The 52,472-nt window shown below is 49.2% G+C and carries 47 protein-coding genes, 1 tRNA gene, 1 rRNA gene and 1 other RNA gene; 43 read left to right on the top strand and 7 right to left on the bottom strand.

What is annotated here, in order from left to right; genetic code table 11:
- Positions 1–260 precede the first annotated feature (260 nt).
- Together LZ24_RS12545 and tviB are read left to right on the top strand one after the other, a co-directional pair.
- Positions 261–1,286 carry an NAD-dependent epimerase/dehydratase family protein gene (locus LZ24_RS12545; RefSeq protein ID WP_144685656.1) on the top strand — a complete coding sequence of 342 codons (1,026 nt, stop codon included), beginning with the start codon at positions 261–263 and terminating at the stop codon, positions 1,284–1,286.
- A 302-nt stretch (positions 1,287–1,588) separates the two neighbouring features.
- Positions 1,589–2,866 carry a Vi polysaccharide biosynthesis UDP-N-acetylglucosamine C-6 dehydrogenase TviB gene (gene tviB, locus LZ24_RS12550; protein WP_144685657.1) on the top strand — a complete coding sequence of 426 codons (1,278 nt, stop codon included), beginning with the start codon at positions 1,589–1,591 and terminating at the stop codon, positions 2,864–2,866.
- A gap of 107 nt (positions 2,867–2,973) precedes the next feature.
- Here the strand turns inward: tviB and LZ24_RS12555 are convergent, their stop codons facing one another.
- Entirely contained in the window at positions 2,974–3,354 is a 381-nt protein-coding gene (locus LZ24_RS12555; RefSeq protein WP_144685658.1) for a hypothetical protein, read from the bottom strand.
- A gap of 221 nt (positions 3,355–3,575) precedes the next feature.
- On the opposite strand from LZ24_RS12555, the gene galE reads away from it, so the two are divergent.
- From galE to LZ24_RS12635, 16 genes are all read left to right on the top strand, one after another.
- Complete coding sequence (gene galE, locus LZ24_RS12560) at positions 3,576–4,598, top strand: UDP-glucose 4-epimerase GalE (protein WP_144685659.1); 1,023 nt, start codon at positions 3,576–3,578, stop codon at positions 4,596–4,598.
- Positions 4,595–5,779, top strand: coding sequence for a nucleotidyltransferase family protein (locus tag LZ24_RS12565; protein WP_144685660.1), 1,185 nt, complete (start codon positions 4,595–4,597; stop codon positions 5,777–5,779). Before galE ends, LZ24_RS12565 begins: the two co-directional genes overlap by 4 nt.
- Positions 5,776–6,672, top strand: coding sequence for a hypothetical protein (locus tag LZ24_RS12570; RefSeq protein WP_144685661.1), 897 nt, complete (start codon positions 5,776–5,778; stop codon positions 6,670–6,672). The genes LZ24_RS12565 and LZ24_RS12570 overlap by 4 nt, the downstream gene beginning before the upstream one ends.
- Before the next feature lie 246 nt (positions 6,673–6,918).
- Positions 6,919–8,094 (top strand): radical SAM protein, encoded by a 1,176-nt coding sequence (locus LZ24_RS12575; RefSeq protein ID WP_186443124.1) that lies wholly within the window; start codon positions 6,919–6,921, stop codon positions 8,092–8,094.
- 30 nt (positions 8,095–8,124) lie between these two features.
- Positions 8,125–8,424 carry a PqqD family protein gene (locus LZ24_RS12580; protein ID WP_246118595.1) on the top strand — a complete coding sequence of 100 codons (300 nt, stop codon included), beginning with the start codon at positions 8,125–8,127 and terminating at the stop codon, positions 8,422–8,424.
- The gene (locus tag LZ24_RS12585; protein ID WP_144685664.1) at positions 8,417–8,887 is read left to right on the top strand and encodes a S24/S26 family peptidase; all 471 of its coding nucleotides are present in this window, start codon (positions 8,417–8,419) and stop codon (positions 8,885–8,887) included. The genes LZ24_RS12580 and LZ24_RS12585 overlap by 8 nt, the downstream gene beginning before the upstream one ends.
- Positions 8,888–8,933: 46 nt before the next feature.
- Entirely contained in the window at positions 8,934–10,046 is a 1,113-nt protein-coding gene (locus LZ24_RS12590; protein ID WP_186443125.1) for a radical SAM protein, read from the top strand.
- Positions 10,047–10,643: 597 nt separating this feature from the next.
- Positions 10,644–12,440: an ABC transporter ATP-binding protein gene (locus LZ24_RS12595; protein WP_144685666.1), complete on the top strand. Its 1,797-nt coding sequence runs from the start codon at positions 10,644–10,646 to the stop codon at positions 12,438–12,440.
- The gene (gene galU / locus LZ24_RS12600) at positions 12,433–13,254 is read left to right on the top strand and encodes a UTP--glucose-1-phosphate uridylyltransferase GalU (protein WP_144685667.1); all 822 of its coding nucleotides are present in this window, start codon (positions 12,433–12,435) and stop codon (positions 13,252–13,254) included. The genes LZ24_RS12595 and galU overlap by 8 nt, the downstream gene beginning before the upstream one ends.
- Positions 13,255–13,282: 28 nt before the next feature.
- Positions 13,283–14,725 (top strand): sugar transferase, encoded by a 1,443-nt coding sequence (locus tag LZ24_RS12605; RefSeq protein ID WP_186443126.1) that lies wholly within the window; start codon positions 13,283–13,285, stop codon positions 14,723–14,725.
- A gap of 11 nt (positions 14,726–14,736) precedes the next feature.
- Positions 14,737–15,285, top strand: a complete 549-nt coding sequence (locus tag LZ24_RS12610; RefSeq protein WP_144685669.1) for a hypothetical protein — start codon at positions 14,737–14,739, stop codon at positions 15,283–15,285.
- Between the two features lie 91 nt (positions 15,286–15,376).
- Complete coding sequence (locus LZ24_RS12615; protein ID WP_144685670.1) at positions 15,377–16,621, top strand: outer membrane beta-barrel protein; 1,245 nt, start codon at positions 15,377–15,379, stop codon at positions 16,619–16,621.
- 81 nt (positions 16,622–16,702) lie between these two features.
- Positions 16,703–17,509 (top strand): polysaccharide biosynthesis/export family protein, encoded by an 807-nt coding sequence (locus tag LZ24_RS12620; protein WP_144685671.1) that lies wholly within the window; start codon positions 16,703–16,705, stop codon positions 17,507–17,509.
- A gap of 65 nt (positions 17,510–17,574) precedes the next feature.
- The gene (locus tag LZ24_RS12625; RefSeq protein WP_186443128.1) at positions 17,575–19,770 is read left to right on the top strand and encodes a GumC family protein; all 2,196 of its coding nucleotides are present in this window, start codon (positions 17,575–17,577) and stop codon (positions 19,768–19,770) included.
- On the top strand, positions 19,767–20,465 hold the full coding sequence (locus LZ24_RS12630) for a tyrosine-protein phosphatase (protein ID WP_222427630.1): 699 nt from the start codon (positions 19,767–19,769) through the stop codon (positions 20,463–20,465). The genes LZ24_RS12625 and LZ24_RS12630 overlap by 4 nt, the downstream gene beginning before the upstream one ends.
- Positions 20,449–22,809 carry an O-antigen ligase family protein gene (locus LZ24_RS12635; RefSeq protein WP_144685677.1) on the top strand — a complete coding sequence of 787 codons (2,361 nt, stop codon included), beginning with the start codon at positions 20,449–20,451 and terminating at the stop codon, positions 22,807–22,809. The genes LZ24_RS12630 and LZ24_RS12635 overlap by 17 nt, the downstream gene beginning before the upstream one ends.
- Positions 22,810–22,819: 10 nt before the next feature.
- On the opposite strand, the gene LZ24_RS12640 is transcribed toward LZ24_RS12635, so the two are convergent.
- From LZ24_RS12640 to LZ24_RS12650, 3 genes are all read right to left on the bottom strand, one after another.
- Positions 22,820–23,341: a hypothetical protein gene (locus LZ24_RS12640; protein WP_144685679.1), complete on the bottom strand. Its 522-nt coding sequence runs from the start codon at positions 23,339–23,341 to the stop codon at positions 22,820–22,822.
- A gap of 186 nt (positions 23,342–23,527) precedes the next feature.
- On the bottom strand, positions 23,528–24,118 hold the full coding sequence (locus tag LZ24_RS12645; RefSeq protein ID WP_144685681.1) for a hypothetical protein: 591 nt from the start codon (positions 24,116–24,118) through the stop codon (positions 23,528–23,530).
- A gap of 3 nt (positions 24,119–24,121) precedes the next feature.
- A complete protein-coding gene (locus LZ24_RS12650) occupies positions 24,122–24,796 on the bottom strand; it encodes a hypothetical protein (protein WP_144685683.1) in 675 nt (224 codons plus the stop codon).
- Positions 24,797–25,028: 232 nt separating this feature from the next.
- Here LZ24_RS12650 and LZ24_RS12655 point away from each other — a divergent pair, with 232 nt between their 5' ends.
- Entirely contained in the window at positions 25,029–27,011 is a 1,983-nt protein-coding gene (locus tag LZ24_RS12655; protein WP_144685685.1) for a peptidase U32 family protein, read from the top strand.
- A 114-nt stretch (positions 27,012–27,125) separates the two neighbouring features.
- A complete protein-coding gene (locus tag LZ24_RS12660; RefSeq protein WP_144685687.1) occupies positions 27,126–28,106 on the top strand; it encodes a hypothetical protein in 981 nt (326 codons plus the stop codon).
- Positions 28,107–28,149: 43 nt separating this feature from the next.
- Here the strand turns inward: LZ24_RS12660 and LZ24_RS12665 are convergent, their stop codons facing one another.
- Complete coding sequence (locus tag LZ24_RS12665; RefSeq protein ID WP_144685688.1) at positions 28,150–28,812, bottom strand: hypothetical protein; 663 nt, start codon at positions 28,810–28,812, stop codon at positions 28,150–28,152.
- 530 nt (positions 28,813–29,342) lie between these two features.
- Between LZ24_RS12665 and LZ24_RS12670 the strand changes: the two genes are divergently transcribed.
- Entirely contained in the window at positions 29,343–31,049 is a 1,707-nt protein-coding gene (locus LZ24_RS12670) for an FAD-dependent oxidoreductase (protein WP_144685690.1), read from the top strand.
- A gap of 39 nt (positions 31,050–31,088) precedes the next feature.
- Here LZ24_RS12670 and LZ24_RS12675 read toward each other — a convergent pair whose 3' ends face one another.
- The gene (locus LZ24_RS12675) at positions 31,089–31,412 is read right to left on the bottom strand and encodes a PilZ domain-containing protein (protein WP_144685692.1); all 324 of its coding nucleotides are present in this window, start codon (positions 31,410–31,412) and stop codon (positions 31,089–31,091) included.
- Between the two features lie 205 nt (positions 31,413–31,617).
- On the opposite strand from LZ24_RS12675, the gene LZ24_RS12680 reads away from it, so the two are divergent.
- Positions 31,618–32,376 (top strand): SDR family oxidoreductase, encoded by a 759-nt coding sequence (locus tag LZ24_RS12680; RefSeq protein WP_144685694.1) that lies wholly within the window; start codon positions 31,618–31,620, stop codon positions 32,374–32,376.
- Positions 32,377–32,428: 52 nt separating this feature from the next.
- On the opposite strand, the gene LZ24_RS12685 is transcribed toward LZ24_RS12680, so the two are convergent.
- Positions 32,429–32,505: transfer RNA gene (locus LZ24_RS12685), tRNA-Pro, on the bottom strand.
- Between the two features lie 62 nt (positions 32,506–32,567).
- Between LZ24_RS12685 and LZ24_RS12690 the strand changes: the two genes are divergently transcribed.
- From LZ24_RS12690 to LZ24_RS12790, 21 genes are all read left to right on the top strand, one after another.
- Positions 32,568–33,527, top strand: coding sequence for a S66 peptidase family protein (locus LZ24_RS12690; protein WP_144685696.1), 960 nt, complete (start codon positions 32,568–32,570; stop codon positions 33,525–33,527).
- Positions 33,514–34,578, top strand: a complete 1,065-nt coding sequence (locus tag LZ24_RS12695) for a serine hydrolase domain-containing protein (RefSeq protein WP_144685698.1) — start codon at positions 33,514–33,516, stop codon at positions 34,576–34,578. Before LZ24_RS12690 ends, LZ24_RS12695 begins: the two co-directional genes overlap by 14 nt.
- Positions 34,579–35,038: 460 nt before the next feature.
- Positions 35,039–36,082 carry a rod shape-determining protein gene (locus LZ24_RS12700; protein WP_144685700.1) on the top strand — a complete coding sequence of 348 codons (1,044 nt, stop codon included), beginning with the start codon at positions 35,039–35,041 and terminating at the stop codon, positions 36,080–36,082.
- A gap of 166 nt (positions 36,083–36,248) precedes the next feature.
- Entirely contained in the window at positions 36,249–36,947 is a 699-nt protein-coding gene (mreC, locus tag LZ24_RS12705; RefSeq protein WP_222427631.1) for a rod shape-determining protein MreC, read from the top strand.
- Positions 36,944–37,468 carry a hypothetical protein gene (locus tag LZ24_RS12710; protein ID WP_144685703.1) on the top strand — a complete coding sequence of 175 codons (525 nt, stop codon included), beginning with the start codon at positions 36,944–36,946 and terminating at the stop codon, positions 37,466–37,468. Before mreC ends, LZ24_RS12710 begins: the two co-directional genes overlap by 4 nt.
- A 55-nt stretch (positions 37,469–37,523) precedes the next feature.
- Positions 37,524–39,353, top strand: coding sequence for a penicillin-binding protein 2 (gene mrdA / locus LZ24_RS12715; protein WP_144685705.1), 1,830 nt, complete (start codon positions 37,524–37,526; stop codon positions 39,351–39,353).
- A gap of 109 nt (positions 39,354–39,462) precedes the next feature.
- Positions 39,463–40,566 (top strand): rod shape-determining protein RodA, encoded by a 1,104-nt coding sequence (gene rodA, locus LZ24_RS12720; RefSeq protein ID WP_144685707.1) that lies wholly within the window; start codon positions 39,463–39,465, stop codon positions 40,564–40,566.
- Positions 40,567–40,839: 273 nt separating this feature from the next.
- A complete protein-coding gene (locus LZ24_RS12725) occupies positions 40,840–41,268 on the top strand; it encodes a F0F1 ATP synthase subunit B family protein (RefSeq protein WP_186443129.1) in 429 nt (142 codons plus the stop codon).
- A 2-nt stretch (positions 41,269–41,270) separates the two neighbouring features.
- Positions 41,271–41,837, top strand: a complete 567-nt coding sequence (locus LZ24_RS12730; RefSeq protein WP_144685711.1) for a F0F1 ATP synthase subunit B family protein — start codon at positions 41,271–41,273, stop codon at positions 41,835–41,837.
- Positions 41,834–42,385 (top strand): ATP synthase F1 subunit delta, encoded by a 552-nt coding sequence (gene atpH / locus LZ24_RS12735; protein ID WP_144685713.1) that lies wholly within the window; start codon positions 41,834–41,836, stop codon positions 42,383–42,385. Before LZ24_RS12730 ends, atpH begins: the two co-directional genes overlap by 4 nt.
- Positions 42,385–43,902, top strand: a complete 1,518-nt coding sequence (gene atpA, locus LZ24_RS12740) for a F0F1 ATP synthase subunit alpha (RefSeq protein WP_144685715.1) — start codon at positions 42,385–42,387, stop codon at positions 43,900–43,902. Before atpH ends, atpA begins: the two co-directional genes overlap by 1 nt.
- 51 nt (positions 43,903–43,953) lie before the next feature.
- Positions 43,954–44,853 (top strand): ATP synthase F1 subunit gamma, encoded by a 900-nt coding sequence (gene atpG / locus LZ24_RS12745; RefSeq protein ID WP_144685717.1) that lies wholly within the window; start codon positions 43,954–43,956, stop codon positions 44,851–44,853.
- A 36-nt stretch (positions 44,854–44,889) separates the two neighbouring features.
- Positions 44,890–46,305, top strand: coding sequence for a F0F1 ATP synthase subunit beta (atpD, locus tag LZ24_RS12750; RefSeq protein WP_144685719.1), 1,416 nt, complete (start codon positions 44,890–44,892; stop codon positions 46,303–46,305).
- 17 nt (positions 46,306–46,322) lie between these two features.
- Positions 46,323–46,745, top strand: coding sequence for a F0F1 ATP synthase subunit epsilon (locus LZ24_RS12755; RefSeq protein ID WP_144685721.1), 423 nt, complete (start codon positions 46,323–46,325; stop codon positions 46,743–46,745).
- Positions 46,746–46,858: 113 nt separating this feature from the next.
- On the top strand, positions 46,859–47,623 hold the full coding sequence (locus tag LZ24_RS12760; RefSeq protein ID WP_186443130.1) for a sugar phosphate nucleotidyltransferase: 765 nt from the start codon (positions 46,859–46,861) through the stop codon (positions 47,621–47,623).
- 52 nt (positions 47,624–47,675) lie between these two features.
- Positions 47,676–47,906 carry a hypothetical protein gene (locus LZ24_RS12765; RefSeq protein WP_222427632.1) on the top strand — a complete coding sequence of 77 codons (231 nt, stop codon included), beginning with the start codon at positions 47,676–47,678 and terminating at the stop codon, positions 47,904–47,906.
- Positions 47,907–47,955: 49 nt separating this feature from the next.
- The gene (locus tag LZ24_RS12770) at positions 47,956–48,270 is read left to right on the top strand and encodes a cell division protein ZapA (protein ID WP_144685725.1); all 315 of its coding nucleotides are present in this window, start codon (positions 47,956–47,958) and stop codon (positions 48,268–48,270) included.
- A non-coding RNA gene (gene ssrS, locus LZ24_RS12775) (6S RNA) lies at positions 48,270–48,449 on the top strand. The genes LZ24_RS12770 and ssrS overlap by 1 nt, the downstream gene beginning before the upstream one ends.
- 517 nt (positions 48,450–48,966) lie before the next feature.
- On the top strand, positions 48,967–50,529 hold the full coding sequence (gene rny / locus LZ24_RS12780) for a ribonuclease Y (RefSeq protein WP_144685727.1): 1,563 nt from the start codon (positions 48,967–48,969) through the stop codon (positions 50,527–50,529).
- A 135-nt stretch (positions 50,530–50,664) separates the two neighbouring features.
- Positions 50,665–51,951, top strand: coding sequence for a tyrosine--tRNA ligase (gene tyrS / locus LZ24_RS12785; protein ID WP_144685728.1), 1,287 nt, complete (start codon positions 50,665–50,667; stop codon positions 51,949–51,951).
- Positions 51,952–52,199: 248 nt separating this feature from the next.
- Positions 52,200–52,472: ribosomal RNA gene (locus LZ24_RS12790) — 16S ribosomal RNA — on the top strand; the annotation flags it as partial.

Here is a 52,472-nt window from a genome sequence, read left to right on the forward strand (position 1 = left end):
CCCCAAAGCCGCTGACTGAGGCCCTCGAAGCCAGGGGGAGAAGCCCCCTAAAGCCGCTGGCTGAGGCCCTCGAAGCTAGGGGGAGCCTATGATGAAGTTGCAGGCGCAAGGCCTGCCCCATGAATGGTTTTACGGCCCTGTTTTGTGTAGGGGCACCCTTTACGGGTGCCCGCAGGCAAAGGTATAATCTGGTCGTGTATCATTGCTTAAGGTCCATATGGCTGAAAGGCAGTGGTAATTAGAAAATGAAAAGAGTAATTATGTCATCTCCCTATCGTTCCTGTAAGGAAAAACTTGTGTCCTCCCCCCGCACCTGGCTCATTACGGGGGTGGCGGGTTTTATCGGCTCCAACCTCCTTGAAACCCTTTTAAAGCTCAATCAGAGGGTTGTTGGTCTGGATAATTTTGCCACAGGCCACAGCTATAATCTGGATGAGGTGCGGTCTTCTGTTTCAGATATCCAGTGGCAGGCCTTTTCATTCATTGAAGGGGATATCTGTGATCCGGAGACCTGTGGCAGGGCCTGCGAAGGTATAGACCATGTGCTGCATCAGGCTGCCCTTGGCTCGGTTCCCAGATCCCTTGAAGATCCCCTCACAACCAATAAGGCCAACATCGATGGTTTCCTGAACATGCTTGTGGCCGCACGGGATGCGGGCGTGAAAAGCTTTACCTATGCCGCATCCAGTTCCACATACGGAGATCATCCGGGGCTTCCCAAGGTGGAGAACACCATTGGAAAGCCCCTGTCTCCCTATGCTGTCACCAAATATGTGAACGAGCTGTACGCCGATGTTTTTTCACGCTGCTATGGTTTTCATGCCATCGGTCTCCGGTATTTCAATATCTTTGGAAAACGTCAGGACCCCGCCGGAGCCTATGCCGCTGTAATCCCCAAATGGACGGCGGCCATGATTGCAGGGGATACGGTTTTTATCAACGGAGACGGAGAAACCAGCCGGGATTTCTGCTTCATTGAAAATGCGGTGCAGGCCAATCTGCTGGCTGCAGTGGCAGGGAATGAGGCAACAAATCAGGTGTATAATGTTGCCGTAGGCGGCAGAACCACCCTGAATGAGCTTTTTCTTTATCTGAGAGAAGCCCTGAAGGCCAATGGCATTCATTATGATAAAAAGCCCGTGTATCGGGATTTCAGGGCAGGGGATGTGCGCCATTCCCAGGCGGATATAGAAAAGGCAGGTAAACTTCTGGGCTATGGGCCTGCCTTTACCATCCGGGAGGGCATTCTGGAAGCCATGCCGTGGTATGTAACAAAAGGTGTGTAGGGGCAGGCCTTGCGCCTGCCAGAAGGGAGCCGGGTCCTTTAACTTGAGAGAACCCCGAGGCTCTTTTGCCCTCATCCCTGGCCCTTCTCCCAGTGGGAGAAGGGAGAAAACATCCATCCTCAAGGCCCCCTCTCCCTCTGGGAGAGGGTAGGGGTGAGGGTCCCATAAAGAAATCTTGCCCAAGGAGAGAAAAGCAAGGGCCTGTGGGTAAATATAAGACCAGAGGGAGCCTTGCGGATGCTTTCGTTTTCCTTCGGGTACCCGTGAAGGGTACCCCTACAAAAAAATGACCAGGAGATACAATGCTGACCTTCGAAAATATACAACCGGCCATTGTTGGCCTTGGCTATGTGGGCCTGCCCCTTGCTGTGGAATTCGGCAAAAAAAGAAGTGTTCTGGGTTTTGATATCAATGAAAAGCGCATTGCAGAGCTGCGCAGCGGAAAAGATCATACCCTTGAAGTCAGTGAAGATGAAATGGCTGAGGCCAGCCTTTTATCCTTCACGGCAGATCCCAGGGAGCTTGGCACCTGCAATGTCTTTATTGTGACGGTTCCAACCCCCATAGATGAGTACAAAAATCCGGACCTCACCCCGCTGGTCAAAGCCAGTGAAGCCATAGGCCGTATCCTCAAAAAAGATGATATTGTCATTTATGAGTCCACCGTTTACCCCGGCGCCACCGAAGAAGTCTGTGTTCCTGTGCTGGAAAGGGTCTCCGGCCTTGTGTTCAACCAAGACTTTTACGCAGGGTACAGCCCGGAGCGCATCAATCCCGGAGACAAGGAACACCGGGTAAGTACCATTAAAAAAGTGACGGCAGGCTCCACGCCTGAAGTGGCGGAACTGGTGGATGCCCTTTACCGGGAAATTATCACCGCAGGCACCCACAAGGCCAGCAGCATCAGGGTGGCAGAGGCCGCCAAGGTTATAGAAAATACCCAGCGGGATGTGAATATTGCTCTCATTAATGAGCTGGCCCTTATTTTCAATAAGATGGGGATAGATACGCAAGCCGTACTGGAAGCCGCAGGTACCAAGTGGAACTTTCTTCCCTTCCGGCCCGGCTTGGTGGGCGGGCACTGCATTGGGGTTGATCCCTATTATCTCACCCACAAGGCGCAGGCCATTGGCTATCATCCGGCCATGATTCTGGCGGGAAGGCGCATCAATGATGGCATGGGCCCCTATGTGGCTTCCCAGCTTGTAAAGGCCATGATGAAAAAACGTATCCATGTGGCAGGTTCCCGTGTTCTGCTCATGGGCCTGACCTTCAAGGAAAACTGCCCGGATCTGCGCAACACCCGCATCGTGGACATTATGCAGGAGCTTTCCGATTACGGCGTGGATGTGGATGTGTATGATCCCTGGGTGAATCCGGAAGAGGCCTTTGAAGAGTACGGCATCCGGCCTGTGGAAAGCCCTGAAAAGGGCAGGTATGATGGGGTGATTCTGGCCGTGGCCCATCAGCAGTTCCGGGAGATGGGGGAGGCAGCCATCCGGTCTATGGGAAAAGAAGACCATGTTCTCTATGATCTGAAGTATGTCCTGACGGCGGAAGAGGCGGATCTCAGGTTATAGCGACATCCTGTAATAGCAAACATGCGCCTTTTTTCTCAGCTTTGCGGCCTGGCACTCAGGCCACAAACAGGATCTGATCAATGTGCAGAAGCCTGCTGGCCTGTTTTTCAGGCGCCCCTGCGGTACTCTTTAAGCATCTCCAGCTCTTTTGGATTCAGGTTGGATAATAAAAGAGACATTCTGCGGATGGGAATATGGGAGAAGGACATGACCGGTTCAAAAATCTGGTCCGCAACAATGGAATACTGGTGCGACTGGAGCCGGAAGTAGAGATTTTTGCAGCTCAGTATGAGAGCTTCGTTGGTGTGCGGAGACTTGGCTGGCCAATGCAGATTGGATACATAGGAAAATGAAAGGCCAGCATCGCTGATGTCAAGAACCTGCCCGATGCGTATGGGATTGGAATTTAGAATGGCAACCGCATTGGGAAGGGCTTTGAATCTCGTGTGCCTGCGCCTTTCAGCGCCTGCCGGGGGGATCTCGCTCATGGTTTGTGTCCTGTGTGCATCGTTAAATGTTTGCTGATATATCAACTGAATATTAAAGCATATTGTTTTCATAGATACCATGTCCTATATATAAAAAACAAGTCGATTTTATGAATATTTATCGGGAAAGCACACAGGCCTTTTTGCTGAGAGTGTAGTTGCAATTTTTTGATACCTGAAATATAAACACCGTAAACAGTCTGGATGAAAACAGGAAAAGCATGAAAATACTGGTAACGGGTGGTGCGGGCTACATTGGCACCCATACCCTTGTGTCGCTTCGGCAAAGTGGTTTTGATGTCCTTGTGCTGGATAATTTTTCCAACAGTTCTCCCGTGTCTCTGGTCCGTGTGGCTGAAATAACGGGAAAGCCCGCATCCTTTGTTGAGGGAGATGTCCGGGACAGGGAGCTTCTGGCATCGGTTTTTGAAGAGCACCGCATCCATGCGGTGATTCACTTTGCGGGTCTTAAGGCTGTGGGGGAGAGTGTGGAAAAGCCCCTTGCCTATTATGATAACAATGTGTACGGAACGCTGGTCCTGTGTCAGGCCATGGCAGAAGCCGGGGTTTTCCAGCTTGTGTTCAGTTCTTCCGCAACGGTTTACGGAGAGCCGGATACCATGCCCATCCGTGAAGATTTCCCCACAGGCAGGCCCTCCAACCCCTATGGCCGGTCCAAGCTGATGGTGGAAGAGATTCTTAAAGATCTCAGCCTTTCCGATTCCCGCTGGTCCATCGCCCTTCTGCGGTATTTCAATCCTGTGGGTGCCCATGAAAGCGGTCTTATCGGTGAAGACCCGGCAGGAATACCCAATAATCTCCTGCCCTATATCAGTCAGGTAGCCGTGGGGCGGCTTGAGCGTCTGGCCGTTTACGGCAATGACTATCCCACGGCAGATGGTACGGGTGTGAGGGATTATATCCATGTCATGGACCTTGCTATGGGCCATGTAAAGGCCCTGCGCGCCATTGTCCAGCAGCAGGGCGTTGGTGTCTGGAATCTTGGTACGGGCAGGGGAACATCCGTTCTGGAGATGATCTCTGCCTTTGAAGCCGCATCCGGCAAAAAAATTCCCCATACCTTTGCGCCCCGAAGACAGGGGGATATTGCTGCCTGCTGGGCAGATCCATCCAAAGCCCAAAAAGAACTGGGATGGAAGGCCGAAAGAAACCTTGTGGATATGATGCAGGACACCTGGCGCTGGCAGTCAGGGAATCCGGATGGGTATGGTGATATCGTATGAACTTGTCCTTTAAAAATCAGCTTCTTTGTGATGCCTTGAAAGCACAGATGCATGGCCGGTCATTTGTCTGGCCATCCGGTCTGCCCGAAGGTTTCTGGGATGAGCTGATGGCCGAAGCGGAAGATCAGGGCCTTTTTTTTCTCTTGGGCAGCTCTCTTTTGGAGGGCATGGATTTGTATGGAGACATGGAGGCTAAGGAAAAATGCGCTGTAAGGCTCAAAGGATATGAAAATCGCTCCTTTCAGCTTTCCATAAAACTCCTTAAAATTCTCGGGCTGCTTCAGGCTGAAGGGATTGTTGCCGTACCTGTGAAGGGGCCTTTGCTCGCGGAATACCTGTACGGAGACGTGGCAAAAAGAACCTTTGCGGATCTGGATATTTTTATTTATGAAAAAGATCTTTTCAGTGCTGTGGAGATTCTGGAAAAGGCAGGGTATAGTCCTGAGCTGAAACTGAGTTCCCGTGAGATGAAGAAGTTTTCAAATCAGGAATATGATTTCAAGCTGTATGATGCAAAGTCCCACACCATTGTGGAGTTGCACTGGGAACTTTCAGGGAGATACACGAAAAAACCAATGATACTGGAAGATTATGCAGGAAGGCTAGAAAAGGCATCCGTTCTGGGCAAGGTGGTAGATAAACTCCCGGACTCCATTGATTTCATCTACCTCTGTCTGCATTCGGCCAAGCATTGTTTTGAGAGATTTGAAATGCTTTATGCCATTGCCATATATTATCAAAAGTTTTCAGAAGAAGAGCTGGACGCTCTGCTGGAAATCGTTTCCTCCATGAAGTGCAGGAAAATTTTTCTTTTTTCCCTTTATATGTGCCATAGACTACTCGGTCTTGATCTGTCAGGGCATATTACCTCAGAATCAGCCAGATATTCTTATTTCGACACACTTGTGTGTCGCGTTCTTTATTTTATTGAAAACAGACATGATCTTTCCGATACAAGGTTTTCCACAACGCATATCCGTTTGCAGGACAGCGTTTTATTGAGGGGGGCTTTCATTTTTCGCTTGATTTTTACGCCAACATGTAAAGAATGGCATCTATTCAGGCTGCCTTATCGCCTTACCTTCCTCTACCGATGGATAAGGCCCTTTCGGCTTGCTGTGGCCTATGCGCAAAAGCGACTTTTTGCAAAGACTTCCGTCCGTACCGGAGGGCAGAGATGAACCAGAAAAATTACCGTGTAGGGGATATCCGTATTCGCTTGTATTCAGAACTTGAAATTACTGATAAAACCTTTGCTCCGAAGTTTGCCTTGTTTGAGGACACAGGGGGGCCTGCGGAAGACGAGGTTGTGCTGCGCCATCACTTCCATATTCCAGAACTGGATGCACATGGTTTTGAAAAAAAGGTATATGAGAAATCACCGTGGGTGATTTATAAAAATGGGGATCAGTGGGTGTATATCCTTGAAACCAGCCCTGATCCGGATAAAAAAGAAATCCGTCAGCTCACCATTTTCAATAGGGACCACACGGAAGCAGATATCTACAATGGAGAGTTGAACAGCCGGGCCTGGCTCAATGGCGGGATGGGGTCTCTGACCCTTGCACCTACGGATCAGATTTTTCTGTCCCGTGTCCTTGCGGACCGTAACGGCTGCTTTCTGCATTCAGATGGCATAAAGCTTGATGGCTCAGGTTTTCTTTTTGCCGGGCACTCCGGTGCAGGTAAATCCACCATTGCCACCCTTTTGCAGGACAAGGCAGAAATCCTCTGTGACGACAGAATGATTATCCGGAAAAAAAGATCCGATGACAGATACCACATATACGGTAACTGGAGCCATGGTACTTTGCCCATTGTTTCTCCGGCCTCTGCTCCCCTGAAAGCCCTTTTTTTCCTTGAGCAGTCACCGGACAATGCAATTCTTCCTTTAGATTCCCGCATGGATGCCATACAACGCTTCCTTGCCGTTCTCATAAAGCCCATGGTCACAAGGGACTGGTGGGAGAAAATGCTGGATCTGGCCGAAGATATCGTAGATTCTGTTCCCTGTTACAGGTTGAAATTTGATAAAAGTGGAGATATCTACCAGCATATCCGGAAGCTGGTATGAACTGGGCCGGTGTTTTTATTATATGAAACCAAGGCCTGCTTAAGACTCCTTCTTCCATTGGGCTTATCTTCACCCACAGGTCGGATTTCAGAAATTCGGGGTGGGAATATGGAGAAAATGGTGGGCCACAGACCTGCTTTTCTCCCTTCTCCCACTGGGAGAAGGGTCGGGGTCCGTTGCCGGGTGCATTTAATATCGGAAGTTATTGTATGCGTAACAAGTTCTGTCCAGCAAGGTGGTAGGTTTATGGCATCTGATTATATGAAGACGGAAAGTCTGGGGTCTTCTGCATCCTGGCCTGGAAAAAACAGCCTTTTGCCCCACCTTGACATGGAACTTACGGAACGCTGTAACAACAGATGTATCCACTGCTATATCAATCAGCCGGAAAATGATGCCCAACTGAAGGTAAGGGAACTCTCCACAGATGAGATTAAGGCTATTGTTAAAGATGCGGCAGGCCTTGGTTGCATGTCCATCCGTTTTACAGGAGGAGAACCCCTTCTGCGGGAAGATTTTTCTGAAATATATCTTTTTACGAGAAGGCAGGGTATCCGTGTTACCCTGTTCACCAATGCAACCCTCATGGATGAAGCCCTCACGGATCTCTTTGTGAAATATCCACCGGGCAGCCCTGTGGAAGTTACCCTCTACGGCATGACTTCGGATAGCTATGAAGCCATATCCCTTGTAAAAGGCAGCTTTGCAAAGGCCATGGCAGGCATTGGCCTGTTAAGGAAAAAGGGGATTCCCTTTTATGTGAAAAGTATATACTTTAAGGGCCGGGAAGCGGATAAGGAGGCCTTTGCGGATTTTGTGGAAAAAGATCTTTCAGCAGATACGCCACCGGCTTTTTCCATGAATTTTGATCTGAGGGCGAGAAGGGATATGCCCGCCAAGGTGGACTTCATTAAATCCCTGCGGGTTTCTCCTGAAGAATCTGTAGTGGCTCTGGAGAAATATAAAGATGCGTACATCAAAGACAGCAGGCGATTTGCCCGGAAGTTCATGGGGCCTGCCGGAGACAGGCTCTTTAACTGTGGCTGCGGCAAGGGCGGGAGTGTGGATGCCTATGGCTTTTTTCAGCCCTGTCTTCTTCTTCGTCACCCGGAATCGGTGTATGATTTAAAAAAGGGTTCCTTTAAACAGGCTCTGCAGGTCTTTTTTCCTGAACTGCGGGAAAAAATATCCACCAATGGAAAATATCTGCAACGCTGTGCAGGGTGTTTTCTCCATGGTTTCTGTGATCAGTGCCCGGCTAAATCCTGGATGGAACATGGCCTTCTGGATGAGCCGGTGGAATACTGCTGTGAACTTGCCCATGCAAAGGCACGCTTTCTTGGTCTTTTGGGTGATAAGGAAAGGGCATGGGAAGTAAAAGACTGGAAGGTCAGGCTTGACAGGTTTGTCACCCATGGGTGATATGTTCCTTTTTATGGAGGAAGATTTGTGATGGAAATTGATGTGAATGCCGTTTACCTGCCTTCCGAGGATGTGGTGGCAAGAAAGATTGATGATGCCTTTATTCTGGTGCCCATTGCATCGGGTGTTGGTAGCATGGAGGATGAGCTTTATACCCTCAACGAAACGGGCCATATCATCTGGGAGGGCCTGGCTCCCGGCAGACGGGTGGTGGATCTGGCAAAATCCCTTGCAGAGGAATACGATGCTTCAGAAGAAGAGATAAGACAGGATATTCAGGGTATTCTGACAGAACTGTTAAAATTGAATATGATCCATAAAGATGGGTGAGCAGTGTTCGGAAACCCTGTCCTTTTCCGGAGAAGCCCTTCTCGAAGTGATGACGGCTGTTCTGGAAAATAAAGCCCTTTTCCGTTTTCAGGCAAAGGGTTTCAGCATGTCTCCCGTTATCAGGCATGGAGATATTCTGACCCTCGCATCTCTGGAAGGAGAGAAGCCTGGTGTTGGCGATGTGGTTGCCTTTAAAAATCCTTATTCACCCAATCTTGTTATCCATAGGATTGTTGCGAAAAAAAAGGGTGTTGGGTTCTGGATCAAAGGCGACAACGGGAAGGATTGGGATGGTTTTTTTGAAGAAAAAAAGATCATGGCCAGGGTGGTGCGGGTGGAAAGAGGGGGGAAGAATGTTTGGTATGGCGGCTCTTTCATCGCCCTTCTTTCCCGTTTTGGGGTGCTCACCCTGTTTGTCCCCTTGGTGAGACGGATGAAAAACAGCTTGCGGTTCATGGGCTGAGCGTCAGTTATTTGCGGAAAATTTTATGCTGGCTGGAGAAATAACAATGTCCCTTTACATGGAAGCCCCGCAGAAACTTCCCGACTTCTGGCTCTGGGAGGAGAGAAGGAAGAAACAGGGCCTTGTATCCTTTACCTTAGAGCTGACTCCAAGGTGCAACAATGCCTGCAGGCACTGTTATATCAATCTGCCCGCAGGAGACGGGCAGGCAAGGGAAAGGGAGCTTGATTTTGATGGCATAAAAAAAATAGTTGATGAAGCCGCAGAACTCGGGGCCATGTGGTGTCTGATCACCGGCGGTGAGCCGCTGCTCCGGGAGGATTTTGAAGATATTTATCTGTATATTAAGCGCAAAGGGATTTTTGTAAGTGTTTTTACCAATGCCACCCTGATCAGCGAAAAGCATGTGCAGCTTTTTAAAAAATATCCGCCAAGGGCCCTTGAAATTACCGTTTATGGTGTTACGGAAAAAACCTACGGAGCTGTTACGGGAAAACCGGAGCTTTTTGCGGCCTTTATGCGGGGTGTGCGCCTGCTTCTGGACGCAGGGGTACCTCTGAGTCTCAAGACCGTTATGATCAGATCCAATGTCCATGAGTTTCAGGAAATAGCCGCTTTTTGCAGGGCACACAGCAGCGAGCCTTTTCGCTTTGATCCTTTCATTCATCTGCGTTTTGACAGGGATGAAAAAAGAAATCAGGAAATCAGGGAGGAAAGGCTTTCCCCCGAGGCCATTGTGGCCCTTGAGCACTCCGATAGTGCAAGGCATGATGCTTTACAGAAAAATTGTGAAAAGCTTGTATTTAATGAAGATATGGACAATCCTGAAGGCTTTTTGTTCGGGTGCGGTGCTGGTATCTCAGAGTTTTATGTGAACCATGAGGGTTTTTTTATGCTTTGTGCTTCCCTTTATGGTTCGGGTCTGCTATACGATTTAAAAAATGGAACCATAAAAAATGCCTTGGATGATTTTGTTCCAAAGATCAGGGCAATGCGTACGACAAAAACGGAATATATGGCAAACTGCGGCAGATGCCGTATCATTAATCTCTGTCTCTGGTGTCCGGCCCATGCATTTTTAGAGATGGGGCAGCTGGATGCTTGTGTGGATTATTTCTGTAGTGTTGCAAAGGAAAGATATAAAAAAATGTTACTCTGATAAAAAAGTGTTTAATATTGAGTGATGGTTTTTGAGGAGATAATTGCTGATGATATCTTTCCCGTTAGGCATAGATAAAACCTCGGTTTTTTGGAAGGTAATTGAAAAAGAATTGGTTTTATCGAGTATGTTTTGAATTTTTTTGTCATATGTTTGAAATTTTTTTAAAAAACAAATAAAATAGGAGGTATTGGCGTGGAGAAAAAACAATGGATTAAACCAGCTCTTAGCATTTTGGTTAAAGGGACCCCGGAAGAGGCTGTTTTGTTTGGTTGTAAAAATGCAAGGTTTATTCAGTTGGGGCCTGGGTCTGGATCTGAGGGGGGGGGAGGAGATATAAGTTGTGGATGGATTGCGTTTTGCAGAAGAAGTCAAGATACTTAGGTTCTTTCCCGTTTTATAAGGCTATATGGTTTACGTAGTGCTTGAAGGAAAATGATGAAAAATATATATCGGCAGTACAAATAAGGAATTGTATTTTAGGGTATTTTCAATCCCGGAAATGATTAGTGTTAGCTTTGAAACTGTTTTGTTTTTAATAATAGCCTTTTTAAGGCTATAGAGGACTATTTGAAAAGGTTTATTAGGATCCGTCTCATGCTCCGGCTTGATCGGGCCGTTCTGTTTGTATTTAGAGCTGCTCCCTGGATCAGTCTGGCTGCCCTTGTCCTGTCCCTGATATCAGGGCTGCTGCCTTTGGCAGGGTTGTATCTGATAAAGCTTATTGTGGATGGCCTGACCCTTGTCGTTCAGTCCGGAGACAGCGGAGATTTTTATCCGGTATTTTATCTTGTCGTCCTTGCAGGGCTTGTGGCCATTGCCCAGCATTTGCTGGCAAGCCTCAGTGCCTATCTGGCTTCCAGTCAGGGGATGAAGGTTTCAGACTATGTTCTGGACGTACTTCATAAAAAATCCGTAGAACTGGATCTTTCATTTTATGAAAATCCAAAATATTACAATACCCTTTACAGGGCGCAGCAGGAAGGCCCCTACAGGCCGGGAAAAATTGTAAGCGGGCTGACAAATGTCTTTCAGAACTTTTTTTCCCTCCTTGCCATAGGTGGGCTTCTTTTGTTTCTGCACTGGGGTTTTGCCCTGATACTTGTGCTGGCCGTATTGCCGTCGCTTTTTGTTCGTTTCATGTTTTCTGGTATTCTTTATAAGTGGTACCAGAAAAAAACCCCTCTGGAGCGGGAGGCCGGTTACCTGAGCTGGCTTCTGACCGGTTATCCCAATGCCAGAGAAATTCGTCTTTTTAACCTTGGCGGATGGTTTTCAGGGCTTTTTTCAGAGATAAGAAGCAAATTGAGGATCGAAGAGCTCGGTATCCAGAAAAAGCAGCACCTGTGCGAAGGTCTTGCTGCAGCATTATCGGCTGCAGCCGTTTTTACGGCCATGGGCTATGCCGTGTATCAGGCGGGAACTGGCAAAATGACCATTGGTGATATGGTCATGTTTTATCAGGCCTTTCAACGTGGCATGACGCATCTGAAAGGTTTTTTTGAAGGATTGGCAGGGCTTTACGAAGACAATCTTTTTATTTCATATTTCTATGATTTTCTGGATCTTCAGACTGAAATAAAAGATGTGGATAATCCTTCAGAATTTCCGGATTCTTTGAAAAGTGGTATCATTTTTGACAATGTGAGTTTTGCCTATCCCGGTTCAGAAGAAAAGGTTTTAAAAAATATTTCCTTTGAAATCAAAAAAGGAGAAATATGTGCCGTTCTGGGAGAAAACGGGGCTGGCAAGTCAACCATCGCAAGGCTTTTATCCCGGCTTTATGATCCTGTGGAAGGAAAGATTGAAATTGACAGCGTGAATCTCAAATGCTACAAAATCACAGAATTCAGAAAAAAGACGGCGGTCATGCTGCAGGATTTTGCAAAATATCATTTTACGGTGAATGAAAATATCCGTTTGGGAAATATTGATATTGACAGGGCCGATCAATACCTTATCCGTGCCGCCGCCATGAAGGCAGGAGCCCACGACTTTGTGAACCGTTTACCCCGTGGTTATGATACCGTACTGGGAAAAATGTTCCATGACGGCATGGAAATCAGTCAGGGAGAGTGGCAGAAAGTGGCTCTCGCAAGGGTTTTTGCAAAGGAAGCTCCCATCGTGATTCTGGATGAACCCGCCAGTTCCATGGATGTGGAAAGCGAATATCTTATTTTTCAGAAGATGAAAACTCTTCTGAAAGGAAAGACCGGAATCATCATCAGCCATCGTTTTGCTACCGTAAAGTCTGCCGATAAGATTATCGTACTAAAGAAAGGTGAAGTGGCTGAATCCGGTACCCATGACAGCTTGATGGAGAAAAAAGGTCTGTATTGTTCATGGTACACCAAGCAGATGCAGGTGCATACCCAAGGGGATACCCATGATTAAAAAATGTCTTTTTCCGGCAGCAGGTTACGGCACCCGTTTTCTGCCAGCAACCAAGGCCATGCCCAAGGAAATGATGCCCATTGTCAACAAACCGCTCATTGAGTATGGTGTGGAAGAGGCTCTTCAGGCATGCATGACCGATATGTGCATTGTTACCGGACGTGGTAAAAATGCCATTCTGGATCATTTTGATATGAACTATGAGCTGGAACACCAGATATCCGGTACCAGAAAAGAAGAACTGCTGGCGGATATCCGTGCCATCATTGACAAAGCCAACTTCACCTATATCCGTCAGCGGGAGATGAAGGGGCTGGGCCATGCCATTCTGACGGGGCGTGCTCTGGTGGGAGACAATCCCTTTGCCGTATTGCTGGCCGACGATCTGTGCATCCATCCGGAAGAAGGTGTGCTTTCCCAGATGGTGGCACTGTATAAGCAGTTCCGTTGCTCCATTGTGGCCGTGGAAGAGGTTCCCGAGGGTGAAACCCATAAGTATGGGGTGATTGCCGGAAAGACCCTGACCGACAGGCTGGTGTCCGTGGAAGACATGGTGGAAAAGCCGGAACCGGGAACAGCCCCCAGCAACCTTGCCATTATTGGGCGTTATATTCTTACCCCGGATATTTTCGATATTCTTGAGAAAACGCCACCCGGTAAAAATGGTGAAATCCAGATTACCGATGCCCTGATGCAGCAGGCAAAATCCGGTTGTGTTATTGCCTATAAGTTTAAGGGCAGGCGTTTTGATTGTGGTGCCGTGGATGGCTATATTCAGGCCACCAATTACTGCTATGAGAATTTTTATACTTAAAGATCGGCTATTGGGAGTAAGTAAATTTATGCTCAGGGAAAATGCCAGAGCCTTTAACGGCCTTCACAGACTGACGGATCTCTTTCTGACAGCCCTTGCCTTTGGTATTGCCTACCTTTTAAAAATTGCCCCTTCTTCCGGTGTACTCGGTGGGCTTTCCCGCAACCCGGATTATGGCATGGTCTTTTTTATCATCCTTGCCATATGGTATCTGGTTTTTGATCTTAATAATAACTATGCTCCTTTCCGGGAAAGAAACCTGCTGTCGATTCTACTGAATCTTTATAAATCCATCCTCTTTTCCTTTATGGTTTTTTCCCTTGTGATTTATCTTTTAAAAATTGAGCATCTGAGCCGAAGCCTCATGCTGATTTTTCTTGCCCTTAACGTAGGGATTTTAACCCTTTCCAAGGTTTCCGTTTTTTACACCTTAGCCCGTATTCGCAGGAAGGGGTATAATTATAAAAATATCCTTGTGGTGGGCAGCAGGACCCGTGCAGAAAAGTTTATCCGTTCCGTTCTGGATAAAAAGGATGCAGGGTACCGTATTTCTGGGTGTCTGGATACGGATCATTCTTATATGGGTAAGCAGGTGGTGGGCAATATCTGCGTCACGGGCTGCATAGAAGATCTGAAAAATATCCTTGAGAATGAGGTGGTGGATGAGCTGGTTTTTGCCATGCCCCTTAAAAAAATAGATAATGCCGATGCCTATATTGCCATGGCAGAGGATATGGGGGTAAAATGCCGGATTATTCCAGACTGGCAGCTGCATTACCTCATGTACAAACCGGATACGGCCACCATCCGTTTTGAGACCTTTCTGGGTACACCCAGCATGGCCCTGCACATGATCACCAACAATGACAGGCTGCTGGTTTATAAATATTTTTTTGATTATGTGTTTTGTCTTGTGGCCTTTGCTCTCTTGCTGCCCTTTTTTATCCTGACAGCCGCCGCCATTAAGCTCTTTTCAAAGGGTCCGGTTTTTTATAAACAGAAACGCATTGGGCTCCATGGCAGGGTTTTTGAGGTGTATAAGTTCCGTACCATGGTGGTTGATGCAGATAAAATGCTGGAGCAGCTTAAAGATCTGAACGAGGCCGATGGTCCGGCCTTTAAAATCAGAAAAGACCCCAGGGTCATTCCATGGGTTGGTACTTTTTTAAGGAAAACCAGCCTGGATGAGTTGCCCCAGATCATCAACATCTTAAGGGGAGAAATGAGCCTTGTGGGCCCAAGACCACCCCTTCCCAATGAGGTGGCAGAGTATGAAATCTGGCAGCGGCGCAGGCTTTCCATGAAACCGGGTCTTACCTGTATCTGGCAGATTGCCCCTGAAAGAAATGATATCCGCTTTGATGAGTGGATGAAGATGGACTTGCACTACATTGATAACTGGTCGATGTGGTTGGATTTTACCCTAATTTTCAGGACCATCAAGTCTGTGCTGACGGGTGCTGGAAGATAAAAGGAGGATGTATGAAGAGAATAGTTGCTGCCATGGTTTTATCTTTTTTCCTTGTTTCATCTGTTTTTGCTGCAACGGTCTGGCATCAGAATTTTTTTTCCACGATTAAATCTGACGGTTATGAACAGGCTGTAAAAGAAGCCCTGACTGCGGGTGTATCCATTGAAGATATTGTGGATATTTCTTCCAAATTGGGTTATCAGGGACTTTTTATTTTTGCCTCCATTTACAATGCTAGCGGTAATAGTGGCGATGTTCTGGATGCTGCCCTTGAAACATCCCTGGGACAGGATTTTGAGCGGGAGTCTGTGCTGGCTTTAAGCTCTGCGGATCTGGCTTTTCTTGTGGCTTCCGGTGATATTTATGTACCCTCATTGAGTGAGTTGGAACTGAATTATCTTACATATTATGGACTGGCTCTTCAGGCAGGCGATGAAGAGGTACAGGGGCAGGGGCTTGGTTTTGGTGATGATCCTGTTCTGGCTGTAGGAGATATTACCATGGGCGATGTTGGTTTTGGCGGTATGAATAACAGCTCAGTTTCTCCTGCGGCCCCCTGACGAACTCAGCAACAGCAGGGCAAGGATTGTAGTGCCCGTGATTTTTTTCTGGTTGCTCAAAAAATAATAAAAAATATATGAGGATAAGAGAATGGGGAAAAAGATTACAGGCATTCTTTTAATGTTTATTTTTGCCCTCCCAGTTTTTGCACAAGAAATTACAGGAGATATTTTTGGCCAGCAGCGTCGCAATATTCATCCTGCTGCTTCTTTAAGTTTTCAGTATACAGACAATCTTTATAACGCCGATAAAGATAAGGAATCTGATTTTTTAACGGTGTTTTCTCCTTCCATTGCACTGTCTGTACCGGGCAGCAGAACCGTTGATATTGCCATGGCGTCCGATACGGGAGCCCCCGGTGGGTTGAGTCTTTCAAGGGACCGTATTGATTCGACGGATCGGTATCATCTTTTTATGATATATAATCCAAAGGCGGAGTTTTACGCAGATAACAGTGATGAAAATCTTGTGTCCCATACCCTGAAGGCAGCAGCGCAATACAATGCACCCGGTGGTCTTACCCTGGATCTGGCATCCAGATACGCCAAGTCCAGTGAGGTCCGCGGTGAAGTAGGGAACAGAGATCTTGATGAATATAAAGACATGCTGCTGGATGCAATTATCCGGTATGATTTTTCTCCTAAGATGTTTGTCCGGGGAGGTTTTTCCGTCTATGACCTGGATTATGACAGGGAAGAGTCGGCATTCAGAAACCGAAGGGATTTAACATGGTCCGTTGCTGCCGGATACAGGCTGACTGCCGCAACGGAGCTTGCCCTTGAATATCAGAAAACCGATGTTGATTATGACAGGTCAGCAGAAGACGGAAGACCTCTATACGATAGTCAGGAGGAGCGCGTTTCTGCAAACCTGTCTTGGCGTATTACTGCAAAATCCAGGGGGCGATTGAAAATTGGTCAGATAAAAAAGTCCATGGACAAAGGATCTGATGCAGATGATCTTTTTGCAGAATTTCATCTGGCCCACCAGTTTACCACAAGAACCCGCCTTGATGTTGCTGCATCCAGGCGTTACTATGAAACCAATTTTGCTGATGCTGATTATTATATTTCTGACAGAATTGGTCTGGTATACTCCCAGGAGCTTACGCCGAGAATTAAAGGTAAAATGCGACTGGACTGGAATTCGGACAGTTACTCCGGTTCTACTAAAATGGAAAATGATATTTACCGCATCAACCCTTCCTGTGAGTACAGTCTGAATAACTGGCTTTCCATGGAGGCTGGTTATTCCTATGAAACAAGAAATTCAACGTATGATAATCTGGAGTATGACACCAATAAGTTTTATTTCAGTATTACAGGTCAGTTTTAGAATGCGTGAAATATAGATTTAATATCTGCGCAGTCTGCCCGCTATGGACGGGTGGGCTGCTTTCTTTTTAAGCGAGGTTTCATGGCATTACGTTTTTTTTACATAATTTTGTATTTCTTCCTTGCTTTTGGGACTGCCTGTTCTCTTGCGCTTGCGGATAATTATACTGTGGGGCCGGGGGATAATCTGGATATTACCGTTTATGATCATAAGGATCTTTCGGTTAAATCCAGAGTGGCAGGGGATGGTACCATTCGTTTTCCTTTGATCGGTGAATTTAATGTTCTCGGGAAAACACCCTCAGAAATTTCTGTCATGATAGAAAGAAAGCTGGGCGATGGGTATATACTGAACCCTCAGGTTGCTGTTTCCATGAGCGAGTACAGAAGCAGAAAAGCAACCATACTGGGGGAGGTGGATAAGCCGGGGCTTTATGATCTTGTGGGCAGGGTTTTTCTGCTGGAACTGATTTCCAAAGCCGGGGGACTGGGTAAAGATGCTGGAAGGGAAATCATCATTACAAGAAACTTCATGGAAGAAGAAAGTCCCGGACAGGAGGTAATAAGAATAGACTTGCGACGCCTTGTGGAAGAAGGCGATTTGAGTCAGAATATTTTAATTATGAATGGTGATAATGTTTTTATTCCTCAGGTGGACAAGATTTATGTGACAGGAGAAGTAAGAAGACCTGCCTCATATCAGTACGATAAAGATCTGACGCTGATTCAGGTAATCACCAATGCAGGAGGTCTTACGGATAAAGCTTCTGCCAGAAATATTCGCATTATCCGTGAAAAAAATGGAGAAAAGAAGGTGATTCGGAGAGTGCCCATGGATGCAAGGGTACTGCCCAATGATGTGGTCGTTGTGCCGGAAAGTTTCTTTTAAAGTAATTTTTGATGATTTTTTTCGGGTATTAATATTGCCTGCAAAGTATGGGGATCAATTCTATTATGGAAGTGAAAGAAAAAGAGATCCACTTAAAGGATTATCTGCGGGTTGTCATGAAAAGAAAAAAGATGGTTGCCGTCTTTTTTTTCATTACCTTGATAACCGTTATTATTGGATCGATAAGCTCAACGCCTCTGTACAGGGCTTCGGTTAAGCTGAAGCTTGAAAGCAATGACGCTAATCCTCTGGCCGGGAATATCCGTTATTATCGGTATGATCCTGAATTTACACAGACCCAGATGGAAATTATTCAGTCCAAGGCCGTTGCTGAAAAGGTTGTGGATTATCTTGATCTGGTAAATTCTTACAATTCTTTTTTCCCGGAAACAAAAAAAGAGGGATTTTCCCTTACGGCCTATTTCAAAGAATATCTTAAAGATTTTATATCCACAGTCATTCGCAGGCATGAAAGGGATGAGCTGGCTGCTGCAGAAGAAAAAGGGGAAGATCTGCAGGCCCTTTACTTTGCCCATGATAAATCACCGGGCTCCCTGATGGCAGAAATGGTAAGGGGTGGGGTTGCTGTTTCACCTGTACAGATGAGTCGTATCATAAATGTTTCTTATACTTCCCAAAATCCTGTTTTTTCTGCTTTGGTAGTTAACAGCATTGCCCAGGCTTACATTGAACGTATTCTTGAAATGAGAATGGAGAATGTGGGCTACACGCTGGATTGGATGAAGAAAACGGCTCAGGAAGAAAGGGAAAAGCTGGAAAGTGCAGAAATGCGTCTTCAGCAGTTTTTAAGGGACAGGGATATTGTCACCATAGAAGACCGTATTGCCATTATCCCCCAGCGTTTGAACCAGTTAAGTTCTGATCTTACCCAGGCGGAGTCTGAAAGAAAAAGGCTTGAAGCTGTGGTGCAGTTGATAAGGCAGACAGAAGAAGGTATGCTTCAGTCCATTCCTGTGATTGCCACGAACAGAGCTTTTCAGGATATTCGGGCATTAACCGCACAGAAAAATCAGGAGTTTCTTGATGCCAGCCAGCGCTATGGAGAAAGACATCCTGTGATGCAGAGGCTGACACGGGAGCTTGAAGCCCTTGAAGAGAGAAAGGTTAATGAAATTAGGAGTATTGTTCAGGCGTTGACGAATGAGTATCAACTGGCCCTTGCCAACGAAAAAAATCTCACAGATCAATTGAGAAGAACAAAGAGTGAGGCCTCCCGTCTGAATGAGGCCTTTGTGCAGTATAAAATTTTTCAACGGGAGGTGGAAACAAGCCAGCAGCTTTATCAGGCACTGGTGGGAAGAATCAAGGAGCAGACCATTACGGAGCAGACACGGGATGTGGATGTATGGGTCATAGAAAGGGCAAAGGTACCCACAGCTCCCTTTAATCAGAATATGAAAAAAAATATTCTGCTTGGTCTGGTGCTGGGGCTTTTTGGGGGTATCGGTCTTGCCTTTTTCCTTGAATATCTTGATAACAGAATTTCCATGGCAGAGGATGCGGAGGAAAAGACAGGGCTTCCCGTTTTCGGTGCTGTGGGCACCCTTAGAGGAAATGACGAAGAAAAATTACGGGTGCTGCTGGATCATCCGTCTTCCCTGGACTCGGAAGCCTATAAAAGCATACGGGCATCCCTTTCTCTGGCCACATCCAAAGGGCTGCCCGCCTCCCTCATGGTCACAAGCCATGCCCCCGGAGAAGGAAAAACCCTTACCTGTGTGAATCTGGCCATTTCCATAGCCATGTCCGGGAAAAATGTGCTTCTGGTGGACGCGGATATGAGAAAGCCGAGACTGCATAAGATTTTTAACCTGGACAATACCAAAGGATTTTCAGGGCTCCTTTCAGGAGAAGAGTTTAAGAAGGGAACCATCTTTATGCCCCAGGGTGCGCATTTTTATGTGATGCCTGCGGGTAAAAAGCCGGTGAATCCATCGGAGCTTCTTTCTTCAAATCTTATGGATGAATTGATCGTGAAATTTGTCAAAGCCTTTGACATCGTCATTTTTGACACGCCACCGGCAGGGCTGGTCTCCGATGCCGTGGTGCTGGCCCAGAAGGTGGAAAATGTTCTCCTTGTAACAAGGTCGGAAAAGACAAAATATGACGATGTAAAAGCCTGCATCAGAAAGTTTGCAGGGCTTGAAGCCAAGGTTATTGGTCAGATCGTGAATGCCATTGATCTGAAGAGACAGGGCTATGGTGAGGGAGCCTATTATGATTCTGAATATTATAAATGATTGATATCCATTCTCATATTTTACCCGGTCTTGATGACGGAAGTCCGGATGATTCCGTGTCTTTGAAAATGGCAGCCCTGGCTGTGGGGGATGGTATCCGTGAAATCATTGCAACGCCCCATGTGACAGAAACCTTGTCTCGGGAAGATATTGCATCTTCGCTTGCTGATTTTCAGGAGCTTCTGAATGACAGGAAAATTCCATTAAAGGTCCATCTCGGCGGAGAAGTGCCCTTTGATCTTTTGAGGAAAATGGATGTCCCCCTTACGCTGGCAGGTTCCCGGTATATTCTTGTGGAGTTTCTGCCAGAGTGGATTCCCCATGATGCGGAAGATGTTTTCAGGAACTTTATTTTGCAGGGGTACAGGATCATTATTGCGCATCCTGAAAGAAACAGGGCCTTTATGCAGAATACGGAGCTGTTGAAAAATCTCTTGATGCCGGGCGTTCATCTTCAGCTCACGGCCATGGCCCTTAAAGGAAGTTTTGGTCCCAGTGTGAAGTTTTTTGCCCATGCCCTTTTACGGCAGGGATCGGTAGATTTCATCGCTTCGGATGCCCATGATCACCGCCTGAGAAAGCCTGAGCTTTCATTTTTGCTCACTTCCGGGAAAAATAAAAAGCTTTACCCCGCACTGGACCAGATTTTACACCGTAACCCGGAGAAACTGTTTAAAAATGGATGTGAAATATAAGCTCGCCTGGTTTATTTATGTCTTCTCCCTTATTTTTGCTCCCCTTGCCTTTGGTACAACGGAAGAATGGTCTTTTTTTCTCGTATATATAATGATGGGTTTTTCCTTCATTCTTTTTATGATCCATGCATGGAAGGAAAAGGTCGTGCTTTACCGGGTTCCGGGCACGGCTTTTTTTCTGGCGGGTTTTATTTACAGTCTGACCCAGCTTCTTCCCATGCCAGCCTTTCTTGTGCGCATTCTTTCTCCCGCATCCCATGCCATTCGGGAGGATGTTTTCCGGATGGCAGGAGATCCCGGCTGGTACAGCCTTTCCCTGCACCCCGAAGGGGGGCTTGTGGTTCTGTCTCAGCTTGTTCTTTTTTATCTTGTATATTACCTGAGTATACAGTTTTTCACCGATTTCAGGATTCTTAAAAGAACCCTTGCCATCCTTGCCATTTTTGCAGGCCTTCTTTCCATTTCCACCATTCTGCAATCCGTTTTTACAGAGGATATGGCCCTCTGGTTTCGCTATGTGCCCCACAACTCCATGGTTTTCGGTCCCTATGTGAATCACAACCATTATGCAGGGCTGATGGAGATGCTGCTGCCCCTTGTGCTGGCCCTTTATCTGATTTACAGGCCGGTGATCATGAAGCCGACTTTGAGGGAGAAGATACTGGGTTTTCTGGAAAGGGACTCTTCATATAAGTACGTTCTCCATATCTTTTTTGTTATTCTCATCATGCTTTCGGTTTTTATGAGTCTTTCCAGAACGGGCATTGCTGCCATGATGGCTTCCCTTGTTCTCTTTGCGCTGCTTGTCAGAAAATACAGCAGGAAAAGAAAAGAATTTGGAGGAACCTGGATTTTTCTCTTTGTTCTGACGCTTGTTTCCTTGAGCTGGTATGGATGGAGTCAGTTGGATGTTCGTTTTGGGCAGACCATCACACAGCTTGCCAATGACGGCGTCAGCAGGCTGACCTTTTGGGAAGATACCACACGGATTATTCGGGATTTCCCCTTGACCGGCTCAGGTGGTGGTTCCTTTGAGCAGATTCATCCGGTTTACCAGAATTATTATATGAGCAGGCTGGCGGGTTATGCCCACAATGATTATCTGGAACTTTTATCGGATTTCGGAGTGATCGGCTTTGTCCTTTTTTTTGCTTTTTTGTCTGCCGTTCTGATTTCAATGGTCCGGAAGCTTCCCTTAAGAAAAGAAAAATTCTCCCTGTATGGATCTGCTGCTGTCTTTGCAGGTCTTTTTGCCATTGCCCTGCACAGTATCATGGATTTCAACCTGCAGATCCCGGCCAATGCCATTATTTTTATGGTGATTCTCGCCCTTGGGATTTCCTTTGCCAATACAAGGTTCAGGGAACATCTTGAACCGACTTACCTGCCACCTGCAGGCTCCCGGACCTTGCTGGTTTATGCTCTGGTATTTTGTCTTTGCTGGCCTGTTCTTGGGATTTACAGTGGCCGTGCTGCCTTTGCAAAAATGGATGCCCTGAAACTTCCCCAGGAAAGGGTGAACATGGCGGAGCTGGATGCAGAGCGCCTTGGGAAATATGCAAAGGCTGCGGGAAAAGCCTATTCTGTCAATCCACACAATGCTTCCTATGCGGCTGCCGTAGGCGATGCTTTTTTATTTTACCGGGATTACGGGAATGCCATTGACTGGTATGAAAAATCTTTGACCTTGAATCCCCTTGCCGCAGACGTGATTCAAAAAATGGGGTTAGCTGCCTATTATACCGGAAACAGGGAGGCGGGAGAGTATTATCTGCAGCTTGGCGTGGCCATGCGGCCCTGGGATATTCTCATGTATCAGAGGCTGGCTGCCTTTTATCTGGAAACCCGTAACCGGGAAAAGGGGATTGAAACCGTAAAAAAAGCCCTTGCCCTGCAACCTTCGGCTGCGGGAAAGCTTCTTGAGATCATGGGCCGTGCCGGTATGAGTTTTACGGATATGGCCAGATCCATGCCGGAGGTTTCCGAAGCCTGGAACAGATATTATCTTTATGTGAGAAATTCCGGGCACGGAACGGATTATCCTCTGGAGGTGCTGGAAAGGGGGCTTGTGCATGCCCGCAGTGAAACTTTGCCCTCCAGAAATCTTTATATTCATCTCTCAAGGGAGTATCAGAACAGAAACAGGCTTGAAGATGCCTATGACATCATGCAGGAAGCCCTTGGTATATTTTCCGAAGATGCCGGTGTGCTTTACCATGCAGGATTTATCAGTGAGAGACTGCATTTTTATCAGAGGGCTGAGGAGTACTACAAAAGGTCGTTACTGATCAATCCGTCCATGGCTTCCAGCAAGAGAAGGCTGGATGCTTTGCAGGGAAAATAAATTTGGGGTTTTAGTTTCCGAGGTTTCTTTCGGCAAACTGGGCAAGGAGCTCGTGGATTCTTTCCGGCGGGCTGATGTCAAAAAAATTTTCCACAACCACATGACCGATTTCATGGGCCAGGACCGTAATGTTCATTCTGTCCGGAGAGATATATACCGTATTCAACTGCGGAGAGTAAAAGGCAATGTAATCTTTATCTGTCCGGTAAAGGTTCTTGTAAATTGCCTGTACCTGTCTTCTGTCTTCAACAAGATAGATATTGTACCTCAGGTTTTCAGGGTACATATCAAGAACCGTCTGTACCCTGTGGGTAATCAGATCTATTTTTGCCTTTACCTCCCCTTCAAGACTGCCATCGGTCTGGGGCATGAAGAATCTCAGCCTGCCGGGATTAATTCTCCGGTTAAATTTTTCAAGGGTCTCTTTATCCTGATAAATAATATTGGCATAGGCTGTTACCAGTTCATAGGACAGGGCCACTGGTTGAAAAACAGGAAAAATTAGCAGGATGAGGATACCTGTCCATATCATTCCGGGTCCAGGAGCCGGTGGGAAAATACAGCTATGGGAAGGGAAGACGTCATTTTTTTTCATATAAAAATATGTTTTTCCCGTGAGATGGTTGCAGTCACAGGCGGGACTGACTGAAAAGCAGCCCACGCCGTATTGCGGCATCTTGTTGCTAGTAAGTTTTTAAAATTAATAGCGATGTGTCGGTTACGCTGTGTCCTGCATTTTTTTTGGATTATGCGGCCAGGGTCTGCTTTTTTCAATATCCTTGATTTTTGCAAGGAGAAAGTTTCTGTCCGTTTCATCGAGATCCATCCCTTTGATGGCACGCATCATTTCATCTTGATGTTTTTTTATATCCGCTTCCCATTGCTCAATCTGCATGGATAAGGTTTCCAGTTTATGTGCAATGGGCTTCATTTCATCGTTTTTTCTTAAAATTATTTTGAATCCGAACTCGCCCCGGAGCATTTTTTTCAAGGATTCTTCTATCCTGTAGGCAGGCCCTGCAACCCTGTGGGTCATGATGGTTGACAGGACAAACAGCAGGCTTCCACCGATCAGGATGATGACCCAGCCGGAGCCGAGCATCTGGTTAACCAGCATGTTTGGAGTGCTGCCGACCCGGATTTCACTTTTGTCATAGATAATGGTCGTTGTGTCCATGGACATGAAGCTGAAAAGGGAGGAAAAAACCAGAAGTCCGAGGCAGAAAAGGGCGAAGTATGAAAAAATATATTTGGTCTGGGATGTGTTGGTAAGAATATACGTTCTTCTTTTGTAGCGTTTTGCGGCCATTTTTTATCCTTTCGAATCATCGAGGATGATCACGTCAGCATTTTTTTTCAACTCCAGAATCCATTGATCCCACAAATACTGATTTTTCATTTTTTCAGCCTGTCTTTTCAACTCCAGAGGGTTTATTTCCGGTATACCGTCGGCAATATTGTCCGTCAGGATGTATTTTTTTAATCCCTCTTTGGTCTTACCTGTAAGGAGCAGATACTTGATGGTATCCGGCAGAAACAGAAAGGGGGTTTCTGTAAGCACTTCAAATGGCTCTTCCGCACTTTTGATAAGGACTGTCTTTTGGGCATACAGGCTGAATTTTTCCATTATTTCGTCGGAAACTTTAACGGACGCAAATTCATCCATCTTTTTTTCCATCATAAGCTGGATGAGATTGCTTTCAAAAAATGTTTTTATTTTTTCAGAAAACTCTGTGTTCTGGTGCAGTCTTTCCTTCATGGCTTTCTGAATGATAAGTTCTTTTTCAATAAAATGGGTAAGAAATTCAAGGTCTGTCTGGTAGTAGGGCTTTTTTCTTAACTCCCTTTCATAGGCCTCAAAGGAAATGGCTTTTTCATTGATGATGATATAAGGATTGGCTTTTTCTGCTGTATCGTAAAAAAGATAGTATGCACATACAGCGGAAAAAACAATAATGATGAGATGGATGTAAATCAGATGTCGCATGTGTTTTCCCCAGATTCGATTCAGGAAGATCCGGTGGCCTCTGATGCTGGAGGACAGTATATCCGCAGGGGATAAAAAACATTCTGTCTTCCGGATGGCAGTGAATATGCACTTTGTTTAATGTTTAATGTTTAATGCTTATCATTTCCATGATTATAGCGGAGAAGGTAAATATATACAAATGAAAAGAGACAGAACAGATACCCTGTTTGTCATTTGAAGGATGCAGGCCATGACCCGTGAAGCAACCCCTGACCTACCCATGATTCTTTCCCCTGCCGGGGATCGAGACAGTTTCCTTGCCGCCATTGCAGCAGAGGCGGATGCCATTTACTGTGGCCTCAAGGCTTTTTCCGCACGCATGGAAGCGGATAATTTTTCCATTACTGAACTTGCAGCCCTCACATCCCTTGCCCATGACCGCAATATTCGGGTTTACGTGGCCCTTAATAATGAAATCAAGCCCGATGAGATGGAAAAGGCGTTTCACCTTGTGGAGCGTCTTGCAAGGGATGTGCTGCCCGATGCCCTGATTGTTCAGGATCCGGCCTTTGTTTCTCTGGCCCGGCAGGTGGATTATGCAGGAGAGCTGCACCTTTCCACCCTTGCCAACCTAAGTTTCCCCGAAGGCCTTGCTGTGGCCGGAAAACTCGGTTTTTCAAGGGTTGTGATGCCCAGAGAGCTGGACGTGGATGCCCTGCGCCTCATGGCAGCGGCCTGCCCTGAAGGTATGAATCTGGAGGCCTTTGTCCATGGAGCCCTTTGTTATGCCGTGTCCGGCCGCTGTTACTGGAGCAGTTATCTCGGCGGAAAATCCGGCTTAAGGGGGCGCTGTGTTCAGCCCTGCCGCCGTCTTTACAGAAAGAAAAAGGGAGCAGCAGAGGCGGGCCGCTATTTTTCCATGCAGGATCTGAGTCTGGATGTGCTCACCAAGGTGCTGGGGGTTATTCCAGAGGTGGGATGCTGGAAAATTGAAGGCAGGAAAAAAGGCCCCCATTATGTGCATTACACCACCACGGCTTACCGTATGCTGAGGGATGAGCGGGATATTCTCGGCAGAAAAAAAGATGCGCTGGCCCTTCTGGACATGGCGCTGGGGAGGCCCTCCATGCATTATCGTTTTTTACCCCACAGGCCATGGCACCCTGTATCTTCCGAGGGCGAAACCGGCTCCGGGTTTTTGCTGGGGCGGGTGAAGGGCGGCGCAAAGGAGCTGTTCATTGTTCCGAGAATTCCCCTTCTGGCGGGGGATTTAATCCGTATCGGTTATGAGGGGGAGGGCGGGCATCTTCTGGTTCGGGTCCGGCGCAGTATCCCCAAGGGAGGGAAATTCCATCTGAAGGCCGATCGTGGAAAGCGGCCCGGTGCAGGAGCCGCAGCATTTCTTGTGGACAGAAGGGAGCCGGAGCTGATGGCCCAGATCCAAGGGCTTGCGCAGGAGCTTGAAACCATGGAGACGCCGGAGCCCAGGCCCGGTACCCGCCAGTTGGTCCTGCCCCGCCCCTTTAAAAAAAGTGGTGCCCCAAGGGATATGTTCTTAGGGAGAAAATCCGGAAGTGCCGGAGGCCGTGGGCAGGAAACGGCCCTGTGGGTGGATCCGGAAAGACCGGCTAAGGTGGCGCCGGGTGCTGTGGCCCATATCTGGTGGTGGCTTGACCCTGTGATCTGGCCCGAAAGTTCTGAAAACTGGAAAAAAGCCATTGAGGGACTGCTGCGCAGGGGGGCGCGTCGTTTTGTTCTGAATGCCCCATGGCAGATGGGATTTTTTGATAAAAAAGAAGGGCTTGAACTCTGGGCCGGACCCTTTTGCAATGTGGCGAATCCTCTGGCGGTGGGGGTGATGGGTGATCTTGGTTTTTCGGGTGTTTTTGCCAGCCCCGAATTGAGCGGAGAAGATTTTCTGGCCTTTGCCGCAGGGAGCCCCTTGCCTGTGGGGGCGGTATTATCCGGATGCTGGCCCCTTGCCATTTCAAGGGTTGGTGTGCTGGAACCCGGAGAAGGCATGATCAGTCCCATGGATGAAAAACTATGGGGCCGGAAATATGGAGAAAATCAATGGCTTTTTCCGGACTGGCAGTATGATATCCGTGAGAAAAGGGCAGAGCTGGAAAGGGCAGGATACAGATATTTTGTGCATATGGAAGAAATTCTTCCAAAGGGGATGGAGCTTCGAAGGCGGCCCGGTCTGTGGAACTGGAATCTTCGGCTGCTGTAGGCCAGTTTCTGCAATGCAGGCACCCTTTGTCCCGGAAGCAGCTTTAAAAACGGGTACCCGATAAAAGAATTCAGCTTCTGGGTGAGCCGGCCGATATAAGGAAAACATGGGACCATGGATTCCCGAAAGGAGGCGGCCATGCATATCGTATCCACATCCCTTCAGATGGCGGGTATTTCCCGTCAGGAAGTACAGACACAACGCACCATGCGCATGGTGGTACAGGCACCCGCAGAGGAGGAAAGCCCTGCCCGAGGCGGTTTCAGGGGAGGGGGGCTCTTTTTTAAGTCTTCCGCAGTTCCTGAAGCGGGCTTGAAGCATCTGGATCTGGATATGAGCAAACGTCTGGTGCAGATGATTCTGAACGCCCTTACCGGGAAAAAAACGGAGATTCCCTTTTTCAGGCCGGAGCCGGTGGCTGAATTTCCCCGAGATGTCCTTTCCGGCGGTCCGGGTGCTGCCTTCCATATAGAAGAAACCGTTTATACGCGCATGGAACAGGAAAGTATTTTTATGGCCGAAGGTGAGGTCATGACCGCCGACGGTCGAACGATACGTTTTTCCGTGATGCAGATGCAGTCCCGGAAGGAAGAGAGCTTTGTGTCAAGGGAGGTTAATTTTGTGGATCCTCTGGTGATTTCCCTGAACGGGCCTGTCACCATGGGAGATGCCAGATTTACCTTTGATCTGACCGGAGACGGGAAGGAAGAATCCCTTGCCATGCCTTCAAAGGGTGCAGGTTTTCTTTTTCTGGATAAAAATGGCAATGGCCGGGTTGATGACGGCAGTGAGCTTTTTGGTACCAGCTCCGGTGACGGTTTTGCAGACCTTGCCGCATATGACAGCGATGGCAACGGCTGGATAGATTCCGGAGATCCTGTTTTTTCAAAGCTGCGTATCTGGCATCCGGAAGATGGAACCAATGGCAGGGGAAAATCTCTGAGTGATATGGGAATCGGCGCCATCGGACTTTTCCGTGTGGCAACCCCCATGGATGTGGGGGGAGAAAAGGGGGGGCGCATCCAGAGTTCCGGTATTGTCCTTACGGAAGCTGGCCGGGCCGGGACTGTACATCATCTGGATCTGAAGGTTTAAGCCGAATGCCAACCGTATGGGATATATTTTCACGTCACCGGGGTCAGGTATGTCCGTTGTCGTGCCTGAATGTGAATTCAGGGTGCTGCTTCCGGGCCTGCAGGACAAGGGCCTGCAGGGGGTCGGCGCTCTGACGCAGGCTGTTGTAGTCCCGGCTGATGAGGGAGAGGGAACGTTCTTCTCCAGCGTCAAAAAAAGCACTGAACTGCTGTCTGGCTTCCGGTTTTCCTGTCTGTCCGAGAGAGTTCAGGCCCTGATGCATACCAAGGGAGGCAAAGGCCTCTTTGAAACCCTTGTCTTCCTGAAGTCCCTTTTCAAGTTCCCATGACCCTTTTACTCCTGAGTTTACACGGATGTCGCCCTTGGCAGTAAGGCGGACGAGTATTTCTGCGTCTTCAGGAATGCCTGCGTTCTGACGGGCCTGGGCAATCTGATGATGAACGGTTTCTTCTATGGCTTTTCGGCTGTTTTCCATGATTTCTTTGGTGATTTTACCCCGGATGGGCAGGCCAAGGCTTTCCCTCAGCTTTGCCGCTTCGACCTCAGGGGACAGGCTTACCCGATCCATGCGCCTGTTGTCTGTGTCTGTGGATTCCTTTGCCTTGCCTGAAGCTGTTGCCTGTGCAAGGCCCTGAATCCGCCGGTCCTCACTGCGTTCCTTCGGTGGGTGTTCAATTTTTTGATAGGCCTGAATTCCTGAGATCATGGCAGCGTCCCCTTATTTTGTATCCTTCAGAGTCCTTTGGGCTCTTTTTTAATATTATCTGTGTTTTTGTTTAAGCAAGTATGGTGCCAATTGCCCTTGTACGGTGAGGGTCTTGTTTCTGTTCAGGATTTTTCCTTGAATAATGATAAAATGTCTGAGAATTTCAGGTGGCACACTTTGGCAATGGGAAAAAAATGCCGGCATGGTCTTTATTTTTCCTGAGCATCAGGCCATGATTGGCTTTCGGCTCCGGGGGGAAGGTGCAAGGCCGGTTCTTACTGGAAGTTTTTTTATGCCTCTCTTATGCAGGGGTACCCTTTACGGAGACCCGCAGGCAAGGGCAGCATCAGGTCATGCCGTTTTTCTGACTTAAGGTCCGGGTAGCCCAAAGATTATGGTCATCGTATAATAAGCTAAGCATTCGGATAATAAACAGAAGGTCCGGCAGCATCTGCCGGGCAGAAAAAAGGCTGGCAGGGCCTGTGGGTTCTGTCTGCTTTTCATAGGGATTGAAGAAAGGAATTGCTGACATGGGAAAAAAAGTGCTGGTTGTTGGTGCCGTGGCTTTGGGATCCAAGGCGGCATGTCGTTTAAAGCGGCTGGAACCCGATGCCGAGGTATTGCTCATTGACCAGGATGAGCACATTTCTTACGGTGGCTGCGGTATCCCCTATTATGTATCCGGAGATGTGGCGGATGCATCTGAGCTGCAGAGTACAAGTTTTCATATGTTGCGGGATGAGCGTTTTTTCAAAGACTGTAAAGACATTGATGTCATGACCCGGACCCGTGTGACAGCCATTCTTCGGAATGAGAAACAGATAAAGATAGAAAAAGCGGACGGAACCACCTCCCTTCTGCCCTATGATCAGCTGGTCATAGGCACCGGTTCAAGGGTAAGAAATCTGAATATTGAAGGTCAGGAGCTTGGTGGCATTTACAGCGTAGGCTCCCTGAGGGATGCCATTGCCATCAAGTCTGCCATTGCTTCGGGGCAGGCAGGAACGGCTGTTGTGGTGGGTGCCGGTTTTATCGGGCTTGAAATGGCCGAGGCCCTTGGAGACATGTGGGGTATCGAAACTACGGTGGTGGAAATTTCCGATCAGATCATGCCCGGTTTTGTGGGACCGGAACTGGCGAAAATGGCCCAGTCCCACATGGAGGAACAGGGGGTTGCTTTCCGGCTTGGGGAGAGTGTTGTCCGTTTTGAAGGCGAGGATGGCCGGGTTGCCCGTGTGGTGACGGATCAGGAAACCCTGGAGGCAGATCTTGTGATCATTGCGGCGGGTATTCAGCCCAATGGAGAGCTGGCTGCTGCGGCAGGACTGGAAGTGGGCTTTAATGGCGGGATTCTGGTGGATGAGCGTATGCGTACCACGGATCCGGACATCTATGCGGGTGGAGACTGCGTGCTGGTGCCCAATGCCATTACGGGCAAGCCGGGATATTATCCTCTGGGCTCCCTTTCCAACCGTCAGGGCAGGGTGATCGGGGACAATCTTGCAGGAAAGGAATCCGTTTCCCCTCCTGTGGTGGGCAGTTTTGTGGTCAAGCTCTTTGAGACCTGCCTCTGTGGTGCCGGCCTTACCCTGAAAAAGGCTCTGGAAGAAGGTTTCGATGCCATCAGTGTCCGGATGTGCCAGTTGGACAGGGCCCATTTTTATCCCACAAAGGAGCTGATGTATCTGGAGCTGGTGGTGGATCGCAGCACCCGTCAGGTTCTGGGCATTCAGGGCTCCGGCAGCAAGGGGGACGCAACGGTGGGTCGTATCAATGCGGTGGCGGCATTGCTTGGAAGGAAGCCGAAGGTGGAGGAGATCTCCAACCTTGAATTTGCCTACTCCCCCCCCTTCTCCTCTGCCATGGACATCGTGAATGCCCTGGGGAATGTGGCGGACAATCTTCTGGATGGTCGTATGCATCCCATTGGTTGTGAAGAATTTGCAGAAAAGTGGGAAGAAATAAAAAGGGGGGATGTCTGCCTCATTGACTGCCGGGCAAAGGCCGACGCAAAGGTCTACGAGGAAAAGTATCCCGGTATCTGGAAGGGGATTCCCCAGGACGAGCTTCTGGGCCGGCTGGATGAACTTCCCGAAGGCAAGCCCCTTGTGCTGATCTGCAACACGGGGGTGAGATCCTATGAAGCCCAGCTGAATCTTCGGGCCAAGGGGCATAGGGATAATGTGACGGTCTTTGGCGGGGTTGCCATGCTGAAAAACTGGGGGATGGATATCTGAAAAAACGGGGGCTGTGCAGGCGCATGGCCCCCCTGTCTTTTATCCCTCAAGGAGGCGGATACTTTCCACCATGGCCTGCAGGGAGTGTATCAGTTCCAGATCCTCATTGTGGAACTGAACCGCAATGCCCTTTTCTCCGGAACGGACAACGACTCCGAGAAGGCTGATGTAGTTGCCACCGGGAAAGGGCAGGAAGAGATTCACTTCCGTGTCCGGGGGAAGAATGTTGCGGGTTTTGATAAAAACCCCACCGCCACTGATGTCAAGAATGTATTCTCTGTATTCCTGATCCTGGGTTGTGTAGACAACAGGGCTGAAATAATTCTGACGTACATCTTTTCTTTTTTCTTTGAAGTCGTCCATTTTTCAGTCCTTAGATAAAAGGGGGGAAAGAAAAAGGGGCGATCCGCTGATGAAATCGCCCCGCACAACGGGAGGGAAGAAAGAAGAAGGGAAAGAATTTTCATTAACCATACAAAACCATGTTCTGACGTGCAATGGGTGATTTGATTCATTTGTCCGGGAAAAAATCCCGGGATCAGGGCAGCCCAGGAAAGGAAAGAGCAGAATGGAGATCAAAACAGTTCTGATTACAGGGGCTTCATCGGGTTTTGGGGAAGCCTGTGCCCGCTGGTATGCAGCCAGGGGATTTTCCCTGATTCTGGCCGCACGCAGGCGGGAACGCCTTGAAAAACTGGCGGAAGAACTGGATGTACCCGTTTACATCATGCAACTGGATGTCCGGGACAGGGAGGCTGTGGAAAAGGCCCTTGACGGGATTCCAGCGGAGTTTGCCTGTGTGGATATCCTTGTGAACAATGCGGGGCTGGCTCTGGGGCTTGCACCGGCCCCTGAAGCGGACATGGATGACTGGGAAGTGATGGTGGATACCAATATTAAGGGTCTTTTATATATGACCCGGAAAATTCTGCCGGGGATGACTGCCCGCAGGCGGGGGCATATTGTCAATATGGGTTCCGTGGCAGGCAGCTGGCCCTATCCCGGAGGAAATGCCTACGGGGCCACCAAAGCCTTTGTGGAGCAGTTTTCAAGGAACCTGCGCTGTGATGTTCAGGGAACAGGTGTGCGGGTAACCAATATTGCGCCGGGGATGGCGGATACGGAGTTTTCCCTTGTGCGTTTCAAAGGGAAGGCGGAAAAGGCAGCAGCCACCTATGAAGGGGTGAAGGCCCTGTCGGCTGAAGATATCGCCGAGATTACAGGCTGGGTCACATTGCAGCCCGCCCATGTGAACATCAACCATCTGGAGGTCATGCCCACCCAGCAGGCCTGGTCTGCCTTTGCCGTGGCAAGGGAAGAATTGTGAAAGCAAAAAAGCCAATCCTTAATAAGGACTGGCTTTTTATTTTTAATTTGTTTGGTCGGGGCGAGAGGATTTGAACCTCCGACCCCTAGCACCCCATGCTAGTGCGCTACCAGGCTGCGCTACGCCCCGACACAAAACGAGAGCATGTCTACCACTGGCCCCTGAGACTGTCAAGCAATAAGGAATAAAAAATGTCGCCCCCCGTAAAAAAAAATACAGAAGACGGCACAGGTCCTGTTTTTACTGGCTCCTGCATCCTGCCGCCCCCCCTTTTTTCCGGAGACTGTATTGGTGTGATTGCTCCTGCCGGTGCGGCGGACCCTGAAGCGCTGGAAGCGGGGCTGGAGGAAATAAGATCCAGGGGCTATGCCCTGAAGGTGGCGGATCAGGTGTATATGAAAGAGCCTCTGGGTTTTGCAGGTTCAGATCTTATCCGGGCCGGGGCCCTGATGGATTTTTTTGAGGATCCTGATGTCCATGCCATATGGATGGCCCGTGGGGGATATGGCTGTACCCGTCTTTTTCCCCTGCTGAATGCAGAGATCATTGCAGCCTTTCCCAAAAGGGTCATGGGATTCAGTGATGGTACGGCACTTCTTTTGTTTTTGATGGAGCAATGCGGTATGGCTGGCCTGCACGGCCCGGTTCTGACCCAGCTTGGCAGGCTGCCCTCCATGGACAGGGATGCTGCCTTTGATGCCCTTGTCTGGGAAGGGGGCCAGCCCATGTTCGTGGGCTGGAAAAAAGTGCTGCAGCCCGGAAGGGCTGTGGGTCGGCTCATGGGCGGCAATCTTTCCATGATCTGTCATCTTTTGGGAACCCCCTGGTGTCCGGATTTTACGGGGAGCATTCTTTTCCTTGAGGATGTCAATGAAGCACCCTACCGCATTGACCGGATGTTCTGCCACCTTGCCATGGCAGGTGTGCTCAAGGAGGTTTCCGGTCTGCTTCTGGGAGATTTTACCCATTGCGGAAACGAAGCGCAGATTTATGAACGTATCCTTGCCTTTCTTCCCGAAGGAATCCCCGTGGTCTGCGGCCTGCCCCTGGGACATGGCGACAGAAATCAGCCCCTGATGCTGGGGGCCAGGGCCTGTCTGGATACCGGGACTGCGCATCTGATATGGGAGTGGCACCATGGTTTTTCTTGATCATCTGCTGCAGGAGGGTGTGGATCAAAGGGTCTTTTCCGCTGTTTCCGCATGGGTGGGTGTGGATGGGCACTGTGTTTATGCAGGAAATGCCGGTTGTCTTGACCCTGCCACGGGTGTGCCGGTAACAGGGGCAAGTGTTTTTGATCTTGCTTCCCTGACCAAGGTTCTGGGGACAACGCCGGTTCTCATGCATCTGGTGGCAGAAGGGCGGATTTCTCCGGAAGACCGTCTCTGTTCTTATCTGCCGGAATGGCGGGGGGATAAGGCGCGGGAAGGGATTCGTATCCATCACCTTTTGCAGCATACCTCAGGGCTGCCTGCCCACAGGCCCTTTTATCAGGAACTGGAAGCTGTACCTGAATCTCTGCGGAGGGAAGAAAGGCTTCGTCTGATCCGGAATATCCCCCTTGAATGCTGTCCGGGGCAGCGGACCCTTTACAGTGACCTTGGCTTTATGCTCCTGAAGGAGGTGGTGGAAAATGTGACGGGAGAGGCTTTCGGGGGCAGGGTGATGGCGGCACTTCCGCCGGGAGCGGAGAAAAAAATCTTCTTTCCTGTTCCGGGGGGCGGGGCGGGCGTGGATTGCGCCTGTACCGGAGAAAGCCCGGTACGGAAACGACGGCTTACGGGCGAAGTACACGATGAAAATGCTGCATTTATTGGTGGTGTGGATGGCCAGGCAGGGCTTTTCGGGACGGCTTCCGGTGTGGGAGAGGTGGGACAGGCGCTGGTGGAAGCCTGGCATGGTATGTCTTTATGGCTGCCTGCTTCGGTTCTGCATCGTTTTATTTTCTGGCCGGAAGACGGGAAGCGGCCTTTGGGTTTTGATCGTCCGTCCGGCACCGTTTCTTCCTGTGGTTCTCTCTTTTCCAAAAGTACGGCAGGACATCTGGGTTTTACGGGAACCTCCCTGTGGATGGACATGAAAAAAAAAATTGTTGTGGTACTTTTAAGCAACCGTGTTTATTATGGCGACCTGAACTGGAAGATACGATCTTTCCGCCCCCGCTTCCATGATTGCGTGATGCAAACCTTTGGGCAGGCTTAATTTTTCTTGTAAATATGCCCTGTTTTTGGTAGCGAAAGCCTGAATCAGGGCAGATGGGCAGGGTGGAATTTGAAATTATCTGCGCCTGTTTATCAAATGTTTTTTTTATTGTAATTATTCAGTACGGTTTATTCCGAACTGCCAACGCTTTAGTTGCAGCATCTTCATACTGTTGCAAGGCACCCTGGCTATTTGCAAGTGACATTGCAATCGTTTCGGTCACGGGCAAATAGCTTGGGGCCTGTGCATCTGTCTTGCAGCTATGGTACCTGGAAAGCCGTGCTGAACAGTTACATGTTTTTTAGTTGGCTGCCTCCGCTTTTTGCCCTGCTGCATATGGTTTTTTGGTGCTGAAAGCTGGAAAAAGCTGTTTTTTAAGATTCGAAGTTGTTATCTGTCAAGGTCTTTTCCCCGCACTTTCCGGGGATTAAAAGCGATATTATTGTAGAAAAGAGGCGTAATGAATCTTTTTCTGGATTCCATTCTGGGTATTTTTTCCAGCGATCTTGCCATTGATCTTGGAACGGCCAATACTCTGGTTTATGTCAAGGGCAAAGGCGTTGTTCTGAGCGAGCCTTCCGTGGTTGCCGTACGTACGGATAACCGCCACAAGAACAAGGTGCTGGCCGTGGGGCAGGAAGCCAAGAACATGCTTGGCCGTACTCCCGGCAATATTGTGGCCATACGTCCCATGCGGGACGGGGTGATTGCGGATTTTGAAGTCACCGAAGCCATGCTCCGCCATTTCATCCACAAGGTGCATAACCGTAGAACCTTTGTGCGGCCAAGGATTATCATTGCCGTGCCTTCGGGGATTACGCCTGTGGAAAAACGTGCGGTAAAGGAATCTGCGGAATCTGCCGGTGCCAGGGAAGTTTTTCTCATTGAAGAACCCATGGCCGCAGCCATCGGAGCGGGACTTCCCATTACGGAACCCACCTGTAACATGGTGGTGGATATCGGTGGCGGAACAACGGAGGTCGCGGTTATTTCCCTTGCGGGTATTGTTTACAGCCGTTCCCTGCGTGTGGCCGGAGATAAGATGGATGAAGCCATCATGCAGTATATCAAACGTAAATATAATCTTCTCATCGGTGAACGGACTTCAGAAATTATTAAAACCACCATTGGCAACGCCTATCCGGATCCAGACAATCTGGAAACCATAGAAGTGAAGGGCAGGGATCTTGTTTCGGGCATTCCAAAAATCCTTGCAATTGATTCAGAGGAAATCCGGGTGGCTATTTCCGAACAGATCGAAGCCATTGTGGAGACCGTCAAGATTGCCCTTGAGCAGACGCCACCGGAACTTGCCGCTGATATTGTGGACCGGGGTATCGTGCTGACTGGTGGAGGAGCCCTCCTTAAAAATCTGGACAAGCTGCTTCGGGAAAAATCCGGTCTGCCCATTACGGTGACCGAAGATCCTCTGTCTACCGTTGCTCAGGGGGCAGGACGATCCCTGGACAGTCTTGAAATTCTCCGGCAGGTTATGCTCCCCTGAAACTATGTTCTCTCGCAGGTTTATTCTTTTCAGTGTATTTTTTGTCCTCCTGTCTGCCACCCTTATCTCCCTGGTGCTGAGCGGGAAGCATCCCCGGCCAGTGGCACAGGGGGCGGGTTCGCTGGTTTTGACCCTGGTGGGCCCCTTGCAGCATGGGGCCACAAAGATGACTCAGTGGGCAGGTTCCCTGTGGCGTATCTATTTTGACTCCGTACGTCAGGCCCGTGAAAATGATTTCCTCCGAAAGGAGCTGGCTCTGGCACGTGAAAAGGAAAATGAGTACCTTGAACTGGCCCTGGCCAATGAGCGCCTCCGCAGTTTTCTCAATTTCAGGGAGGGTGAAGACAGGGAAGTGCTTGTGGCAGAAATTGTCGGAAAGGATCCTTCTCCCTGGTTCAAGACCTTCATAGTTAACAGGGGGAGGCGGGATGGGGTTCGGCCAGGGCTTCCTGTGGTGGTTCCAGATGGTATTGTGGGACAGGTTGTGGAGGTTGCCGGGAGGTATGCCAAGGTTCTTCTGATTACCGACCGCATGAGCGGTGTGGATTCTCTGGTTCAGCGAACCCGGGCAAGGGGCGTTGTGAAGGGTTCTGGTGCTTCTTTCTGCTCCTTTTCCTATGCCTTGCGCCGTTATGATATTGCCGAGGGAGATGTGGTGGTGAGTTCGGGGCTGGATGGGATTTATCCCAAGGGGCTGCGCATCGGATGGGTTGACGGGGTTATCCGCAGTGATGATGGAATTTTTCAGGATGTGAGGATACAGCCTTTTGTGGATTTTGAACGTATTGAGGAGGTCATGATTCTTCTGCTCACCGATGAAGAAGATGTCGATGACATGGAGTCTCAGGAAGAACCTCTGCCATGACCCTGTTCCTGCATTATTCAGTTCTTTCTTTTTTTACCCTTGGCATGACTGTTTTTTTTACGGGCTATCCCATCTGCAGTCCCATGCTCGTGTATGTGGTTTATCTTGGACTGGATGCGGATTTTGTTCCGGGTCTTGTTCTCATCCTCATCGCAGGTTTTGTCCTAGATGGTCTTTCCGGAGGGGTTCTTGGGGTTTATCTCTTCTCTTTTCTCTGGATTTTCTGCATGATCCGGTGGCTGGGCGGTTTTCTGCGGGCAACGAGCCCGTTTTTTCCTTTCCTTGCTGTTCTGGCGGGTATTCTACTTGAAAATCTGTTTACGATACTATCCCTTGCGTCCAGAACCCATGGGGAGGGGCTTTTTTCCGATGCCTTCCGGTTTGTTGCTTTACAGGTAATCACCGCTATCATTATTTGTCCTCTGCTCCTGACTTTGTTTCGAAAAATGCAGGGCTTTTTGTTTCGGCAGACCAGATCAAAATCAACCCTGTCGGATTTTTTTTCAGGCAGGCCCATGTAAGCGGGGCTGGGACTGATTCAGGGTGATGCAGGTGTTTTAGGGGAAAAGGAAGAAAATGGTATCCGAGTTTGAATATTTAATAAGTAAGGATACGGATGGATACCGGCGCAGGCTTGTGATTTTATTTGCCGTTGCAGCTGTTTTTTTTCTGATGCTGCTGATGCGTCTCTTTTATCTGCAGATTATTCAAGGCCATGAATATGCCCGTCTTTCCGAAAACAACTGTATCCGCCTGCAAAGCATTCCTCCCCACAGGGGGCTGATTTATGACCGTCATGGCGCACTGCTGGTGGATAACAGGCCTGCCTACGATCTTCTGATTGTTCCCGGTGATGTGGGAAACATGGAAGAGGTACTGGGACGCCTGGCTGTCCTTTCCGACATACCGGTTTCTGAATTTCAGGAACGGCTGGAAAGGGAGCGGGGGCCGGGGTACAGGGCTGTTCTTCTCCGTCAGGATCTGGACAGGGATGCTGTGGGACTCATCAGTGCCCGTCGCTATGATCTTCCGGGTGTACGCATAGAGGCGAGACCCAGACGCCAGTATATGTATCCGGGCCTTGCAGCCCATCTGATCGGTTATCTCGGAGAGGTCAGCCCGGCTGAACTTCAGCGGCCAGAGAACAAAGATCTGAGGGGTGGTGATTTTATTGGGAAAACAGGAGTTGAAAGGGTCTATGATGCCGTACTCCGTGGGGAACGGGGTGGCCGTCAGGTAGAGGTGAATGTCCGCGGGCAGGTGATACGTATTCTCCATACTGTGCCAGCAAAGCCGGGGGGTAGTCTCTACCTTGCTTTGGACAGGGACTTGCAAAGCCACACGGAGTCTCTCATGGAAGGCCGGGTTGGGGCTGTTGTTGCGTTGGACCCCACCAACGGTCAGGTGCTTGCCATGGTGTCCAGTCCTTCCTTTGATCAGAATCTTTTTGCCAGAGGTATCCGGACGGATGAATGGCGGTCCCTTGCACAAAATCCCCATCGTCCCATGGAAAATAAGGCGATTCAGGGGCTCTATCCGCCAGCATCCACCTATAAAATGATTTCTGCCATTGCAGCCCTTGAGGAAGGGGTTGTAGACAGCGAAACCCGTTTTTTCTGCTCCGGCTCCTTACGTTTCGGAGACAGGAATTTTCGGTGCTGGAGAAGAACCGGCCATGGGAATCTGAATCTGCGGGAAGCTCTGGAGCGTTCCTGTGACGTGTATTTTTATCATGTTGCCCAGCGTCTGGGGGTGGACAGGCTGGCCTGGTATGCAAGGGCTGCGGGCTTTGGCCGGAGAACGGGCGTAGATCTGGACCATGAAGAGGCAGGCCTTGTGCCGACGGCGGGATGGAAACGTCGCAGAACGGGCGTTTCATGGCAGGCGGGCGAGACCCTCTCCGTAATCATCGGGCAGGGTTATAATCTGGCGACCTGCATGCAGGCGGCGGTGATGACAGCGGCCCTGGGCAATGGGGGTATTTTGTTTCGTCCTCAGGTTGCCCTTGAAATCCGGAAGACTGGGGGAGAGGTTATGCGGCCTTTTACACCTGAGGTGACGGGCCGTCTGCCCGTAAGTCCTGAGAATCTGGAGCTGGTGAGACTATCCATGAGGGATGTTGTGCATGCTGCACAGGGGACAGCCCGTGGTATCCGGACCTCCGAGTTTGATATGGGTGGAAAAACGGGTACGGCTCAGGTTCTCAGCCGCAGAACAGATGAGGAGGAGAGTTCGTCAAGGCCGGGTTTTGAACCCCATGCCTGGTTTGTTGCCTTTGCACCCTATGATGACCCCCGGATAGCTGTGGCGGTGATTGTGGAGCATGGTGAAGGGGGAGCCAGAGTGGCGGCTCCCATTGCTGCGGAAGTGATGCGGAGTTACCTTGTTGGCTCAGGAGAAAAATGAGTTTGCATGATGCGGGGTGTATTTTAGCTGATGTGTTTTTTTGTCCTCTGGCGGATGTACTGATGTTCATGGGGGTAATGAACGGCCTGAACGTGTTGAAGGAAGGGTGATGTTCGACAGAAGACTGATTACTCACTTTGACTGGGGGCTTCTGGTCCTGACTCTGATTCTGGCTGCCATGGGCCTTGGTATCCTTTACAGTGCAGTGAATGCGGGAGGGAATACATCGCAGGAAGGTCTTCTGCTGAGGCAGCTTCTCTGGTTTGCCATTGGTGGCGGGCTTATGTCTCTGTCCATGCTGGTGAACTACAAACGTTTTGACCAGTGGGGCCTGGTAATTTATGCGGGCTGTATTCTTCTGCTGATTGCTGTCATGGTTTTTGGCCGGTACGGTGGAGGTGCAAGGCGCTGGCTGCTTCTGGGACCGATCAGTATTCAGCCTTCCGAGCTGATGAAAATCGCCATATGTATTGTTCTTGCAAGATATTTTGCCAAAAATTTTATGGGCGAGGGCCTGGGGTTCAAGGAGCTGATACAGCCCTTTGTCTTGATTCTTATTCCTTTTTTGCTTATTGTCCAGCAACCGGATCTGGGGACAGCCCTGCTTCTTTTTGTTATTGGCGGTAGCCTGACGCTCTTTGTCGGGCTGAAGCGAAGTACTTTCTGGGGGCTTCTGGCTGCGGCAATGGCAGCAGTACCCATGGTCTGGTTTTTTTTAAAGGATTACCAGAAAAACAGAATTCTGACCTTTCTGGATCCGGGGCGGGATCCGCTGGGTACGGGGTATCATATTATCCAGTCAAAAATTGCCATTGGATCGGGCCAGTTGTTTGGCAAAGGTTTTCTTGGCGGCACCCAGAATGCGCTGGATTTTCTGCCGGAGCAGCACACGGACTTTATTCTGTCCGTACTTGCGGAGGAGTGGGGCTTTGTGGGATGCAGCGTGTTGCTTGTTCTCTATCTGCTTTTTCTGGCATGGAGCCTAAGTGTGGCGTATCGCTGCAGGGATTCCTTTGGAACCTTTCTGGTTGTGGGAATTACGGCCATGAATTTCTGGCATATTTTTATAAATATGGGCATGGTCATGGGGCTTCTGCCCGTTGTGGGTGTGCCTTTGCCCATGGTGAGCTATGGTGGATCTTCTGTGGTGACCACCCTCTTGGGTGTTGGGATTCTGCTGAATATCAGTATGCGCAGGTTTCTTTCGGATTGATGTTTTTTTCTGCGGTGCAGATAAAATGAATGGTTTTCAGGGGGAGTGCAAGTTTTTTAAAAAACATTGAAAAAGGAGGTTTGATGCCAAAATATGCTTAAAATATCAGGAAATTTTGAAAAAATCTTTGACTTTTTTGGCTTTTCAGTGGTAGGTAGCCTCGATTAAGTTTATGGCTGTGCGATTCGACAGATGTCCGGTGAGCCGTATATCCGTCCGGTGAAGGCACAGATACGCAAAAGGTCTGGAACGCACGAATTCTGGAGGGCATTTATGAACATCAGCGTGGACGGATCCTTAGGAATCCAGATCCTCAACTTTGTTGTGCTGATCGTTGTGCTGAACGCAGTGCTGTACAAACCCATACGGCAGATTCTTGCAAAACGCAGGGATACGGTTGAAGGGCTTGAGTCGGCAATCTCACGGATGCAGTCCGAGGGCGATGAGTGCCTTGAGGCTGTGAAGGCTGGCATCAGGGAAGCCAGAACCCGTGGGGTAAGGGAAAAAGATGCAGTAATTGAAAGCGTCAGCGCAGAAGAAAAAAAGCGGGTAGCCGAGATTCAGGAAGGAATCCAGAAGGACCTTGAAGCCTTCCGTATGCGGATTGCAGGGGAAGCTGAAGAGGCCCGGAAGGCACTTGCCTCCCAGGCGGACGCCTTTGCCTCTGCCATTGCAGAGAAGATTCTCGGGAGGGCGATTTGATTATGAATGCAAAGGGTAGAAAACTGTTTTGGGCCTCACTTGTTTTTTTTATGGGTGCAGGTGTCGCCTTTGCTGCAGGAGATGGAGGAGAGTCGTGGAGTTCCATTGACACCTACAGGGTGATGAACTTTACGGCCCTTGTCCTTATTCTCTTTTTTCTTCTCCGGAAACCCGTTGCCAGATTTCTCAATGGCCGGATTGACGGAATAGAAAAACAGTTGGCAGATCTTGAGGAACGCAGGCTTGCTGCGGAAAAAGATCTGGCTGAATACCGTCGTCAACTGGAGCATATGGAAGACGAAGCCAAGTCCATTCTGGAACAGTACAGAAAGCAGGGCGAGGCGGCAAAGGAGCGTATTCTTGAAGAGGCAAAAGCCTCTGCGGAGAAAATGCGGGAGCAGGCACGCCGGAACATTGAACATGAGTTTGTCAAGGTCCGTGCCGGACTTCAGGCGGAAGTCATGGAAAAAGCCCTGGAGCGGGCGGAATCTCTGATTCAGGAGAAAATCAGTCCTGAAGACCATGATCGGCTGACGGAAGAATATCTTAAAAAGGTGGTGGCATCGTGAAAAATCTTGCGGTAGCAAGGCGATATGCCAAGGCCTTGCTTTTAATCGGAAAAGAAGACGGGCATATGGATACCTACAGGCAGGAGCTGCAGGATGTCTGTACGGTTTTTCAGGAAAATGAGGGTTTGCGTCAGATTCTTTCCAACCCCCTTCATGCCCGGACAGCACGGAGGCAGATTCTTGACTCGGTTCTTCAGAAAATGTCCCTGACTCAGGTGATGCGGTCTTTCATGCTTCTGCTCTTTGATAAGGGGCGTATTGTAAGGCTTGCGGACGTGGAGCGGTCCTACAGGGATCTTGCCGATGAGTTTCAGAATATTGCCCGTGCGCGGATCATATCCGCTGTTTCCCTGAGCGATACGGCTGTTGCGGGTATCCGCAGCGCCCTTGTTCGGATGACAAACCGGGAGGTTGTCCTTGACGTGCATGAGGATCCCCGGATTATCGGTGGAATTGTCACCAAGGTCGGGGATCTGGTCTATGATGGTAGTATCAGAACCCAGTTACGGAATCTGAGAGAATCTTTTAAGAGGGGTGAAGGTATCTGATGGAAATCAAAGCGGAAGAAATCAGCCAGATCATCCAGGAGCAAATCAAGGATTTCGACAAGAGCGTACAGCTCAGCGAAACCGGTGTTGTCCTGTCTGTCGGCGACGGTATTTCACGTGTGTATGGCCTTGAAAAAGCGATGGCCCTTGAGTTGATTGAGTTTCCCGGTCAGGTGTTCGGTCTGGCGCTGAACCTTGAAGAGGATAACGTGGGGATCGCCCTGATGGGGCCTGATACTGCAATTAAAGAAGGGGATGTGGTCAAGCGTACCGGGCGTATCGCCCAGGTGCCCGTTGGTGAGGCCATGCTGGGCAGGGTAGTGGATACCCTGGGTCAGCCTCTGGATGGGAAGGGACCTATAAATGCAACGGAGTCTCGCCGTCTAGAAATGGTTGCTCCCGGCGTTGTGGACAGGAAAAGCGTCCATGAGCCCATGTATACGGGGCTTAAGGCTATTGATGCCATGATTCCCATTGGTCGTGGTCAGCGTGAGCTTATCATTGGTGACCGGCAGATCGGTAAGACTGCCGTGGCCATTGATGCCATCATTAATCAGAAGAACAGTGGTGTTAAGTGTATTTATGTGGCCTGTGGTCAGAAACAGTCCACGGTGGCTCAGGTGGTTGCCGTTCTTGAAGAAAACGGTGCCATGGAATATACCACCGTAGTTTCTGCCTGTGCCTCTGACCCTGCGGCTCTGCAGTACCTTGCTCCCTATTCGGGCTGTGCCATGGGCGAATATTTCCGGGATAAGGGTGAGCATGCCCTGATTATCTATGATGATCTTTCCAAGCAGGCAGCGGCTTACCGTCAGGTATCCCTTCTGCTTCGTCGTCCTCCCGGGCGTGAAGCTTTCCCCGGTGACGTTTTCTACAACCATTCCCGTCTGCTGGAGCGTGCTGCCAAGCTTTCCGATGAACTGGGCGCAGGCTCCCTCACGGCTCTCCCCATTGTAGAAACCCAGCAGGGTGACGTTGCCGCCTTTATTCCCACCAACGTTATTTCCATTACAGACGGTCAGATCTATCTGGAACCCAACCTTTTCTTCTCCGGTGTAAGACCTGCCGTGAACGTAGGTATTTCCGTTTCAAGGGTTGGTGGTTCTGCCCAGGACAAGGCCATGAAGCAGGTGGCAGGAACCCTTCGTCTGGATCTGGCACAGTATCGTGAACTGGAAGCCTTTGCAGCTTTTGGTTCCGACCTTGATGCCGCTACTCAGCGTCAGCTTACCCGTGGTGCCCGTCTGGTTGAAATTCTGAAACAGCCTCAGTTCAAGCCCCTGAAGCTTGAAAATCAGGTGGCCATAATATATGCGGGTACCAAGGGCTATCTGGATCAGTACTCCCTTGAGATGGTTCCCAAATATGAAGCGGGACTTCATGCCTTCCTGGAAGCCCGCCATGGTGATATCATGAAGGGCATTGCCGAAGAAAAGAAACTTTCCGATGAGTTGGAGGCAAAGCTGAAGGATGCTCTTAAGGCTTATGGTGAAGAGTTCAAGGACACCATCAAGTAAGGCAGCCGGAGCTTATCATTAGCAAACACTGACTCTAAATAAGGTGATTTCATGGCAACGCTCAAGGAAGTCAAAACAAAGATCTCCGGGGTCAAAAAGACCAAGCAGATCACCAAGGCCATGAATATGGTCGCGGCTTCCCGGCTCCGGAGCACACAGCGGCGGATGAGTGCATTTCGTCCCTATGCTGTCAAATACGGAGAAGTGCTGGGTAGCCTTGCCGGCAGGGCAGGGGAAGGCGCAAGCCCTCTTCTTGTTCCCCGGGAAGAGGTGAAGAAGGTTCATCTGGTCATTTGTACATCCGACCGCGGACTTTGTGGTGGTTTTAACAATAATATTACAGAAGCAGCAGGGCGCTGGCTGCAGACCCTGGAAGAAGGTGTTGAGGTTTCATTCACGGCCTTTGGAAAAAAAGGCCGGGAGTGGGTCCGCAAGAACAAACGCGACCTGAAGGATGTTCACCTGGGAGTTGTGGGTACGGTTTTCGGGTTTAACGTGGCATCCACGGCCGGGCTGAAACTGATCTCAGACTTTCTGGAAGGAACCTATGATGAGGTTCATATCATTTATCCGGAATTTCAGAGCATGAGCCGTCAGGTGCCCGCTGTTCATCAGCTTCTGCCCATCCCTGCCGCTGCTCTGATGGATGAAGAAGCCCCTGAGGATGAAAAGGCGGAGGAAGCCTATATCCCTGAGCATATATGTGAACCTTCACCGGCGGCTCTGCTCAATGCCATGCTTCCGAGAAACGTTCATATTCAGATTTTCCGCGCTCTTCTGGAAACATCCACCAGCGAACATGCGGCACGTATGGTGGCCATGGACAACGCAACCCGGGCCTGCAATGACATGATCAAGGATCTGAACAGGATCTTCAATAAGGCACGTCAGGCGGCGATTACCAATGACTTGATGGACATTGTCGGAGGAGCCGAAGCCCTCAGGGGATAAGGGGTCCGACATGTTTGAAGTTACGGAGGCAATATAATGAGTAAAAATATTGGCAAGATCAGGCAGGTCATGGGGCCGGTTGTGGATGTGGAGTTCGAACCGGGAAATCTGCCCACGATTCTGACAGCTCTTCTGATCTCCAACCCGGCGATCAATGATGAAGAAGATAACCTTGTTGTGGAAGTTGCCCAGCATCTGGGCGACAATCTGGTCCGGACCATCGCCATGGATGTTACCGATGGCCTGGTCCGGGGTATGCCTGTCAGAGATACTGGAAGACCCATTCAGATGCCTGTGGGTGAAGCCGCTCTGGGCCGGGTTCTGAACGTTGTGGGTCGTCCTGTGGATGGCAAGGGGCCCATTGATATGTCCAAGACTTCGGATATTCACAGGCCCGCACCAGCTTTTACTTCCCAGGATACCTCGGTCAGGGTTCTGGAAACGGGTGTCAAGGTTATTGACCTTCTTGTTCCCTTTCCCCGTGGTGGCAAGATGGGGATGTTCGGTGGTGCCGGTGTTGGTAAAACCGTTATTATGATGGAGATGGTAAACAACATCGGTATGCATCACGGTGGCATCTCCGTATTTGCAGGTGTAGGGGAAAGAACCCGTGAGGGTAACGACCTTTACCATGAAATGAAGGACTCCGGCGTTCTCCACAAGTGCTGCCTTGTGTATGGCCAGATGACGGAACCCCCCGGAGCCCGTGCCCGTGTTGCCCTTTCCGCCCTTGCGGAAGCAGAATACTTCCGTGATGTGGAAGGTCAGGACGTTCTTCTCTTTATTGATAACATCTTCCGTTTCACCCAGGCTGGTGCGGAAGTTTCTGCCCTTCTCGGACGTATGCCTTCTGCTGTAGGTTATCAGCCGACACTTGCGGTGGACATGGGTGCCCTGCAGGAGCGTATTACCTCTACGGATAAAGGGTCCATCACGGCGGTTCAGTGTGTTTACGTGCCTGCCGATGACCTCACAGACCCTGCTCCTGCAACAACCTTTGCCCATCTGGACGGTACCGTTGTTCTTTCCCGTGCCATTTCAGAGTTGGGTATTTATCCTGCTGTGGATCCCCTTGACTCCACGTCCCGGATCCTTGATGCCAACTTTATTGGCGAAGAGCACTACAGGGTTGCCCGTATGGTACAGCAGATCCTGCAGAAATATAAAGATCTTCAGGATATTATTGCCATTCTGGGTGTGGATGAGCTTTCCGATGAGGATAAGCTTACCGTAGCCCGTGCCCGTAAAGTCCAGCGTTTCCTTTCCCAACCCTTCCACGTGGCAGAACAGTTTACCGGCATTCCCGGCTGCTATGTGAAGATAGAGGATACCATTCGCTCTTTCAAAGAGATTTGTGAGGGCAAGCATGATGAGCTTCCGGAGCAGGCTTTCTATCTTGTAGGATCCATTGAAGAAGCCGTTGCCAAGGCCGAACGTATGGCCGCAGAATAAAAGACGAAGGGGGCCTTATGGCAGCCAGTATAAAGCTTGAGATCGTAACCCCCGAGCATGTGGTGGTGGACGAAAAGGTACAGACCGTTGTTGCGCCCGGTTTTCTGGGGGAGTTCGGTGTACTGCCCGGTCACACCTCGTTTCTTACCTCGCTGAAGCTGGGGGCTCTGCGTTACGAAGATACGGCAGGACAGACGCGCTATGTTTTTATCAAGGAGGGCTTTGCGGAAGTGCTTCCGGAAAAGGTGACCATCCTTGCGGAAGCTGCAGAGCGGCGCAAGGATATTGATGTTGCCCGGGCTGAAGCTTCCCTTGAGCGTGCAAAAATGCGTCTTGAGAAAAAAAGCAGGGAAGAAAATATCGATTTTGTCCGTGCGCGGGCAGCTCTTTCAAGATCCATTAACCGGATTCGTCTGGCTACGGGTCAGGAGCCTGATTGATTTTTAAGGGTTTTACTTTTGTAAAGAGGGGGGCAAGCACAATCATGGGCTTTGCCCCTTTTTCATGGGCTTTGCCCCTTTTTCATGGGCGGGGGTGCCCGGAGCGGGGGAGAATGGAAGATTTCAGGGGATTGGCAGTGGTTATTCTTGCCGCTGGAAAAGGGACACGTATGCGGTCCGATCTTGCCAAGGTACTTCATCCTGTGGGGGGGGTGCCCATGATTGTCCGGGTTGCAGAAAGCGTTCAGGCCCTGGAGCCTGAAAAGTGCATCGTTGTTGTGGGGCATCAGGCAGATGCCGTGACTTCTTTACTTCGGGATTATTCGTTTTCCTTTGCGCTTCAGAAAAAGCAACTGGGTACCGGCCATGCCGTTGCTTCGGCCATGCCTTTTATTCCGCCAGACTGTCAGCAGGTTCTGGTTCTTTGCGGTGATACGCCACTGATCAGAACGCAGACCCTGGAACGCCTCTGTCGTCATCATTCAGAAGAACAGGCTGCCCTGACGCTGCTGGCCGTCCATCTTGAGGATCCCCATGGTTACGGTCGAATTGTCTGTGATCCAGAGGGGAGGGTGCAGGCTATTGTTGAGGAGAAAGATGCTTCGCCGGAAGAAAAAAGGATCCGCCATGTGAATGCGGGTTTTTATTGTTTTGACCGCAGCTTTTTGGCCCGTGAAATTGCAGGGCTTGATCGGGATAACAGTCAGGGGGAATATTACCTGACGGATCTGCTGGCGGTTGCAAGGGGTGCCGGAGAGCGGGTGGCATGTGTTACTGCCGATTTTCCAGAGGAGGTGATGGGAATTAACTCACCGGAAAACCTTGAAGTTGCGAACCTGCTTATGGGGAAGGCTGCGGGTCTTAACCAATTCCCTTGACTTCATTTACTGTGGTTGATTATACTGACTTCCAAGGACGAAGAGGTGAAAAGTGGAAAGAGAAGTGGTGTTAAACAGATTTGATGCAATAGAGTCCAAAGTGGAGCGTTTGCTTGCACATTGCAAGGCCCTTGAGGAGGAAAGAGACGCACTCAAGGTGGAGCTTGCGGATATAAATGCCCTGCTTGAAGATATGATGCAGAAAGAGTCTGAGCGGGTGCAGGATGAAGAGGCAATGCAGAAGAAGATAGATGCTTTGCTGGAAAAGCTGGATGCATTTTAAAGGTGCATCTGAATCAAGCATAACCCTAATGGTCTGAATATAGTGGGATTTGGATACCATCGTAACAATACATATGTTTGGCGAGGTGTACAAGTTTAAGGCGGAGGCAGGCGTTGCCGATGCGAAAGAGGTTGCCGATTTTTTGATGGAAGAGCTTGGGCGGGTTGAAAAGGATCTCGGCCCCCAGGCAAAAACCGTTACCAAAACAGCAAAGCTACTGCTGGCTACCATGAATATTGCCAATACGTACTTTAATCTTAAACGGCAGCATATGGAAACGGTATCAGAATTAACAAAAAGATCGGATGCCTTGCTACTGGCCTTGGAGGCGGTTCCCGATACCCCTCCTCCTATAAAAGAATGAAACCCCTGCAGTGTTTGTGATTGATATGCCCTTTGACCCAATGTTTTATAAAAGGGAGCTTTCTCTGGTACTGGTGTGCATGTTCTGATTTTTATCAGAAAAGCCTTAAGGTACCACAAGGCGCCCACTTGAACCTGTCGGTTCAAAGGTTTTTCCAACACGGCACATGCGGGGGTATGCTTGATAAGTCATCCCTACCATCCTTTCTCTTTCTCCCCTCCTTTTGTTCCTCAGCCTGTCTGTCTTGTTTTTTATGAAAATGCAGATGCAGGACTACTGTCTGTTTTTTAAGATTATTTTGTTTTTTTATCCGTATGTGGCGGCTTTTTGATTTGCAATTTACCAGAAATGAGTGACAGCACGCACCATGCATAATCATAATAAAAAGCCCAAGGATCTATGATTGTATTTTTCTACCTCTGTGACGGAGGGCTTACATCAACCCTCCGGGCAGTTTCTGATCGAAATGTTTTTTTTGGTTAAGTCGTACATTTTTGATCGGTGTCAGGCTTGTATTTTAATACTCAAAATACTTTCACGTATGTATGTGTTTAAAATCCTCGCCTCCCATGGATGGCAAAAATGGTTTTCGCTCAGTTACTGTTGGCATCACGGGATGGATAAGAATGCTTTCTCTGCGAGCTTTGGGGATGGAAGTTGTGGGGGATGCGGTGTGTTGAATGGGGAGATCGGGGAATGACAGGATATGGAATTTTAATAGGGTTGCTGTCCTTTGGGGCAGGGGTTGGGATTGCCTACTGGATTCGGCAGCAACTGGATGCCCAGAATGAACAGGCAGCCAGAAATGAAGCGGTGCGTCTGCTGGATGATGCAAAGCGGCGTTCTGAAAGTCTCCTGAAAGAGGCAGAGGTTGAAGCCAAGGACCGCCTTTTCAGAATGAAGAGTGAGTTTGATGCGGAAACCGCTGAAGTCCGGTCGGAACTCAAGCGTCAGGAACAGAGGCTGATTCAAAAAGAAGAAAATATTGAAAAAAAGCATGATCAGAATGAGCAGAAAGAGCAGGAGCTGCAGAAGATTGAATGTGGCCTTCAGGAAAAAGAGGAGTCTCTTGTAAAAAAATCTGAAGAGCTCGATGTTCTGGTAGCGCAACAGCACGCTGAACTGGAAAAAATTTCTGGACTGACCAGTGAGCAGGCCAGAGAAATTTTGATCCGTTCCATGGAAAATGATGCCCGTTATGAGGGTGCCAAGCTTGTTAAGCGGATTATGTCCGAAGCCCACGAGGAAGCGGATAAGGAAGCTAAAAAAATTCTGGCAACGGCCATTCAGCGTTTTTCTGGGGATTTTGTGGCAGAACGGACCGTTTCCGTTGTTGCCCTTCCCAGCGATGAGATGAAGGGCCGGATTATTGGCAGGGAAGGCCGGAATATCAGGGCCCTTGAAGCTGCCACCGGGATTGATCTTATTATAGACGATACGCCGGAGGCGGTGATTCTTTCTGGCTTCAATCCTGTCCGCCGGGAGGTTGCGCGACTTGCCCTGACCAAGTTGATTGCCGATGGTCGTATTCATCCTGCCCGCATTGAGGATGTGGTAAAAACTGTTGAGGAAGAGGTCGATCAGACCATTAAGGAAGCTGGTGAGCAGGCTGCTTTTGACTTGGGTGTCCATGGGATTCATCCGGAGCTGATTAAGGTTCTTGGTCGTCTGAAGTTCAGGACCAGCTATGCGCAGAATGTATTACAGCATTCGGTGGAGGTTGGCTTCCTTTGTGGTATTATGGCGGCAGAGCTTGGCTTGAATGTTAAACTGGCCAAGCGCATGGGACTTTTGCATGATCTGGGTAAGGCTGTGGACCATGAAGTTGAGGGCCCCCATGCTCTGATAGGCTCCAGGCTGGCAAAAAAATATGGGGAAGCCGCTTCGGTTGTGCAGGCCATTGCAGCACACCACGAAGACATACCACCGGAAACGGTATATGACCTTCTCGTGCAGGCTGCGGACAGCCTTTCTGGTGCCCGCCCCGGTGCCCGTAAGGAGCTTCTTGAAAATTATGTGAAGCGCCTTGAAGACCTTGAAAATATAGCCTGTTCATTCAGGGGTGTGGCAAATTCCTATGCCATACAGGCTGGCAGGGAGTTGCGGGTTATTGTGGAGAGCGATAAGATTTCCGATGAAGAATCCGTATTGCTCAGTCGGGATATTGCAAGGAAAATTGAAGAATCACTGACATTTCCAGGTCAGATTCGGGTGATTGTGATCCGGGAAACACGGGCTGTGGGATATGCGAATAAATAGCTGCTGGAAAAATTTTCAGTCAGTGAAAGTTCATCGGATGTTTTTCGTCTTTAATGGCGGAGATTTTCTGCCAGGAATATGTTTTTAATTTTTCCGGGGGTAAACACAATGGATCGGGTAGGAAAGGAAGCCGGTATGAATGCTCTGGATGTTCTCAGGCTGAGGGGGTTTGTAGAAAGCACAACGCATGAAAAAGAGCTGGAAGATTATCTGGGAACCCCGGGGCGTTATTGCTATATCGGTTTTGATCCTACGGGCTCCAGTCTTCATGTCGGGCACCTTGTAACTGTGATGGCCCTTGCCCACATGCAGCGCTGCGGGCATAGGCCCATGGCCCTTGTGGGCGGGGGGACTGGCATGATCGGTGATCCCAGCGGTAAAACCGAAATGCGTCAGCTGCTGACCCCGGAGATTGTTGCAGAGAATAAGGCGGGGCTGAAGGGGCAGCTTTCTTCCTTTCTTGATTTTTCTGAAGGTAAAGCCGTTCTGGTGGATAATGCGGACTGGCTTTCGGAGCTTCAGTATATACCTTTTCTGAGGGATGTGGGCTGTCACTTCAGTGTGAACCGTATGGTCAAAGCTGAAAGTTACCGAGCGCGGCTGGAATCGGAAGAGGGACTCAGTTTTATAGAGTTTAACTATATGTTGCTTCAGGCCTATGATTTTTATGTGCTCGCTGAAAAATATGGATGTTTTCTTCAGATGGGCGGCAGGGATCAGTGGGGCAATATTGTTGCAGGGGTTGAGCTTGTCCGTCGCAAGGCCCAGAAAACAGCTTTTGGTATCACCTTCCCGCTTATTATGACTTCTTCCGGCATAAAAATGGGTAAAACCCATGCCGGTGCCGTATGGCTGGATCCGGAACGAACTTCTCCCTACGACTATTATCAGTTCTGGGTGAATACCGATGATGCGGATGTTCAGCGCTTTTTAAAGCTTTTTACCTTCCTTCCCATGGAAGAGATCGAAGCCGTTGCCGGGCTTGACGGGAAAGATCTGAACACTGTGAAGGCTGTTCTTGCATATGAAGCTACGGCCATTGTTCATGGGAAAGAGGCGGCAGATCAGGCGCATGGTGCAGCTTCTGCTGTTTTTGGTGGACGGGAGATTTCCGCTGCTATTTTTCCTTCCAGTGTAATACCAAGGCAGGTCATGACGGATGTTTCGGGGATGCCATGTTCCCGGATACCCGGGCAGGATTTTTCTTCTGGCATGACTGTGGTTGATCTGTTCTGCAGGGTAGGGCTCTGTGCTTCCAAGGGTGCTGCGAGGCGCCTCATTGAACAGGGTGGGGCCTATGTGAATGGCAAAAGGATTGATAGTGATAGTATAGATGTGATTTTAGGACCGGATACCTTTGAAGAAGGTGCTCTGGTACTTCGCAGCGGAAAAAAACAGTACCATCGCATTGAGATGGTCTGAGTATTTCAAGCCATCCTCCCGGACGGTGTTTATTTGGAGGGGAGGATGGTCTTATGAAATCAAATCTTTATGTTTTTTTATGGTCAGCATGAAAAAAAGTGTTTGACACAAAGGGTCAAAGTCTGTAATTTGATCTTCGTTGCTGAGCGCAACAGGTCGGAAATCGATCTTTGAAAATCAGATAGTGAAAGATAAAGTAACATGCCCTGAGTATCCCGCCTTTTTAAGGTGGGGGTAGTACCAGAGATTCAACGGAGAGTTTGATCCTGGCTCAGAATGAACGCTGGCGGCGTGCTTAACACATGCAAGTCGAACGAGAAAGTTCCCTTCGGGGGACAAGTAAAGTGGCGCACGGGTGAGTAACGCGTGGATAATCTGCCCTTGAATTCGGAATAACATCGCGAAAGCGGTGCTAATACCGGATGATGTTGTGTTTTCTGCGGGGAATGCAACCAAAGAATGCCTCTTCATGAAAGCATTTGTTTGAGGATGAGTCCGCGTCCCATTAGCTAGTTGGCGGG

Source organism: Desulfobotulus alkaliphilus (assembly GCF_007830435.1).
GTDB lineage: Bacteria > Desulfobacterota > Desulfobacteria > Desulfobacterales > ASO4-4 > Desulfobotulus > Desulfobotulus alkaliphilus.

Coding starts and splice junctions, on each gene's coding strand:
- LZ24_RS12545 (WP_144685656.1), top strand. CDS start 261: ATGTCATCTCCCTATCGTTCCTGTAAGGAAAAACTTGTGTCCTCCCCC.
- LZ24_RS12760 (WP_186443130.1), top strand. CDS start 46,859: ATGGAAGATTTCAGGGGATTGGCAGTGGTTATTCTTGCCGCTGGAAAA.
- LZ24_RS12655 (WP_144685685.1), top strand. CDS start 25,029: ATGACCCGTGAAGCAACCCCTGACCTACCCATGATTCTTTCCCCTGCC.
- LZ24_RS12665 (WP_144685688.1), bottom strand. CDS start 28,812: ATGATCTCAGGAATTCAGGCCTATCAAAAAATTGAACACCCACCGAAG.
- LZ24_RS12595 (WP_144685666.1), top strand. CDS start 10,644: ATGCTCCGGCTTGATCGGGCCGTTCTGTTTGTATTTAGAGCTGCTCCC.
- LZ24_RS12680 (WP_144685694.1), top strand. CDS start 31,618: ATGGAGATCAAAACAGTTCTGATTACAGGGGCTTCATCGGGTTTTGGG.
- LZ24_RS12710 (WP_144685703.1), top strand. CDS start 36,944: ATGACCCTGTTCCTGCATTATTCAGTTCTTTCTTTTTTTACCCTTGGC.
- LZ24_RS12615 (WP_144685670.1), top strand. CDS start 15,377: ATGGGGAAAAAGATTACAGGCATTCTTTTAATGTTTATTTTTGCCCTC.
- LZ24_RS12620 (WP_144685671.1), top strand. CDS start 16,703: ATGGCATTACGTTTTTTTTACATAATTTTGTATTTCTTCCTTGCTTTT.
- LZ24_RS12555 (WP_144685658.1), bottom strand. CDS start 3,354: ATGAGCGAGATCCCCCCGGCAGGCGCTGAAAGGCGCAGGCACACGAGA.
- galU (WP_144685667.1), top strand. CDS start 12,433: ATGATTAAAAAATGTCTTTTTCCGGCAGCAGGTTACGGCACCCGTTTT.
- tviB (WP_144685657.1), top strand. CDS start 1,589: ATGCTGACCTTCGAAAATATACAACCGGCCATTGTTGGCCTTGGCTAT.
- rodA (WP_144685707.1), top strand. CDS start 39,463: ATGTTCGACAGAAGACTGATTACTCACTTTGACTGGGGGCTTCTGGTC.
- LZ24_RS12575 (WP_186443124.1), top strand. CDS start 6,919: ATGGCATCTGATTATATGAAGACGGAAAGTCTGGGGTCTTCTGCATCC.
- mreC (WP_222427631.1), top strand. CDS start 36,249: ATGACTCAGTGGGCAGGTTCCCTGTGGCGTATCTATTTTGACTCCGTA.
- LZ24_RS12630 (WP_222427630.1), top strand. CDS start 19,767: ATGATTGATATCCATTCTCATATTTTACCCGGTCTTGATGACGGAAGT.
- LZ24_RS12660 (WP_144685687.1), top strand. CDS start 27,126: ATGGATTCCCGAAAGGAGGCGGCCATGCATATCGTATCCACATCCCTT.
- galE (WP_144685659.1), top strand. CDS start 3,576: ATGAAAATACTGGTAACGGGTGGTGCGGGCTACATTGGCACCCATACC.
- LZ24_RS12635 (WP_144685677.1), top strand. CDS start 20,449: ATGGATGTGAAATATAAGCTCGCCTGGTTTATTTATGTCTTCTCCCTT.
- tyrS (WP_144685728.1), top strand. CDS start 50,665: ATGAATGCTCTGGATGTTCTCAGGCTGAGGGGGTTTGTAGAAAGCACA.
- LZ24_RS12590 (WP_186443125.1), top strand. CDS start 8,934: ATGTCCCTTTACATGGAAGCCCCGCAGAAACTTCCCGACTTCTGGCTC.
- LZ24_RS12565 (WP_144685660.1), top strand. CDS start 4,595: ATGAACTTGTCCTTTAAAAATCAGCTTCTTTGTGATGCCTTGAAAGCA.
- LZ24_RS12725 (WP_186443129.1), top strand. CDS start 40,840: ATGAACATCAGCGTGGACGGATCCTTAGGAATCCAGATCCTCAACTTT.
- LZ24_RS12640 (WP_144685679.1), bottom strand. CDS start 23,341: ATGATATGGACAGGTATCCTCATCCTGCTAATTTTTCCTGTTTTTCAA.
- LZ24_RS12605 (WP_186443126.1), top strand. CDS start 13,283: ATGCTCAGGGAAAATGCCAGAGCCTTTAACGGCCTTCACAGACTGACG.
- LZ24_RS12580 (WP_246118595.1), top strand. CDS start 8,125: ATGGAAATTGATGTGAATGCCGTTTACCTGCCTTCCGAGGATGTGGTG.
- LZ24_RS12690 (WP_144685696.1), top strand. CDS start 32,568: ATGTCGCCCCCCGTAAAAAAAAATACAGAAGACGGCACAGGTCCTGTT.
- LZ24_RS12755 (WP_144685721.1), top strand. CDS start 46,323: ATGGCAGCCAGTATAAAGCTTGAGATCGTAACCCCCGAGCATGTGGTG.
- mrdA (WP_144685705.1), top strand. CDS start 37,524: ATGGTATCCGAGTTTGAATATTTAATAAGTAAGGATACGGATGGATAC.
- LZ24_RS12625 (WP_186443128.1), top strand. CDS start 17,575: ATGGAAGTGAAAGAAAAAGAGATCCACTTAAAGGATTATCTGCGGGTT.
- atpD (WP_144685719.1), top strand. CDS start 44,890: ATGAGTAAAAATATTGGCAAGATCAGGCAGGTCATGGGGCCGGTTGTG.
- atpG (WP_144685717.1), top strand. CDS start 43,954: ATGGCAACGCTCAAGGAAGTCAAAACAAAGATCTCCGGGGTCAAAAAG.
- LZ24_RS12700 (WP_144685700.1), top strand. CDS start 35,039: ATGAATCTTTTTCTGGATTCCATTCTGGGTATTTTTTCCAGCGATCTT.
- atpA (WP_144685715.1), top strand. CDS start 42,385: ATGGAAATCAAAGCGGAAGAAATCAGCCAGATCATCCAGGAGCAAATC.
- LZ24_RS12585 (WP_144685664.1), top strand. CDS start 8,417: ATGGGTGAGCAGTGTTCGGAAACCCTGTCCTTTTCCGGAGAAGCCCTT.
- LZ24_RS12570 (WP_144685661.1), top strand. CDS start 5,776: ATGAACCAGAAAAATTACCGTGTAGGGGATATCCGTATTCGCTTGTAT.
- LZ24_RS12730 (WP_144685711.1), top strand. CDS start 41,271: ATGAATGCAAAGGGTAGAAAACTGTTTTGGGCCTCACTTGTTTTTTTT.
- rny (WP_144685727.1), top strand. CDS start 48,967: ATGACAGGATATGGAATTTTAATAGGGTTGCTGTCCTTTGGGGCAGGG.
- LZ24_RS12650 (WP_144685683.1), bottom strand. CDS start 24,796: ATGCGACATCTGATTTACATCCATCTCATCATTATTGTTTTTTCCGCT.
- LZ24_RS12675 (WP_144685692.1), bottom strand. CDS start 31,412: ATGGACGACTTCAAAGAAAAAAGAAAAGATGTACGTCAGAATTATTTC.
- LZ24_RS12610 (WP_144685669.1), top strand. CDS start 14,737: ATGAAGAGAATAGTTGCTGCCATGGTTTTATCTTTTTTCCTTGTTTCA.
- LZ24_RS12695 (WP_144685698.1), top strand. CDS start 33,514: ATGGTTTTTCTTGATCATCTGCTGCAGGAGGGTGTGGATCAAAGGGTC.
- LZ24_RS12670 (WP_144685690.1), top strand. CDS start 29,343: ATGGGAAAAAAAGTGCTGGTTGTTGGTGCCGTGGCTTTGGGATCCAAG.
- LZ24_RS12645 (WP_144685681.1), bottom strand. CDS start 24,118: ATGGCCGCAAAACGCTACAAAAGAAGAACGTATATTCTTACCAACACA.